General features: G+C 64.9%; 56 protein-coding genes and 2 pseudogenes (1 of these 58 running past the window's edge). 33 read left to right on the top strand and 25 right to left on the bottom strand.

The annotated features are described in order from the left end of the window. Positions 1-628, top strand: the 3' portion of a protein-coding gene (locus tag CN97_RS18020) for a hypothetical protein (RefSeq protein WP_035714437.1). It extends 35 nt beyond the left edge of the window; only the last 628 of its 663 coding nucleotides appear in the window; its start codon lies beyond the left edge, outside the window; its stop codon occupies positions 626-628. A gap of 26 nt (positions 629-654) precedes the next feature. Here CN97_RS18020 and scpB read toward each other — a convergent pair whose 3' ends face one another. Continuing rightward, positions 655-1,290, bottom strand: coding sequence for an SMC-Scp complex subunit ScpB (gene scpB, locus CN97_RS18015; protein WP_211253711.1), 636 nt, complete (start codon positions 1,288-1,290; stop codon positions 655-657). A 2-nt stretch (positions 1,291-1,292) separates the two neighbouring features. Continuing rightward, positions 1,293-2,111, bottom strand: a complete 819-nt coding sequence (locus tag CN97_RS18010) for a DUF1403 family protein (protein WP_051911420.1) — start codon at positions 2,109-2,111, stop codon at positions 1,293-1,295. A 225-nt stretch (positions 2,112-2,336) separates the two neighbouring features. Here CN97_RS18010 and CN97_RS18005 point away from each other — a divergent pair, with 225 nt between their 5' ends. After that, positions 2,337-3,434: a tyrosine-type recombinase/integrase gene (locus tag CN97_RS18005; RefSeq protein WP_407059741.1), complete on the top strand. Its 1,098-nt coding sequence runs from the start codon at positions 2,337-2,339 to the stop codon at positions 3,432-3,434. Between the two features lie 62 nt (positions 3,435-3,496). Here CN97_RS18005 and CN97_RS18000 read toward each other — a convergent pair whose 3' ends face one another. Further along, positions 3,497-3,925, bottom strand: coding sequence for a PIN domain-containing protein (locus tag CN97_RS18000; RefSeq protein ID WP_035714426.1), 429 nt, complete (start codon positions 3,923-3,925; stop codon positions 3,497-3,499). Next, positions 3,915-4,142 carry an AbrB/MazE/SpoVT family DNA-binding domain-containing protein gene (locus CN97_RS17995; RefSeq protein WP_035714424.1) on the bottom strand — a complete coding sequence of 76 codons (228 nt, stop codon included), beginning with the start codon at positions 4,140-4,142 and terminating at the stop codon, positions 3,915-3,917. Before CN97_RS17995 ends, CN97_RS18000 begins: the two co-directional genes overlap by 11 nt. A 209-nt stretch (positions 4,143-4,351) precedes the next feature. Here CN97_RS17995 and repA point away from each other — a divergent pair, with 209 nt between their 5' ends. The 9 genes from repA to CN97_RS17955 all read left to right on the top strand — a co-directional run bounded on the left by repA (position 4,352) and on the right by CN97_RS17955 (position 14,168). Further along, positions 4,352-5,545, top strand: coding sequence for a plasmid partitioning protein RepA (gene repA, locus CN97_RS17990; protein WP_035714420.1), 1,194 nt, complete (start codon positions 4,352-4,354; stop codon positions 5,543-5,545). Beyond that, positions 5,529-6,461: a plasmid partitioning protein RepB gene (gene repB / locus CN97_RS17985; RefSeq protein WP_035714418.1), complete on the top strand. Its 933-nt coding sequence runs from the start codon at positions 5,529-5,531 to the stop codon at positions 6,459-6,461. The genes repA and repB overlap by 17 nt, the downstream gene beginning before the upstream one ends. Positions 6,462-6,673: 212 nt before the next feature. Beyond that, positions 6,674-7,894, top strand: coding sequence for a plasmid replication protein RepC (gene repC, locus CN97_RS17980; RefSeq protein ID WP_035714467.1), 1,221 nt, complete (start codon positions 6,674-6,676; stop codon positions 7,892-7,894). Between the two features lie 169 nt (positions 7,895-8,063). Then, the gene (locus CN97_RS17975) at positions 8,064-10,235 is read left to right on the top strand and encodes a ParB/RepB/Spo0J family partition protein (protein WP_035714416.1); all 2,172 of its coding nucleotides are present in this window, start codon (positions 8,064-8,066) and stop codon (positions 10,233-10,235) included. Positions 10,236-10,334: 99 nt separating this feature from the next. After that, entirely contained in the window at positions 10,335-10,808 is a 474-nt protein-coding gene (locus tag CN97_RS17970) for a hypothetical protein (protein ID WP_035714414.1), read from the top strand. A 389-nt stretch (positions 10,809-11,197) separates the two neighbouring features. Beyond that, complete coding sequence (locus CN97_RS20995) at positions 11,198-11,362, top strand: hypothetical protein (RefSeq protein WP_007803240.1); 165 nt, start codon at positions 11,198-11,200, stop codon at positions 11,360-11,362. A 164-nt stretch (positions 11,363-11,526) separates the two neighbouring features. Continuing rightward, the gene (locus CN97_RS17965; protein ID WP_035714411.1) at positions 11,527-11,844 is read left to right on the top strand and encodes an ArsR/SmtB family transcription factor; all 318 of its coding nucleotides are present in this window, start codon (positions 11,527-11,529) and stop codon (positions 11,842-11,844) included. A gap of 55 nt (positions 11,845-11,899) precedes the next feature. Then, positions 11,900-12,952, top strand: a complete 1,053-nt coding sequence (locus CN97_RS17960; RefSeq protein WP_176414895.1) for a permease — start codon at positions 11,900-11,902, stop codon at positions 12,950-12,952. Positions 12,953-13,007: 55 nt separating this feature from the next. After that, the gene (locus CN97_RS17955) at positions 13,008-14,168 is read left to right on the top strand and encodes an MFS transporter (protein WP_084684251.1); all 1,161 of its coding nucleotides are present in this window, start codon (positions 13,008-13,010) and stop codon (positions 14,166-14,168) included. Here CN97_RS17955 and arsJ read toward each other — a convergent pair. The 3 genes from arsJ to CN97_RS17940 form a co-directional block, all read right to left on the bottom strand. Continuing rightward, positions 14,155-15,342, bottom strand: coding sequence for an organoarsenical effux MFS transporter ArsJ (arsJ, locus tag CN97_RS17950; RefSeq protein WP_248700124.1), 1,188 nt, complete (start codon positions 15,340-15,342; stop codon positions 14,155-14,157). The two genes, CN97_RS17955 and arsJ, sit on opposite strands and share 14 nt — an antisense overlap. A gap of 80 nt (positions 15,343-15,422) precedes the next feature. Then, the gene (locus CN97_RS17945; protein WP_035714407.1) at positions 15,423-16,430 is read right to left on the bottom strand and encodes an ArsJ-associated glyceraldehyde-3-phosphate dehydrogenase; all 1,008 of its coding nucleotides are present in this window, start codon (positions 16,428-16,430) and stop codon (positions 15,423-15,425) included. Positions 16,431-16,435: 5 nt separating this feature from the next. Continuing rightward, entirely contained in the window at positions 16,436-17,290 is an 855-nt protein-coding gene (locus CN97_RS17940; protein ID WP_035714404.1) for a metalloregulator ArsR/SmtB family transcription factor, read from the bottom strand. A 142-nt stretch (positions 17,291-17,432) separates the two neighbouring features. Between CN97_RS17940 and CN97_RS17935 the strand changes: the two genes are divergently transcribed. The 4 genes from CN97_RS17935 to CN97_RS17920 are packed head-to-tail and all read left to right on the top strand — an operon-like array spanning position 17,433 to position 19,370. Continuing rightward, entirely contained in the window at positions 17,433-17,723 is a 291-nt protein-coding gene (locus tag CN97_RS17935; RefSeq protein WP_035714403.1) for an ArsR/SmtB family transcription factor, read from the top strand. Beyond that, positions 17,720-18,718, top strand: a complete 999-nt coding sequence (locus CN97_RS17930; protein ID WP_035714400.1) for a permease — start codon at positions 17,720-17,722, stop codon at positions 18,716-18,718. The genes CN97_RS17935 and CN97_RS17930 overlap by 4 nt, the downstream gene beginning before the upstream one ends. 14 nt (positions 18,719-18,732) lie before the next feature. Continuing rightward, complete coding sequence (locus tag CN97_RS17925) at positions 18,733-18,960, top strand: thioredoxin family protein (protein WP_035714398.1); 228 nt, start codon at positions 18,733-18,735, stop codon at positions 18,958-18,960. Next, positions 18,960-19,370, top strand: coding sequence for an OsmC family protein (locus CN97_RS17920; RefSeq protein WP_035714395.1), 411 nt, complete (start codon positions 18,960-18,962; stop codon positions 19,368-19,370). Before CN97_RS17925 ends, CN97_RS17920 begins: the two co-directional genes overlap by 1 nt. On the opposite strand, the gene arsH is transcribed toward CN97_RS17920, so the two are convergent. The 3 genes from arsH to CN97_RS17905 are packed head-to-tail and all read right to left on the bottom strand — an operon-like array spanning position 19,356 to position 21,408. Next, positions 19,356-20,072 carry an arsenical resistance protein ArsH gene (gene arsH / locus CN97_RS17915; protein WP_035714394.1) on the bottom strand — a complete coding sequence of 239 codons (717 nt, stop codon included), beginning with the start codon at positions 20,070-20,072 and terminating at the stop codon, positions 19,356-19,358. The genes CN97_RS17920 and arsH overlap by 15 nt on opposite strands. Then, entirely contained in the window at positions 20,069-21,088 is a 1,020-nt protein-coding gene (gene arsB / locus CN97_RS17910) for an ACR3 family arsenite efflux transporter (RefSeq protein ID WP_035714391.1), read from the bottom strand. Before arsB ends, arsH begins: the two co-directional genes overlap by 4 nt. Next, a complete protein-coding gene (locus tag CN97_RS17905; RefSeq protein ID WP_035714390.1) occupies positions 21,085-21,408 on the bottom strand; it encodes an ArsR/SmtB family transcription factor in 324 nt (107 codons plus the stop codon). The genes arsB and CN97_RS17905 overlap by 4 nt, the downstream gene beginning before the upstream one ends. 130 nt (positions 21,409-21,538) lie before the next feature. Between CN97_RS17905 and CN97_RS17900 the strand changes: the two genes are divergently transcribed. Further along, complete coding sequence (locus CN97_RS17900; protein WP_035714387.1) at positions 21,539-22,399, top strand: PhnD/SsuA/transferrin family substrate-binding protein; 861 nt, start codon at positions 21,539-21,541, stop codon at positions 22,397-22,399. Positions 22,400-22,684: 285 nt separating this feature from the next. Here the strand turns inward: CN97_RS17900 and CN97_RS17895 are convergent, their stop codons facing one another. The 8 genes from CN97_RS17895 to CN97_RS17860 form a co-directional block, all read right to left on the bottom strand. After that, the gene (locus tag CN97_RS17895) at positions 22,685-23,386 is read right to left on the bottom strand and encodes a VIT1/CCC1 transporter family protein (RefSeq protein ID WP_035714385.1); all 702 of its coding nucleotides are present in this window, start codon (positions 23,384-23,386) and stop codon (positions 22,685-22,687) included. Beyond that, positions 23,383-25,263: a heavy metal translocating P-type ATPase gene (locus CN97_RS17890; RefSeq protein WP_035714384.1), complete on the bottom strand. Its 1,881-nt coding sequence runs from the start codon at positions 25,261-25,263 to the stop codon at positions 23,383-23,385. Before CN97_RS17890 ends, CN97_RS17895 begins: the two co-directional genes overlap by 4 nt. A 5-nt stretch (positions 25,264-25,268) precedes the next feature. Continuing rightward, the gene (locus CN97_RS17885; RefSeq protein ID WP_035714381.1) at positions 25,269-26,249 is read right to left on the bottom strand and encodes an FAD:protein FMN transferase; all 981 of its coding nucleotides are present in this window, start codon (positions 26,247-26,249) and stop codon (positions 25,269-25,271) included. After that, entirely contained in the window at positions 26,230-28,431 is a 2,202-nt protein-coding gene (locus tag CN97_RS17880; RefSeq protein ID WP_035714378.1) for a PepSY domain-containing protein, read from the bottom strand. The genes CN97_RS17885 and CN97_RS17880 overlap by 20 nt, the downstream gene beginning before the upstream one ends. A 12-nt stretch (positions 28,432-28,443) precedes the next feature. After that, the gene (locus CN97_RS17875; RefSeq protein WP_035714375.1) at positions 28,444-28,911 is read right to left on the bottom strand and encodes a DUF2271 domain-containing protein; all 468 of its coding nucleotides are present in this window, start codon (positions 28,909-28,911) and stop codon (positions 28,444-28,446) included. Positions 28,912-28,970: 59 nt separating this feature from the next. Then, a complete protein-coding gene (locus tag CN97_RS17870; protein WP_035714373.1) occupies positions 28,971-29,348 on the bottom strand; it encodes a hypothetical protein in 378 nt (125 codons plus the stop codon). Between the two features lie 166 nt (positions 29,349-29,514). After that, positions 29,515-30,165: a cytochrome b/b6 domain-containing protein gene (locus tag CN97_RS17865; protein ID WP_051911419.1), complete on the bottom strand. Its 651-nt coding sequence runs from the start codon at positions 30,163-30,165 to the stop codon at positions 29,515-29,517. Continuing rightward, entirely contained in the window at positions 30,158-30,466 is a 309-nt protein-coding gene (locus tag CN97_RS17860) for a PepSY domain-containing protein (protein ID WP_035714370.1), read from the bottom strand. The genes CN97_RS17865 and CN97_RS17860 overlap by 8 nt, the downstream gene beginning before the upstream one ends. Positions 30,467-30,618: 152 nt before the next feature. Here CN97_RS17860 and CN97_RS17855 point away from each other — a divergent pair. Further along, positions 30,619-30,789, top strand: a pseudogene (locus CN97_RS17855) (DNA-binding response regulator); the annotation flags it as partial. Positions 30,790-30,819: 30 nt separating this feature from the next. On the opposite strand, the gene CN97_RS17850 reads toward CN97_RS17855, so the two are convergent. Continuing rightward, positions 30,820-31,967 (bottom strand): IS3 family transposase gene (locus CN97_RS17850; RefSeq protein ID WP_088217562.1). Its coding sequence is split into 2 segments (ribosomal slippage): positions 30,820-31,691 and positions 31,691-31,967, totalling 1,149 coding nucleotides; the frame shifts between segments, so codons are not numbered across the junction. A 63-nt stretch (positions 31,968-32,030) separates the two neighbouring features. On the opposite strand from CN97_RS17850, the pseudogene CN97_RS17840 reads away from it, so the two are divergent. Together CN97_RS17840 and CN97_RS17835 are read left to right on the top strand one after the other, a co-directional pair. Continuing rightward, positions 32,031-32,522 (top strand): annotated as a pseudogene (locus tag CN97_RS17840) (response regulator transcription factor); the annotation flags it as partial. Next, complete coding sequence (locus CN97_RS17835; protein WP_035714359.1) at positions 32,519-33,862, top strand: ATP-binding protein; 1,344 nt, start codon at positions 32,519-32,521, stop codon at positions 33,860-33,862. The pseudogene CN97_RS17840 and the gene CN97_RS17835, both read left to right, overlap by 4 nt. Before the next feature lie 102 nt (positions 33,863-33,964). On the opposite strand, the gene CN97_RS17830 is transcribed toward CN97_RS17835, so the two are convergent. Continuing rightward, the gene (locus CN97_RS17830; RefSeq protein WP_035714358.1) at positions 33,965-34,285 is read right to left on the bottom strand and encodes an H-NS histone family protein; all 321 of its coding nucleotides are present in this window, start codon (positions 34,283-34,285) and stop codon (positions 33,965-33,967) included. Positions 34,286-34,710: 425 nt separating this feature from the next. Between CN97_RS17830 and CN97_RS17825 the strand changes: the two genes are divergently transcribed. After that, the gene (locus CN97_RS17825; RefSeq protein ID WP_035714356.1) at positions 34,711-35,115 is read left to right on the top strand and encodes a single-stranded DNA-binding protein; all 405 of its coding nucleotides are present in this window, start codon (positions 34,711-34,713) and stop codon (positions 35,113-35,115) included. Positions 35,116-35,222: 107 nt separating this feature from the next. Beyond that, positions 35,223-35,687: a hypothetical protein gene (locus CN97_RS17820; RefSeq protein ID WP_248700119.1), complete on the top strand. Its 465-nt coding sequence runs from the start codon at positions 35,223-35,225 to the stop codon at positions 35,685-35,687. A gap of 48 nt (positions 35,688-35,735) precedes the next feature. Here the strand turns inward: CN97_RS17820 and CN97_RS17815 are convergent, their stop codons facing one another. The 4 genes from CN97_RS17815 to CN97_RS17800 are packed head-to-tail and all read right to left on the bottom strand — an operon-like array spanning position 35,736 to position 41,778. Beyond that, positions 35,736-39,083 carry an error-prone DNA polymerase gene (locus CN97_RS17815; RefSeq protein ID WP_035714354.1) on the bottom strand — a complete coding sequence of 1,116 codons (3,348 nt, stop codon included), beginning with the start codon at positions 39,081-39,083 and terminating at the stop codon, positions 35,736-35,738. Further along, the gene (locus tag CN97_RS17810; RefSeq protein WP_035714353.1) at positions 39,080-40,579 is read right to left on the bottom strand and encodes a Y-family DNA polymerase; all 1,500 of its coding nucleotides are present in this window, start codon (positions 40,577-40,579) and stop codon (positions 39,080-39,082) included. Before CN97_RS17810 ends, CN97_RS17815 begins: the two co-directional genes overlap by 4 nt. After that, positions 40,506-41,108 carry an ImuA family protein gene (locus CN97_RS17805; protein ID WP_051911417.1) on the bottom strand — a complete coding sequence of 201 codons (603 nt, stop codon included), beginning with the start codon at positions 41,106-41,108 and terminating at the stop codon, positions 40,506-40,508. Before CN97_RS17805 ends, CN97_RS17810 begins: the two co-directional genes overlap by 74 nt. Beyond that, on the bottom strand, positions 41,098-41,778 hold the full coding sequence (locus CN97_RS17800; protein WP_035714351.1) for an SOS response-associated peptidase: 681 nt from the start codon (positions 41,776-41,778) through the stop codon (positions 41,098-41,100). The genes CN97_RS17805 and CN97_RS17800 overlap by 11 nt, the downstream gene beginning before the upstream one ends. Positions 41,779-41,983: 205 nt before the next feature. Here CN97_RS17800 and CN97_RS17795 point away from each other — a divergent pair, with 205 nt between their 5' ends. The 10 genes from CN97_RS17795 to CN97_RS17750 all read left to right on the top strand — a co-directional run bounded on the left by CN97_RS17795 (position 41,984) and on the right by CN97_RS17750 (position 47,846). Then, on the top strand, positions 41,984-43,183 hold the full coding sequence (locus tag CN97_RS17795) for a hypothetical protein (RefSeq protein WP_035714350.1): 1,200 nt from the start codon (positions 41,984-41,986) through the stop codon (positions 43,181-43,183). Between the two features lie 125 nt (positions 43,184-43,308). After that, positions 43,309-43,749: a JAB domain-containing protein gene (locus CN97_RS17790; RefSeq protein ID WP_035714349.1), complete on the top strand. Its 441-nt coding sequence runs from the start codon at positions 43,309-43,311 to the stop codon at positions 43,747-43,749. A gap of 108 nt (positions 43,750-43,857) precedes the next feature. Beyond that, positions 43,858-44,376, top strand: coding sequence for a hypothetical protein (locus CN97_RS17785; protein WP_035714348.1), 519 nt, complete (start codon positions 43,858-43,860; stop codon positions 44,374-44,376). Positions 44,377-44,477: 101 nt separating this feature from the next. Next, positions 44,478-44,969 carry a DUF6878 family protein gene (locus CN97_RS17780; protein ID WP_035714347.1) on the top strand — a complete coding sequence of 164 codons (492 nt, stop codon included), beginning with the start codon at positions 44,478-44,480 and terminating at the stop codon, positions 44,967-44,969. Positions 44,970-44,979: 10 nt separating this feature from the next. Further along, the gene (locus CN97_RS17775; RefSeq protein WP_035714345.1) at positions 44,980-45,357 is read left to right on the top strand and encodes a DUF6915 family protein; all 378 of its coding nucleotides are present in this window, start codon (positions 44,980-44,982) and stop codon (positions 45,355-45,357) included. Between the two features lies 1 nt (position 45,358). Next, positions 45,359-45,556 (top strand): hypothetical protein, encoded by a 198-nt coding sequence (locus tag CN97_RS17770; RefSeq protein WP_035714343.1) that lies wholly within the window; start codon positions 45,359-45,361, stop codon positions 45,554-45,556. Between the two features lie 75 nt (positions 45,557-45,631). Next, positions 45,632-46,051, top strand: coding sequence for a hypothetical protein (locus CN97_RS17765; RefSeq protein ID WP_028030772.1), 420 nt, complete (start codon positions 45,632-45,634; stop codon positions 46,049-46,051). Continuing rightward, a complete protein-coding gene (locus tag CN97_RS17760) occupies positions 46,044-46,688 on the top strand; it encodes a hypothetical protein (protein WP_035714340.1) in 645 nt (214 codons plus the stop codon). The genes CN97_RS17765 and CN97_RS17760 overlap by 8 nt, the downstream gene beginning before the upstream one ends. A gap of 58 nt (positions 46,689-46,746) precedes the next feature. Further along, positions 46,747-47,148: an MbcA/ParS/Xre antitoxin family protein gene (locus tag CN97_RS17755; protein WP_035714338.1), complete on the top strand. Its 402-nt coding sequence runs from the start codon at positions 46,747-46,749 to the stop codon at positions 47,146-47,148. Continuing rightward, entirely contained in the window at positions 47,145-47,846 is a 702-nt protein-coding gene (locus tag CN97_RS17750; protein WP_035714335.1) for an RES family NAD+ phosphorylase, read from the top strand. Before CN97_RS17755 ends, CN97_RS17750 begins: the two co-directional genes overlap by 4 nt. A gap of 612 nt (positions 47,847-48,458) precedes the next feature. Here CN97_RS17750 and CN97_RS17745 read toward each other — a convergent pair. Beyond that, on the bottom strand, positions 48,459-48,755 hold the full coding sequence (locus CN97_RS17745) for a hypothetical protein (protein ID WP_035714334.1): 297 nt from the start codon (positions 48,753-48,755) through the stop codon (positions 48,459-48,461). Between the two features lie 177 nt (positions 48,756-48,932). Here CN97_RS17745 and CN97_RS17740 point away from each other — a divergent pair, with 177 nt between their 5' ends. Beyond that, the gene (locus CN97_RS17740; RefSeq protein ID WP_035714331.1) at positions 48,933-53,294 is read left to right on the top strand and encodes a strawberry notch family protein; all 4,362 of its coding nucleotides are present in this window, start codon (positions 48,933-48,935) and stop codon (positions 53,292-53,294) included. Between the two features lie 3 nt (positions 53,295-53,297). Continuing rightward, positions 53,298-54,329: a DUF7146 domain-containing protein gene (locus CN97_RS17735; RefSeq protein WP_035714329.1), complete on the top strand. Its 1,032-nt coding sequence runs from the start codon at positions 53,298-53,300 to the stop codon at positions 54,327-54,329. Positions 54,330-54,569: the final 240 nt, after the last annotated feature.

Below are 54,569 nucleotides of genomic sequence, written 5' to 3'. Positions count from 1 at the left end.
GCTTGAGGCCGTGCTGTCACCTCCCCGGTTCAGCACCTATCTGCGTGAAACCGCGGGCGATCGTCAGAGGGCGATGGATCTCTACTGCTGGAACACCGATGTGTCTGCCGCTTTTTACGTCATGCTACAGTACTGCGAGCTGTCGATCCGAAACGGAGCAGTCGAGGCGATTGAGGCGGTTTTTGGAGGCAACTGGCATCTTAACCGCGGTTTCGTCTACACGCTCCCAGCACCAACGAGGGGCTACAGGCCCAGAGAAGATCTGACAGACTGCGCAGCGAAGCTTCCCACAGCGGGAAAGGTCGTCGCCGAGCTGAAGTTCGCCTTTTGGCGCTTCCTGTTCTTGAAAGGCCAGCAGCCTCGGATCTGGGATCCCCACCTCGCGGCGACATTTCCGGGATATGACAAAGCACTGACGCTGTCAGAAGCCCGCGCCAGATTGTTCGATGACATCGACGAGGTCCGGAAGCTGAGAAACCGGATCGCGCATCACGAGCCCATCTTCGCTCGAAATCTGCATGAAGATCACCAGCGCATTCGCAGGATCATAGAATGGCGCCGTCCAGACGTGGCCGCCTGGCTGGACAGCACGCAGCAGGTCACGGCTCTCCTCTCCCGTCGGCCTTGAACAGATAGAGCACTGAGCAGGTGAAATCATTCCTGCTCAGCGGCAATCGGCAGATCCATATCGACATCGGCCACCGGCTTCAGCAGCCCGGCATCCTGCAGCGCCTCGATATCGGGCAGATCGCGCAGGGTCTCCAACCCGAACTGCACCAGGAAACCCGGCGTGGTGACGTAAGTATAGGGCGCGCCCGGTTCCGGGCTGCGCGGACCACGGGCGATCAAGTTTTGACGGTGCAGACGTGCAATCAGATCGCGGCTCACCTCTCGACCCATCAACCGCGCGATCGCACCACGGGTCACCGGCTGCATATAGGCAATGATGGTCAAGACGAGGGCCTCGTTCGGGGTTAAATCGCGACCCCCTTCCCCCTCCTTGCGGGCAGCGCGGATCGCCGCCGCGTGTTGCGGTTTGGTGCGAAACTGCCAACCTCCCGCAATACGCGCGATCTCGTAAGGCCTACCCGCCAGTTCAGCAGAAATATCCTCGATCAGGAGATCAAGCGCACAGTCCCGGCCCACCACACGCGTCAGCACCTCCCGGCCCATGGGCTCCGAGGCGGCGAACAGCACGGCCTCGACCCGCGCCATCCACTCCCGCCAGCGCAAGGCCTGTGGCAGATCGGCAAGTTCGGTGTCCAGCGGCTCAGATGATTTCGGGGCCATGGTCATAACCCATACAGCCGGAACGTCGGGCGGCCGGTCAGCTCGCGCACCAGCCCGAGCGATGTCAGCCTGCCGAGCAAGCGCCGCGCCGCACGATCACTGGCATCCTTCCCCGCCTGTGCCGCCAGCGCATCCTCGGACTGAAGGGCGGTGATGATAGCGGCCGTGTCCTTTCCTGGCCGCCGCAGGTTTGCCGCGCGCAAGGCATCGGCACGGCGGGCCAGATCGACGTGGAGATCAATAGCCGCAACCGCTCCCCTGCCCCAGGCGCTCGCGCAGGCAGCAAGCCACGCCTCGCCCTCTAGACGAAAAGCCGAACGCGGCAGATGGGGCGCGAGCAACGGCACAGGACGATCCTGTCCAAGCGCCCGGGCCAAAGCCGCATCCGCCAGCCAGAGGGCGAGACCGCGATAGGCCGGGCCCAGGGCAAGAACCTCCCTGGCCGCCTGAGCCGCAAAGCGCAGCGGATGGGCGCGACCAACAAACCGCGCTCCAAGGTCCTGCAAGAGCACTGATACCGGCTCGGGCGACAGATCAAAGAAGCCGGGCAGCCGCGCCGGCCATTCTGCCGAGCGCAGGGCCCGCGCCTCGCCCAAAGCACGCCAGCCGATCAGCATCCGCCCGGCCGGACCTGGGTCATCGCCAGATTTACAAAAAGCCAGGGCATCGCGTAATTCGGCTTCCCCTTCCCGGCGACCCTCAAACCCTGAGATCGCCGCAGCAGCGGTAAGCGCCAACCGCTTGCGCCAGAGCATCCCAACGACATCATCAGAACGCACGAAGGGATCCAAAGTGGCGAGCGCTGCTCCGGAAAAAAACATTGCAATTTCAGGATTATCGCGGCCCACGGCGTGCCGTATCCATCGCGGCACGGCCGGAGGGATTGGGGCAGGCGGGGGAGATTTCACGGCACGGGACATGCGGAGAGGCTAGCAAGTAGCGGCGCTTTATACCAGTATAATTCGATTTATCCGCCGCGCTTGTCACGCGTGTATAATGTCCAATAAGTTTGCATTATCGGACGTGCCGGGAGTATGCTCGACGGTATGACCGAAACGCCCGAGAAATCGCCTTCAGAACCCCCGGAACGTCCCGATCGCCATGAGCGGGACGACAGCGCTGATACGGAGCGCGACACGATCGCCCTGCCCTCCCATGTCGCTGGCTCGGGCACGCTCGACCGCCTGGTCGAAACGGCGCGTGACTATGCGCGTCAGGCGGCGTCGGAGAACACGCTGAAGGCCTACACCAAGGATTGGGCCCACTTCGCGCGCTGGTGCCGGATGCGTGGCGCGGACCCTCTCCCCTCGTCGTCCCAGCTGATCGGCCTCTACATCGCCGATCTGGCAGCGCCGAGCGGCAAAGCACCTGCCCTCTCGGCCTCCTCTATAGAACGGCGGCTGTCTGGCCTGACCTGGGGCTATGCGCAGCGCGGAGAGCGGCTCGACCGCAAAGATCGGCACATTGCCAGCGTCCTGGCTGGCATCCGCCGCAAGCACGCAGGGCCACCAGCACAGAAAGAGGCCATTCTGCCGGAAGACCTGCGCGACATGCTGGCAACCCTCCCCCACGATTTGCGCGGCCTGCGCGACCGGGCGATCCTGCTGATCGGCTTTGCTGGTGGCCTGCGTCGGTCCGAAATTGTCAGCCTCGACCACGGCAAGGATGACACGCCTGACTCCGGCGGCTGGGTCGAGATCTTGGAGGACGGCGTGCTCCTCACCCTGCGCGGCAAGACCGGTTGGCGCGAGGTCGAAATCGCCCGCGGCTCATCAGATCAGACCTGCCCGGTCCATGCCCTGACGCAGTGGCTGCATTACGCAAGGATCGACTTCGGCCCGATCTTCGTCGCCACGTCACGCAACGGCCTGAAAGCTACGAGCGAGCGGTTGTCGGACAAGCACGTCGCCCGGCTGATCAAGTCCTGCGCCCGCGAGGCCGGGCTACGCCCTGATCTGCCTGAAGCCGAGCGCGTGCGGCTGTTCTCGGGCCATTCCCTGCGCGCAGGCCTTGCCAGCAGCGCGGAAGTTGATGAGCGCTACGTTCAAAAGCAGCTTGGTCATGCCAGCGCAGAGATGACCCGCCGATACCAGCGACGCGGCGACAGGTTCCGGGTGAACCTGACCAAGGCCGCAGGCCTGTGAGCCCCCTGCCCTTCCGTCGAGCCTTTGCTGAAATGCCAAGCTCCAACCAGACCGCTCAGGTTTCAGCTAACCGCTTCAATTGAAATCGGGAACCAAACGCGACAGGGGTTGATGATGCGAAGCTGGCCTTCCACCAGCAGGCCATCTTGCATGTCCTCGCTCCACAGCGTGGTGCAGCCCGCTACCAAAGCGCTGGCCACGATCATGGCGTCGTAGATCGAGAAGCCGTAGCGTTCCGCCAAGGCGCGGCCGACGTCGTGGGTCTGAATGGTCAGGTCTTCGACGGGGCACAAGGCACGAATGCCCTCAAGAAACGCCCCTGCTTCCTCCCAGCTCAGGCCAGCCTTGCGGCGACAGTTCACCAGCGTCTCGTTCAGGACCTGAACGCTGATCCGGCGACCCTGCCCCAGGATAACCTCGGCGCGATCGGCTTTCGGGCCATCGTCGAGCAGGTAAAGAACGACATTCGTATCCGCGAACTCAGCGCTCATGCGCGTCGTCGCGGCTCAGGCGTGCCGCAGCGGGCAGCTTGCCCCGGAAGCGGCGCAGCCCCGTCAGCACCTCATCCGCGCGCGCCAGACGACGGACTCTGACCTGGCCGTCGTCCTTGACCAGATCGATCTGATCGCCTTCCTTGAGGCCAAGTTCCCGGACAAGCTCAGCGGGCAAGCGGATGGCAAGCGAGTTGCCCCATTTTGCGACCTGCATCGTAGCCTCTTGCGTGGATATACGATCAGTAATGTATATCATGCGGGTTGCATGAGCAAGCCTGTCCACGAGCCCGGGCTACTCTTGTGCGTCACGCAGTGGCTGACACCAGATTTAGAAAGTGCTTGCACGAATCTGGTCGGTCAGGCAATAGTCTCGAAAAATAACGCGCGGTTACATAAAAATCGCGCCCACGGATCGAGCGGGGCATGACCGAGATAGACAAAGACCTGGACGTCGCCATTGGCCACTACGCCGAACTCTTGGCTTCGAACCTGCATGCACAACGTGCAGCGCACTTCCCGCCCGACGCGAAGAAGGTGATGCGCAGCTTGACGAGCGGTGAGGCGGCCGAGTTGCTCGGTGTCGATCATACCTATCTTCGCAAACTTCATCGGGAAGGCAAGATCACCGACGTTGAGACGACGGCCGGTAGCCATCGCCGCTACACCCTCGACGATGTCTGGGAGATCAGACAAAGCCTTGAGGCCAACGCCAAGAAGCCGGGAACGTACGTGCCGGGCCGTCGTAGGGGCGACGATCTGCAAGTCATTTCCGTTGTGAATTTCAAGGGTGGAAGCGGCAAGACCACCACATCAGCGCACCTTGCGCAGAGACTCGCGTTCAAGGGTTATCGTGTGCTGGCCATTGATCTGGATCCGCAGGCGTCGTTGTCCGCCTTGCATGGGATCCAGCCTGAACTGGACCTCATGGAAGGCGGGACGCTGTACGACGCAGTCCGGTATGACGACCCTGTTCCGGTTTCCGAGGTCATCAGGAAGACCTACATCCGTGGCCTGGATCTCATTCCGGGCAATCTCGAGCTCATGGAGTTCGAGCACGAGACCCCGGCCGCGATCCAGCGTGGCGGCGCCCGCGCTTTCTTCGCGAGAGTCCGAGACGCCCTCGACAGCGTCGAAAGTGACTACGATGTCGTCGTGATCGACTGCCCTCCGCAACTGGGCTTCCTGACCATGTCTGCCCTTTCCGCGTCCTCGGGCGTCCTGGTGACGGTCCACCCGCAGATGCTTGACCTCATGTCCATGTCGCAGTTCCTGCGGATGACGGCCGACCTGCTGGGCGTGATCCGCGATGCAGGCGCCAACCTGCGGTTCGATTGGCTCCGGTTCCTGCCGACCCGCTACAAGGTGGGCGACGCCCCGCAAACCGAGGTGATCGCCTTCATCCGCGGGCTCTTCGGGCGTTCGGTGCTGACCAACCACATGGTCGAGTCGACGGCGATATCGGATGCAGGGCTGACCAAGCAGACCTTGTATGAGGCGGACAAGAAGGACTTCACGCGCCAGACCTTCGACCGCGCCATCGAGTCCATGAATGCCGTCAACGACGAGATCGCTGCGATCATCCAAAGCACGTGGGGACGCAATGGCAAGAAAGCCTAAACTGGGACTGCCCTTGCAGACCTTGCGCAATGCCCCCGATGCTCTTGAGGGGCGCAGGCTGCGGGGCGGCGTGTTCGAGATCGAGCCTGACCATGTCGAGACCGTGGGCAGGCTGGATGACCGTCTTCAAATCGAGATTGCGGGGCTGAAGGCATCGATCTCCAGAAGTGGCCAACGGGTGCCGATCCTCGTGCGACCTCTCGAAGGGGATCGCTACAGCCTGATCTACGGGCGGCGTCGGCTTGAAGCCTGCCGGGATCTCGGGATCAAGGTCCGTGCGATCGTCACCGAAATGGACGGGGATCAGGCGCTTCGGGATCAGCTGCTCGAGAACCAAGAACGCCGCGACCTGAGCTTCATCGAACGTGCCTTGGTGGCGGCAGCCTTGCTCAATGGCGATCACCTGGGAGAGGCGGAACGCACCAACAAGGGCGTGGCAGAGGTTCTAGGTCTTACCGAAGCTGGTGTGTCGCAGCTGTTAAGCGTCGTCCGCGCGGTTGGCGAGAGCCTCGTCCTAGCGATAGGTGCTGCGCCAGGTATCGGCCGGCCTCGTTGGGAGGAACTCAAGAAGTCACTGGGCGATGCATCTGTGGACCGCGAGAACCTCGCTGCAGTAGCGGCAGAGACCAGGTCCTCTCACTCCGGTGGACCTGACGAAAAGTCGGACGCCGCGTTCCTGGCCGTCCTCGCCGCAGTGGTGCAGGCAGAGCGGCCGACCCGCCCATCAAGCCCCCGAGAGGCACCTAGTGTGGCCATTCCGGGTGTCGGGGCTGCAACCATCGCGACAGGGCGCCGCGGCCGACAGTTCAAGCTCGAGCTGAAGGCCGAGGACAGAGATTTTGTCAGCTGGCTTGAGGGCAAGGCCCCGCAGCTGATCGCCGAGCTTCACGAGCGCTGGAAGCGCAAGGAAGACTGAGGAAGAGCAACAACCAAAAAGGAGGCACGAGACAGGCAGAAAAGAAAAAGGCCCCGAGAAGCAAGCTTCACGAGACCTTTCTTAGGTTTCGCACGGGACCAGCCCGCTACAAAACTCAGTTTTCGCACCTCTGAATGTAGCGATCTGGCCCCTTTCCCGCAAGCGCAAAGCGATTCGCGGGCCAGGGAAATTTTGCCTTCGTGAATGACATCATGGAGTACACACCGGTTTCGCCGTTTATGCGGCCGATTTCGCACGCCCATCTGCGCGTGGTCGAGCGGCCTGAGGTATCTGTTCCGGGTAAGCCCATCAACAAGTGGGAACTCCTTCGCGAGCTGTCCAAGGCGCAGGCCGCCTTTGGGGTTTCCGAGCGCGATCTGACCGTTCTGCAGGGGCTTCTCAGCTTCTTTCCGGATGATGCGCTCGGCGGGAACGCAGAAATGGTCGTCTTCCCGTCCAACAAGGCGATCTGCGAGCGGCTGAACGGCATGCCCTGCTCTACGATGCGGAGGCACATTGTCCGTCTGGTGGACGCTGGCTTGCTCATGCGACGCGATAGTCCCAACGGGAAGAGGTATGTCCGCAAACATGGCGAAGAGCGCGTGGCCTTCGGCTTCGATCTCTCGCCACTCTACTGCCGGTCCGAAGAGGTGGCACGGGCCGCAGAGGCCGTGCGTGAGGCCGAGGATCGTGTGCGTCGGCTGCGGGAGGTCGTGAGCCTCATGCGGCGCGATCTCGCTGCCCTCGCAGAGTTTGGAGAGGAGCTCCAGCCAGGCCTTGGTCTCTGGGACCAGCTACGCGACAAGGCCGTCCTCACGGCGCGCGCCCTGCGTCGCAAGCTAGCGCTCGAGGAGCTATCGGCATACCGAGCAGACCTCGAAGCCCTTCTTGAGCACGCTCGGAACGTCATTGATGGTCCTGAAACGGAAGAAATGAACACCAATGATGTCCGTTTTGAGCGCCACCATCATAATTCAAATAAAGAATCTATAGATTTTGAACCTGCCTTAGAAAAAGGCGGGGCGACGGCCGGCGCGCCGTATGCTGAAACGGATGCGCCTGCGGCTGACGCGGAAGAAGCGGAAGAAGCGGACACAAGACGTGTGCCAAAGATCCCTCTCCATCTGGTCATCGCTGGCTGTCGGTCGCTGAAAACCTTCTACCAGGGCGACATCAGGCACTGGCATCAGCTTTTCGACGCGGCTTGTCATGTGCGGCCGGCCATGGGGATCAGTGCTTCCGCTTGGGAAGAAGCGCAACGGTTCATGGGCCCCGAGCAGGCATCGATCGTTGTTGTCGCCATGCTGGAACGCTTTGCCGACATCAGATCGCCCGGTGGCTACCTCCGTGCGCTGACATCGAAGGCTGCGGCCGGTGAGTTCTCTTGCGGACCGATGATCATGGCGCTGATGTCCCGGCGGAATGCTGCATAACAGCTGTTAAGTCTTTTGGAGCGATCATCAAGTTCGGCGCGACTTTACAGCTGTTAAGTCACGCGGCGATGGGTCGGTAGCCGACGAGAGGGAAAGGTTGGGGGTTTGAGGGGTGACGGGAAGTGAGATCGGGAGAGTGGCTTCCGGCGCCCGTCGTGGAGAAGATCTGATGGCGAAAGTGGCCCAGAACATCGTCCTGTCCCCGTCGCGGGACATTCCCTTCAACAAGCTCGTGCTGAGCCAGTCCAACGTGCGGCGCATCAAGGCCGGCGTCTCGGTCGAGGAACTGGCCGAGGACATCGCGCGTCGCGGCCTGCTGCAGGGGTTGAACGTGCGGCCCATTCTTGATGCCGAAGGTGTCGAGACCGGCATGTTCGAGATCCCCGCCGGTGGTCGGCGCTTCCAGGCGCTGTCTTTGCTGGTGAAGCAGAAGCGGCTGGCAAAGACCGCGCCGATCCCCTGCATCGTGCGGGATGCGGCGTCGGAGATCTTGGCGGAGGATGACTCGCTTGCGGAGAACATGCAGCGCGTTGCCCTGCACCCGCTCGACCAGTTCCGCGCCTTCCAGGCCCTGCGCGAGAAGAGTCAGGGCGAGGAAGCGATCGCGGCGGCCTTCTTCGTCACGCCCCAGATCGTGAAGCAGCGCCTAAAATTGGCCTCTGTGGCCCCTGCCCTGCTCGAGGTCTATGCCGAGGATGGCATGATGCTGGAACAGCTGATGGCGTTCACGGTGAACCCGGATCATGCGCGCCAGGAACAGGTCTGGGATGCGGTGAAGAACTCCTGGAACAAGGAACCCTACGCCATCCGCCGCATGCTCACCGAGACCTCGGTCCGGGCGTCCGATCGTCGCGCAGTCTTCGTCGGTGTCGATGCCTATGAGGCGGCGGGCGGTATAGTGCTGCGCGATCTCTTCCAAGGCGATGACGGCGGTTGGCTGGAGGACCCCGCCCTGCTTGATCGGCTGGTCGCTGAGAAGCTCCAGGCCGAAGCCGAGGCGCTGGCCATCGAGGGCTGGAAGTGGATCGAGGTCGCGACCGACCTGCCCTACGGCTACAGCAACGGTCTGCGGCGTCTGGTTGGTGATCCGGCACCGATGACCGACGAGGAAAGCGCGGCCCACGCTTCTCTCCTCGCTGAGTATCGTGCGTTGGAAGAGGAATACTCCGGCCAGGAGGAATACCCCGAGGAGATCGACGCTCGGCTCGGTCAGCTGGAAATGGCGATGAAAGCGCTCGAGCAGCGGCCGCTGATCTACGATCTGGCCGAGGTCGCGAGCGCGGGCGTCTTCGTGACGCTGGATCGGGATGGCAGTCTCGCGATCTATCGCGGGTACGTTCGGCCAGAGGACGAGCCGCACGAGGAGACCGCGGTCCAGGATGGCGATGGTGTGGATGGCATGGGGCAGGGGGGTGATGTCGGCGGTTCCAGCTGGAAACCGTCGGCGATCTCCGCTGGCGGCACCGTCATCACCTCGGGCGGTCAGCCGATTGGTGCGGATGCGTCCGAGGAGGAGGACGACGGAGCGCTGAAGCCGCTGCCCGAACGGCTGGTCATGGAACTGACGGCCCATCGGACCCTTGCGCTGCGCGAAGCCATCGGGCGGTCGCCGGACGTTGCGCTGACGCTCCTGCTCCTGAAACTGGTGACGGACACCTTCCGCACCTCCTCGGCTTCGGGCAGCTGTCTCGAGGCCTCCGTACGCCATGTCTACATGTCGGCGCAGGCGCCTGACCTGAAGGACAGCGTGGTGGCCAAGCTGGTCGACGAGCGCCACGCGGCCTGGGAGGTCGATCTGCCCCTCGGAGACGATGCCGCACTCTGGGACTATCTGACGGTCCTCGACCAGAGCAGCCGTCTGGCTCTCTTGGCGCATTGCCTCAGCTTTGGGATCAACGCGCTCCATGAGAAGGTGAACCCCTATGGGGCGGGCATCTCGGCCAGCGGTTTGACCCGCCGCATGGCCCACGCCGATCTGGTGGCCCGTGCTGTCGATCTCGACATGGTCGAAGCGGGCTGGGAGCCGACGGTCGATGGCTACCTCCACCGTGTGCCCAAGGCCCGGATCCTCGAGGCCGTGCGCGAAGCGAAGGGGGCGGGGACTGCGCAGCTTCTCGATCACCTGAAGAAGGGCGAGATGGCCACCGAGGCCGAGCGGCTTCTCAAAGGCAGCGGCTGGTTGCCAGAGGTCCTGCGTCGGCCTGATCTGGCGGCGCGCGACGGCGAGGAACTCGCGGAAGGGCAGGGGGAAGATGCGGGCGAGCCCGAAGACATCGATCTCCCGGCTTTCCTGACGGCCGATTTGCCGGAGAGTTCCGCGTCGATGATGGCCGCAGAGTGATCTGAGCCATCCGGGGGTGGGGAAACCCGCCCTCATTCCAACAAAATACAGCAATATCAATATGATGAATGCGAACACTCGCATTCGGGATGAGGAATCATGTCTGCAACAACCATCATCGACACAGCCCCCCTCGGGGCACTGATCTGCTACACCGACGGCAGTCCCAAGCCACCGGCACGCTTCACCAAGAAGCTGGCAGCCTGGGAGCGTTCGAACGGCGTCGGCCGTCTCGTGAAGAAAGAGCCGCCCCGGGTCTATCCGACCTGGACCGCTCCAGCTTCCTTTACGCTGCATGAAGGGAACTTTTCTTCGGACGGGGTGATCCTCGTAACCATCATGCGCAGCCATTCGGTGGACAGCCGTCTGATCTTCGAGGTGGCCGAGGTACCGAAGGCCGGGCAGGTGCGTGTGCTCCTCGACTTCGGGGGCAACACTGAATTGCTGCATCTGGCGGAGTCCGTCACCGCGGCCGAGCTATGGATTGCGCGGGAGGGCTATCGCAACGCGCGGCTCGAGATCGTCGGTGCCGAGGACGGCGATAGGGCAGGGGAGGCGGACATGGCTGCCTGAGCCCTGCTAAGGCGTGAGGGGCCTGCCGAAGGATCGGGCCTCTCACCAAACACACCCTCGTCCCGCGATGGCGCGGGGCGCCAAAGGATCCATCCCCCAATACGGAGGTCTTCAACCACGAGCCTGCCCGGGAGGCTGGCGGCGTTCCAAGCATCAGCGGGACAACCGGCTCCTGACGTTGGGGCACCATCCCCCGCTCGCCATTCCCTTCCTTGCCCCGAATCCTGTCTTCGAGATCAACCCGCGAGGGGTCGGACTACGGGCGAGCCCGTGCCGCCGGGTGGATTCGGGCAAGCCGAACGCACCCGGTGATGTCAGCCAGTCTTCGGGCCTGCGGGGTCCTGTCGCGCGGGGGATGGTCCCCCGCCTCCAAGACAGGAGCCAAACAGATGTCCCGCAAAGATGCACACGCCTTCGCCGCCTCCCTCGCCGCCACACTCATGGTCTCGATCGTCGTCTTCCAGGCCGGAGATGGAACCTTCGGCGCCGTCCCCGCCGATGAAATCGACGGCGACGAGGTCGTGATCGTTTCGGAATACGATCCCTTTGGGTGAGGCTTCGGCCTCACTTCCCGAGGGCTCGCGCGCGGCGCTGGAAAGCGCTCGCCGCTATCTGCGCAGGGCCGCGCAGATGGATCGGTGTTGGTGGCAACGGAAATCAACAGTCACCTCCCTTCCCGAAACATTGACAAAACTAGAATAGTAGTTATTATTGCGCAATGACCACTATCAGCCCCAACGCACGCGCCCTTGCCGCTCTCGGCCATGATGCCCGCCTCGCGATCTTTCGCCTGCTGGTGAAGGCTGGGGATGACGGGCTGCGCGTGAGCGATATTGGTGAGCACCTGGGGCTTGCCCCGTCGACCCTGGCGCATCACCTCTCGACGCTGGTCGATGCGGGGTTGGTGCTGCAGGACAAGCAGGGCCGTGAGGTGTTTAACCGAGTTGATTTCCCCGCGATGCATCGCCTTGTCGGCTTCCTGACGTCCGAATGCTGCGCTGGCGTTGCAGTCCGCTCATCGGAGGATGCGGCGTGAGCCTTGCGAATCTTTTTTCTTGCCTAAAAACAACTGCAAATCCGGAGATTTGGTGATGACTGACACAATCTTCCCGAGACCTGGCTTCCAGTCCACGCTGCGCCATCTATGGCAGGAGCAGCGGGTCTGGCTCGCCTCGGCTTTGATCCTTGGCGTGCTGGCGGTCTTCGACACGCCCCTGGCCACGGACAGCGCTCTGTTCGCGGGGACGGCACTCCTGAACACGGCGCCGTTTCTGATCCTGTCGATCACTATTGCCGCGTGGGCCAATGCGACGGGGGCTGACAACCTGATCGCCAAGGCCTTCACCGGCGCGCCGATCCTGATGATCGGGCTGGGTGCACTGGCAGGGGGCATCTCGCCTTTCTGCTCCTGCGGAGTGATCCCGTTGATCGCCGCACTTCTGGCGATGGGCGTGCCGCTGTCAGCAGTCATGGCCTTTTGGCTGGCCTCGCCAATCATGGACCCGTCGATGTTCGTGCTGACAGCGGGCGTGCTGGGCCTTGAGTTCGCGGTGGCCAAGACGCTCGCTGCCCTCGGGCTGGGCGTGTTCGGCGGCACCGTGGTGCACCTGATTATGAAGAGCGGCGCCTTTGCCGATCCGCTGCGCGATGGCATCGGCAACGGCGGCTGCGGTGGCGCGAAGATCCGCGCGCCGAAGCCAGTGGTCTGGCGGTTCTGGGCCGACACCGACCGGCGGGCGAAATTCGGCAAAACGGCGCTGACCACGACACTGTTCCTCGCCAAATGGCTTACGCTGGCCTTCATCCTGGAGAGCCTCATGCTGGCATGGATTCCGGCGGAGACCGTAACCGCGGCGCTCGGGGGCGAGGGCCTCATGCCCATTGTGACCGCAACGCTTGTCGGTGTCCCCGCATACCTCAACGGCTACGCCGCGCTGCCGCTGGTCGGTGGGCTGATCGAGCAGGGCATGGCGCCCGGGGCAGGCATGGCATTCCTCGTCGCGGGTGGCGTCACCTCGATCCCGGCGGCCATGGCGGTCTGGGCGCTGGCGCGGCCACAGGTCTTTGCAGTCTATATCGGCTTATCTCTTACTGGTGCCTTCGCATCGGGGCTGCTGTTCCAGCTCTGGACGCAGGTGGCATGAACACCAGCAGCGAGGCGCGTTGTCTCGCCGCTCCCTTCCAGCTCGAAGCTCCATCATGATCCCAAGACTGTCGCCGGCGCGGCGAGGACTGATTGTCGCTGCTCTCGGCTCGTCCCTCACCGTCAGCTGGGCTTCCAGCTACTACATCCCCGCCGTTCTGGCTGTGCCCATGGCTGAGGACCTTGGCCTCTCGCCGGTCTGGGTGTTTGGTGCGTTTTCCATGGCGATGGTGGTTTCCGCCATGGTCGGGCCCTGGGCCGGGGCGCGGATCGACGGCTTTGGCGGGCGCGGAGTCCTGATGCTGTCGAACCTCGTCTTCGCGGCTGGCCTCGGCCTTCTTGCTGTGGCGCCCTCACCGCTGGTGCTGTTCGCGGGCTGGGCGGTCATCGGTCTTGGCATGGGGATCGGGCTTTACGAGGCGGGGTTTGCCACGCTGGCCGGTATCTACGGCAAGGAGGCCCGCGGCCCGATCACCGGGATCACCCTCATCGCCGGGTTCGCGAGCACGGTGGGTTGGCCATTGTCGGGGCTGATGCTGGCAACGTGGGGCTGGCGCGAGGCCTGTATCGGCTGGGCGCTGATCCATCTGGCCGTGGCCTTGCCGCTGAATGCGTGGCTGCCGAAGGGCACCGAAACGGTAACCGCAAATTCAACACCGATCGAGGACGGCCCGCCACTGTCGCGCCTTGCACTCTGGTTGCTGGCCTTCGTCTTCGCCGCGACCTGGTTCAATTCGACGGCGATGGCCGCGCATCTCCCGGGGCTTTTGCAGTCGGCAGGGGCCAGCACGGCCGTGGCCATCGCGGCAGGTGCGCTGATCGGCCCGGCACAGGTCGCGGCCCGGGTGCTGGAATTCGGGCTGTTGCGCCGGTTCCATCCCCTTGCATCCGCCCGGCTGGCCGCGGCGGCGCATCCGGTGGCGGCGGTGGCACTTGTGGGCTTTGGCGCGCCTGCGGCCTATGCCTTCACGCTTCTGCACGGGGCCGGGAACGGGATCCTGACCATTGCCAAGGGCACCTTGCCGCTCGCTCTGTTTGGACCCTCCGGATATGGCGCGCGGCTGGGGTGGCTGAATGCTCCGGCTCGTATCTTTCAGGCGGCAGCGCCGCTGGTTTTCGGCGCGGCCCTTGCCGCTTGGGGGCTGAATGCGATCTGGCTGACCGCCGGTGTTGGTGTGCTGACGACGATTGCGCTGTTCGTACTCAGACGGACCTGAGCCGACGGGCGGCCAGCCAACTGGCGAATGCCATGAGGCCTGCCGTGGCGAGACAAAGTGGCAGCCCGCCGAATTGATAGCTTAGGCCGGACAAAAGCGTGCCGATCAGCCGACCTGCCGCATTCGCCATGTAGTAGAAGCCCACATCCCGCGTGATCCGCTCTGCCGATCCAAAGGCCAAGATGAGGTAAGAATGCACCGACGAATTGACGGCGAAAACAAAGCCGAAGACCAGAAGGCCAGCGATGAGCGTTGCCGTCAACCATTCCGCCGGCTCGCCCGCGGCCCATGCGGCTCCGGCCAGCAGGAACGGGATCGGCACCAGAACCCTCGCCCAGAGAATGGCCTTGCGGGTGGTCTCTGCCTCGGGCTGGCCCTTGGCGCCGAGCAGCCGGGGCGCAAAGGCCTGCACCGCGCCATAGGCGATGATCCAGAGCGCGAGGAAACTGCCGATCAGGAAGAACGCCTCACGCCGCCCCTCGGCTGTCCCGTCCGACAAGACTGCTTGGAAATAGACCGGGATGCCGACCACGAACCACACGTCGCGCGCGCCGAACAGGAACATCCGCGCCAGCGAAAGCCGGTTCACACGCGGATCCTTTGACCGCCAGCCACCCCAGGCCTCTTCGGATTTCATGCGCCCCGGCAGGCCCGCGGGCAGGAATAGGACGACAGCGATCAGGATCGCTGTCAGCACGGCCGCCATGCCCCAGACGGCCGCCTGAAACCCCGCCAGCGCGAGCAGCGCCGCGCCGAGGAAGAAGCCCAGCCCCTTTACCGCGTTCTTCGACCCTGTAAGGAGCGCCACCCAGCGGAACAATCCGCCGTCCTCCTTGGGGGCCAGAAGCTTGACAGCGGATTTCGAGGACATCTTGGCCAGGTCCTTGGCCACGCCCGAGACCCCCTGCACCGCCATCACGAAGGCGACCGAGGCGGCGACTCCCCAGGACGGATCAAGCTGCGCCAGTGCCACCAGCGCGCCGATCTGTAGCGCGAGACCGCCATAGAGCGTCGTGGCCAACCCGAAACGGGCGGCCAGCCATCCGGCGGCGAGATTGGTGACGATGCCGGCAACCTCATACAGCAGGAACAGCCACGCAAGCTGGATGGGCGTGAAGCCGAGGCTGTTGAAGTGCAACAGCACCAGCATCCGCAGCGCACCGTCCGACAGCATGAAGGCCCAATAGGCCGCCGTCACGGCGGCATAGGCCCGGAGCGGGTTTGGCGGCGGGGCAGCAGGACTTGCGGTATCAGTCACAGCGAACCCGCAACCATCCGCGCAATATCTGCCAGCCGGCAGGCATAGCCCCATTCATTGTCATACCAGGCGTAGATCTTCACTTGTGTGCCGTTGATGACCATGGTCGACGGCCCATCAACGATGGACGAGCGCGGATCGTTGGTGAAGTCGCAGGAGACGAGGGGCCGGGTCTCGAAGCCAAGGATTCCTTTAAGCGGTCCCTCTGCAGCGGCGGCGAACAGCGCGTTCACCTCCTCGGCCGTGGTCGCACGCTCCACCTCGAACACGCAGTCGGTGAGAGAGGCATTGAGGAGCGGCACTCGCACCGCGTGGCCGTTCAGGCGTCCCTTGAGTTCGGGATAGATCAGGGTGATCGCCGTGGCGGATCCCGTCGTTGTCGGGATCAGGTTCATCAAGGCAGACCGAGCGCGGCGCATGTCCTTTGCCGGACGGTCCACGATGGTCTGCGTGTTGGTCACATCATGGATCGTGGTGATCGACCCGTGCCGGATGCCGAGCGCCTCGTGGATCACCTTCACCACCGGGGCGAGGCAATTGGTGGTGCAGGAGGCCGCCGTCACCAGCGCCTGTGAGCCATCGTAGAGGTGATGGTTGACGCCATAGACCAGGTTCAGCGCACCGCCATCCTTGACCGGGGCCGAAACTACAACCTTCTTCACCCCCGCGGCGTAGTAGGGTGCAACCTTTGTGGCGGTCTTGAAGACACCCGTGCAGTCGATCACCAGATCGACGCCCAGTTCAGCCAGAGGCAGCGCTTCGATCGTCCTTTCATGCGTCAGTCGGACGGTCTGGCCATTCAGGACCAGCGCGCCATCGCCCGCAGCGACCGGCGTGCGCCAACGTCCGTGAACGGAGTCGAACTCCATCAACAGCGCGTGCTGTTCGGCATCGCCGACGGGATCGTTCAAGAGGACGATCTCGCCCACGGCACCGGTGTCGATCAGATCGCGGAGGACAAGTTTTCCGATGCGGCCAAGGCCGTTCAGGGCAATACGTGTCATGGGGATCAAGTCTTTGCTTGCGGGTCAGAGCCGATCGCATCGACCCGGGATTGCAGGGACATCCGGCTGAGCGATTCGAACGGCAACTCGACGAAAGCCGTGATCCGCCGGCGCAGCGCGGCATAGGTCTGGGCGAAGACCAGCGCCTTCTCGGCATCGGTTCCGATGGCCTTCACCGGGTCGGGTAGTCCCCAGTGACCGGTGATTGGTTGGCCGGGCCAGGGCGGGCATTCTTCAGCCGCCGCCGTGTCGCAGACGGTGAACACGAAATCCATGACGATGGACCCGGGCTGCTGGAACTCCGAGAGGTGCTTGGACCGCAAGCCAGAGATGTCGTGGCCGTTGCGCTTCAGGATTTCCAGCGCTAAGGGGTTCAACTCGGTGTTGGGACGCGTGCCTGCGGAGAATGCCTGGAACTTGCCCTTGCCCAGATCGCGCAGGAGTGCTTCGGCAAAGATCGAGCGGGCAGAATTGCCTGAGCAGATGAAGAGCACGTCGAAGTCGGTATCGGGAAGTGTCCGGTCCATTTGAACGGTGTCCTTTGGGGCGGAGAGCAGGGGGGCAAGGAGGTCGGGCCGGGCGCGGCCCACGTCGAGGGCGAGGTAGCCGATCAACCCCTCGGTCGTGTCGAGATCGACGGCGTAGTAAAGCGACCGGCCGACCCGTGTGACCTGAACAAGACCAGACGCCGTCAGGTCGGCGAGATGATGCGACAGCGTGTTCTGTTTCATCCCGAGCGCTTCGGCGATCTCGGTCGGGCGAACGCCCTGCGGTGCAAAGCGCATCAGAAGGCGGAATACGGCCATCCGGCCGGGATGTCCGAGCGTGGCGAAGGCATGAATGGCGCGGCTTTGTTCCATATTTCCCGATTATAGGAAATAAATGGAGCCGTCCAATGAAGGTTTCATGACACCGGACGTGCATGCACCTGAGTTGCTTGATCCAGATCACGGCACATCACGCCCGCGTATGCGCAGATGCGCATGAAGTGGAGCACCGCAAATGATACTAGCCGTTCTGTCCGCCCTTGCCGAACCGACCCGTCTTGAAGCCATGCGCCTTCTGGCGGACGGGTCGGAGCATTGCGTCTGCGAGCTGATGCGGAAGCTGGGTGCAACCCAAAGCCGGATGTCGCGGCACATGCTGGTGCTGAAGCAGGCTGGGTTGGTGCTGGACCGGCGCGACGCGCAATGGGTGCGCTACCGGATCAACCCGGACCTGCCGCTGGCACTCGCCCGCCTTGTTGACGCTGCCCTCGAGCGGCCGATCATGGTTACGGAGCGGGCGGCATGAGCGTGTTCGGCTGGCTGAACGACCAGCTGCTGCGGATGACCTGGCTCAACGATCTGGTGGGCGCGGGCGTGGCGGCCATCGGGCTCGACCCTGCCTCGCGGATCGGCGGGTCAGTGCAGTTCTTCGTCTATGACGTGATCAAGATCTTCATCCTGCTCTCGGTGCTGATCTTCGCCATCTCCTATGTCCAAAGCCATTTCCCACCGGAACGCACCCGCGCCATGCTGGGCGGACGATCCGGCCTAGGCGCCAATACGCTCGCGGCCCTTCTGGGCACGCTGACGCCATTCTGTTCCTGCTCGTCGATCCCGCTCTTCATCGGGTTCACTGCCGCTGGCCTGCCGCTGGCGGTGACGTTCTCCTTCCTTATCTCCTCGCCGCTGGTGGATCTGGCCTCGGTGATCCTGCTGGCCTCGATCTTCAGCTGGCCCATTGCGCTGGCCTATGTCGTTGTCGGGCTGGTGGTGGCCATCGTCGGTGGCACGGTGATCGGGCGGCTGGGGATGGAGGATCAGGTGGCGGCCTTCGTCCGCACTGTGCCCGTGACCGGCGAGGCCGCGACGATGACGCGGGCCGAACGGCTGGCCTATGCCAAGGATCAGGTTGTCGAGATCGTCCACCGGGTCTGGCCCTATGTGCTGATCGGCGTGGGTATCGGGGCGGCGATCCACAACTGGGTGCCGGCCGAGGTGATCTCGGCCCTCTTGGGGCAGGACAAGTGGTGGTCGGTCCCGGTGGCGGTGCTGGTGGGCATTCCGATGTATGCCGACATCTTCGGCACCCTGCCGATTGCCGAGGCGCTGGTGGGCAAGGGAGTGGGCCTTGGCACGGTGCTGGCCTTCATGATGGCGGTGACGGCGCTGTCTCTGCCCTCGCTCATCATGCTCAAGCGTGTGGTGAAGATGCCGCTCCTGGTCACCTTCACCGGTGTCGTGTCCCTTGGCATCCTGTCCATCGGGCTGATCTTCAACGCGATTTCCAACTGGTTCATCTGAGAAAGGACCGCATCATGATCATCAAGATCCTCGGCTCGGGCTGCAAGAAATGCGTGGCCTTGGGCGAAAACGCCAAGGCCGCGGCAGCGGCGGCAGGCAAGGAGGCCGAGATCGTCAAGGTCACCGACTTCGCCGAAATCGCCGCCTATGGGGTGATGTCGACGCCGGGACTGGTGGTGGACGAGAAAGTCGTCTCGACCGGCAAGGTGCTGAGCGCCGAAGAAATCGGGCGGCTCCTCTGATGGAGTATCGCGTCCACGCCCGCCGCATCGACGCGCATGGCAGCCTGGCCACCGCCAAGCAGGCCGAGGTCACGCTCGACACCGATCTGGCGGGGCGGCGCGATGCGATGAACCCGGTGGAACTGTTGCTGTCGGCCCTAGCGGCCTGCATGCTGAAAGGGATCGAGCGGGTGACGCCGATGCTGCACTTCCAGATCGACGGGGCCGAGGTGCGGCTGGAAGCCGTGCGCCAGGATGCGCCACCGAAGCTGACCCTGATCCGCTACCAGATCGTCGTGGACAGTGCCGAGACCGAGCAGCGCTTGGACCTCTTGCACCGCAACGTCCTGAAATACGGCACTATCTCGAACACTCTATCGCGGGCCGTGCCGCTGGAAGGCACGCTGCGCCGTGCCTCAGGTCGCGGCTGACAGGTTCACGCGCTTCATCAGGGCCTCGGCGCTTTCCTTGCGTTCGGAATAGCGGTCCACGAGATAATCTGCCCGGTCGCGCGTCAGCAGGGTGAACTTCATCAGCTCCTCCATCACATCCACGATCCGGTCGTAGAGCGGCGAAGGCCGCATGCGCCCGGCCTCGTCGAACTCCTGAAACGCTTTCGGGATCGAGGACTGGTTGGGGATCGTCAGCATCCGCATCCAGCGGCCGAGGACGCGCATTTGGTTGACCGCGTTGAAGCTTTGCGATCCGCCCGACACCTGCATGACCGCCAGCGTCTTGCCTTGGGTTGGCCGAACCGCCCCTTCGGAAAGCGGGATCCAGTCGATCTGAGTTTTCATCAAGCCGGTCATCGCCCCGTGGCGTTCGGGGCTGGACCAGACCATCCCCTCGCACCAGGCGGTGAGGTCTCGCAACTCGCGCACCTTGGGATGTGTCGCATCCACGCCGTCATCGACCTGCGGCAGACCAGAGGGGTTGAAAAGCCGGACCTCGGCCCCGAGCCGGGTCAGGATACGGGCGGCCTCTTCGGCTGCCAGCCGAGAAAAGCTGCGGGCCCGGAGTGAGCCATAAAGGATCAGGATACGCGATGGATGGGTGGACTGCGGAGGCGCAAACAGACGGTCGCCGTCGATACCTGGAAACAGGGCTTCGTCTATGTTGGGCGTATCACTCATGCCGGAAAACTGTCGCGCGTACGGTTGGCAAAGGCGACCAGCGTCAGCATCACCGGCACCTCGACCAGCACGCCCACGACCGTGGCGAGCGCGGCACCGGAGTTGAGGCCAAAGAGGCCGATGGCCACAGCCACAGCCAGTTCGAAGAAGTTCGATGTACCGATCAGGGCGCAGGGGGCAGCGACCTTGTGGGGCAGTTTCCACGCAAAGGCCCAGGCATAGCCGAGCGCGAAGATGCCGTAGGACTGGATGATGATCGGCACGGCAATCAGCGCTATCAGCAGCGGCTGGGCGATGATCACCTGCCCCTGGAAGCCGAAGAGCAGCACCACTGTCATGAGCAGGCCGAGGACGGACCCGGGTTTGATACGCGCGGTGAACTCCGAAACCGCCGCTTCGCTCCCCCGCGCCATCAGGGCCCGCCGCGTCAGCGCACCGGCGATCAGCGGGATCACGATGTAGAGGACGACCGACAGGATCAGCGTTTCCCACGGCACGGTGATGTCGGTCACGCCCAGCAGGAACGCCACGATCGGCGCAAAGGCTACGACCATGATCAGGTCGTTCACGGATACCTGCACCAGCGTGTAGTTCGGATCGCCCTTCGTCAGCTGCGACCAGACGAAGACCATCGCCGTGCAGGGCGCGGCGCCCAGCAGGATCAGCCCCGCAATGTATTCCGGCGCCTTGGCTGGATCGATCAGCCCGGCAAAGACGTGGTTGAAGAATAGAACCGCAAGCGCCGCCATCGTGAACGGCTTGATCAGCCAGTTGATGACCAGCGTGATGACCAGCCCCCTCGGCCGCCGCCCGACATCCTTGAGCGAGCCGAAGTCGATGGCGATCATCATCGGATAGACCATCGCCCAGATCAGCACGGCTACGACCAGGTTGACCGAGGCATATTCCAGCCCTGCCAGAGCGGCGAACAGTCCGGGCAATAGGTTCCCAAGCACGAGCCCCGCGAGGATGCAAAGGGCGACCCAGATAGTCAGCCAGCGTTCGAACAGGCTCATGCAGGTTCTTTCCTTACGGGAATGCAGCATGCCCCTTCGGCCGGAGGGGTGAGACCCATTATCAAGTCGGCGAGCGGGGCCAATGACGCCGGGTTCAGCGCATAGCAAACCCGGGGTCCGTCGATCTCGCCTGTGATAACGCCAGCGGACTTGAGGATACGTAGGTGTTCCGACACCGTTGACTGAGCAAGGCCGACTGCGCCCACGATATCGCCGCCAATGCAGCCCGGAGTTGCCTGAAGCAATCGAAGGATCCGGATCCGCGCCGGATGTGCGAGGGCCTTTGCCAAGGCGGCCGTCGTTGTTTCGTCCGTTGCCATCTGCGCGCTTTCCAAGCCGATCCCTTTCCGTATATCGTCGATTTACGATTTCATCCGCCATCGGACAAGCAAGTTTGTGGCACTTGAGATCGTAGGCGGCGCGAGGGAGACGCGCTCCGGGAGGAAACGGATGAAAAGCAGGCGTCGCGCTTTGCTGATGGGGCTGGCTGCCGCGGCCGCGCCCTTTGTTGTGAGTCGAGGCTGGGCTCAAGCCCCGGCACCCTTCAGATTTGCTCTGACGCCAGTCTTTCTCGACAACGACGCGGCAGTCATTTCTGCCCTTCGCGCTGCTTTGGCCGAAGGCATGGGCCAAGACATCGAGCTTGTCCAGCGACGGACTTATCAGGAGATCTCGGGCGCGCTTCTCGACGGTTCCGTGGATGCCGCTTGGACATGCGGCTATCCCTATCTTCAGCACAAGGCCGAATTTTCGCTGCTCGGCGTACCCGTCTGGCGAGGGCAGCCGCTTTACCAGTCCTATCTCATCGTTGCCCAGGACGATCCCGCGACCGCGCTCTCGGACCTGCGTGGCGGTGCTCACGCCTTTTCGGATCCTGATAGCAACTCCGGTTTCCTCGTCACTGCGTCGGACCTCGCGCGGGACGGCCAAACCCCGGACCAGTTCTTTTCACGCGTCATCTTCACCTACGGCCACCGCAACGTGGTCCGGTCGGTGGCAGGCGGCCTGACCCGATCCGGCAGCGTCGATGGCTACGTCTGGGAAGCGCTCAGTTCCGCTGAACCGGATCTGACAGCACGGACAAAGGTCATTGTGCGCTCGGAGTGGTTGGGCTTTCCCCCGATGGTGGCCAAGGCAGATCGCATGGATGAGCCATCTGTGATGGCCTGCAGGGCCGCGCTACTGGGTCTTTCAGCCACAGCGCAGGGGAGGGAGGCCCTCAAACTCTTGAGCCTGGATGCGATCGAGCCGGGGGAGGACGCGCTCTTCGACGGGATCGCCGCCCGCATGGCTGTCTTGTCGGGGGGATGAGACCCTTGCCGCGCTTTCGCGACCTGCCCGTGACCCTGCGTGTGCCGCTGGTGATGGCTGGCCTTATGATCCTGCTCGGATTTCTGGCGAGCCAAAGCGTCCTGTCTGCGCTTGGCCGGGTGCAGGACGCCCGCCTTTCCGAGACCGCAAGATTGCATGTCGAGGGCCTGTCCGTGGCCCTCGGCCCATCCTATCGCCGTCCGAGTGACCCGCGAGGCCGTTCCGAAGAGCGCATGGCTGTAACTTGCCACTGCCTGTGGTTGGCATCTCTCCTGGCGGTTGTGCCTATCCAACGGTGACGCCGAAAATCGATCCGACCAGCGCAGTCGCGGCCATGGCAAGGGCACCCCAGAACGTCACCCGCACTGCGCCTCGCAGGATGCCGGCGCCGCCAGCAGTCGCGCCAAGACCGCCCAGGATGGCGAGCGACAGGAGTGTCGCGATGGCTACGAAAGGCACAATTTGCGCTGGCGGAGCAAGCATGGCCACCAGAAGCGGGACCACAGCACCCACGGCAAAGGTCATGGCTGATACGAGGGCTGCCTGGATCGGATGGGCGGTGACGGTATCGGATATTCCAAGCTCGTCACGCGCGTGGCTACCAAGCGCATCGCGTTCGGTCAGCTGAACGGCAACCTGTTCGGCCAAATCGCGGGTCAGCCCGCGCGCCTCGTAGATTCGGGTCAGTTCCTCGAGTTCGGCATCAGGCGTCTCAGCAAGCTCCTTCTTCTCGCGGGCAAGGTCGGCCTGCTCGGCATCGGTCTGCGAACTGACCGAGACGTATTCGCCTGCCGCCATCGACATGGCTCCAGCCACCAGCCCGGCGAGGCCCGCGATCAGTACTTCCGTCCGCCCTGTGCCGGCTGCGGCGACGCCCACGACGAGGCTGGAGGTTGATACAAGGCCATCATTCGCGCCGAGCACCGCCGCGCGCAACCATCCGATGCGGTGCACCATATGTATTTCGGAATGGGACAGGCGGCTCATGCGGGAACTCCTTCAATACGGGTTTGCGGTGCTGTGAGGCCCGCGGGTGAAATGCGCAGGGCGCGCAATGCGTTCAGGATAACGGCCACATCGATCGCCTCCTGCAGCAGCGCCCCTTGCACCGGGGTCAGGTAGCCAAAGGCCGCAGCGATCATGCCCAGAACCGACAGGCTGATGCCTGCGACCACGCTTTCGAGCGCGATCCGGCGCGACCGGCGGGCGATCTCGATCCCCGGCGCGATGCGGTCCACCCGGTCCACCAGTAAAACCACATCGGCCGCCTCGGCACTTGCCGCCGCCCCGCGTGCGCCCATGGCGACGCCCACATCGGCGGCAGCCAGTGCAGGGGCGTCGTTGACGCCGTCGCCCACCATCATCACCGGGCCGTTCTTGTGTTCGGTCAGGACCAGCAGCACCTTCTCGTCCGGGGTCAGGCCCGCCCGGATGCCGTCAAGGCCCAGTCCTTCCGTCACCCGCGCCGCAACCTCGGCCCGATCTCCGGTGGCCAAGAGGATGCGCGCAACCCCTTGCTGCCGCAGGCTGGCAAGCATCTCGGCTGCCCCTTCGCGGAGGGGGTCGGACATGACCAGATGCGCCGCCAAACGGCCTTCGACGGCCACGGCCACCATGACCGACCCTGCCGCCAGTTCCGGGTGATCACCCGACAAACGGCCCACGCGCCCCGCGACGAAACCATCGCCCCCGACGATGACTTGCCGTCCGTCGATGAAACCGATGACGCCTTCGCCTGGGATTTCAGCCACATCTTCGGGGATGGGTAGGGTGAGACCCCGGTCCCTTGCTGCAGCCACGATGGCCTGCGCGACGGGGTGTTTTGATGCCTGATCCAGCGCCGCAGCATAGCGCAGGATGTCGTCAGCCACCATCCCGTCATGGCTGTCGATACTGACGATCTGCGGGCGCCCGTCGGTCAGGGTGCCGGTCTTGTCGAGGATCAGGGTGCGGATGCGCGCCATCGCCTCGAGTGGCTTCGCGCCTTTGACCAGCACCCCGAAATGCGCCGCCCGGCTTAGCCCTGCCACCAGCGCCACCGGTACGGCGAGGATAAGGGGGCAGGGCGTGGCAACGACCAGCACGGCGACCGCGCGGATCGGATCGCCCGTGAACCACCAGGCGGCGAAGGCGATGGCAATGGTGACGGCCAGAAACCCCAGCGACCAGCGGTCCGCGAGCCGCGCCATGGGAGCCTTGGAGGCCTGCGCTTCCTCGACCAGCCGGACAATCCCGGCATAGGTGCTGTCCTTCGCCTCGCGCGTGGCGGTCAGGTCGAAGGCATCGCCCGCGTTAGTCGAGCCGCTCATCGCCTCGGCCCCACGGTCGAGGCGCACCGGCAGGGACTCCCCCGTCAACGCCGAGGTATCAAGGAAGGCGGTGGCAGAGGTGATGCGCCCGTCCACCGGCACGACATCACCCTGCCGGATCAGCAGGCGGTCACCTGGCGCTATGGCCTCGAGCGCCACCTCCTCCAGTCCGCCATTGCGGTGGCGCGTGGCGGTGCGCGGGACGCGGGACAGAAGATCGCGCATCTCGCGCCGCGCTCGCCCCTCGGCAAAGCTTTCCAGAAACGTGCCGCCCGAATACATGACGGCGACGACCGCTGCCGCCAGCGTCTCGCCAAAGGTCAGCGCGGCCGACATCGACAGGGCGGCGACGATATCGAGGCCTACTTCTCCGCGCGCGAGGCTGCGGATGATCTCGATGACCAGCGCGGCCAACACCGGCACGACGCCCGCGAACCACACGGTCTGCGCCAGGTCGGAGCGCCCGCCGAAATGCAGCCCGAGCCCGGTCACCAGACCTGCCAAGGCGATGACCAGGAGCAGTGTCTTTAGCCTGTCTGTCTGAGCATGATCCAAAGCTGTCAATCTCCAGCGGCCGGGGCCGTCGCCGCGGACGTGTTCGAAAATACTTTGCCAACGCCAATGCCTTGAACGACACCCGTATCATCGCGCGTCAGGAACAGCGCGTCGAGCCCCGCCTGCTGCGCAAGGTTTGCGCCTGCATCGACACCCTTCACCATCAGTGCCGTCGCCCAGGCATCCGCCTCGGCGCAGGTGGGAGCGATCACAGTGACGGATGCAGGGGACGCGAGAAGCGGTGCACCGCGCGCGGGGTCCATCGTGTGGGACAGATCACGCCCGTGCACCGTGACCCGGTGGCGATAATCGCCCGAGGTCGCAACGGCGGCGTCCTGAAGCGTCAGGATGGAATGGGGCGCGCGGCAGTGAGGGTCGGGGGCCTCGACCGCGATGGTCCAGGGGCCACCATCTGGACGCAGGCCTGTGGCGCGCATCTCGCCGTCGATTCCGACGAGGGCGTCGCGGATACCGTGGTCGTGCAGGACCTGCGTCAGACGATCCACCCCGTAGCCCTTGGCGATGCCGTTCAGGTCCAGCGAGATGGGGGCACTCTTGCGCACCCGGTTGCCGTCCAGTTCCAGCGCCTCATGGGCCGGGCGGCGGGGGGCCTGCATTGCGTCGTGAATGGCCTGCGGATCGGCTGCTGCCGGGCCATAGCCCCAGGCGCGCACGGCATCGCCCATGCCGATGTCGAAGGCCCCGCCCGAGGCGCGGCCGATGGCAAGCCCGAGGGTCAGCACCCGCGCCAGATCGGCGGGAATGTCCTGCCATGCCCCCATTGGCGCGGCGTTCAGGCGCATCAGGTCGCTGTCGGGCTTCCAGGTCGACATCTGCGCATCGACGGCATCCACCGCAGCCTGAAGCGCGGCTTGTACCGAGGCGGGGTCGAACCCCGGTGGCGCAAAGAACAGCGCGCTCCACCGTGTGCCCATGGTCGGGCCGTTCAGGGCGTGGCGGACCCTGTCAGTAGACATCTTCGACATAGCGGCCTCCGGCCTTGAGCATCGCGGGCGTCAAGCCCAAGGGCGCGAGGATATCCTCCAGCGCACGGGCCACGCCGCGACCCATGTCACGCCCACCGCAGACCATGATCCTTGCACCCTGCCGGATTGCCTCGGCCACCTGCGCGGCCTCGGCCCGCAGGGCATCCTGCACATAATGCGGCTGCGCTCCGCGCGAGACGGCGGTGGAAAGCCGCGTCAGACGTCCTTCGTCAGCCCAGGCCGCCAGATCGTCACCGTAAAGGAAATCGCTGTCCGGGTGCCGCATCCCGAAGAAGAGATGCACCGGACGGCGACGGGCATTGGCGCGGATGATCCCGGCCAGCGGCCCGATCCCGGTTCCCGCCCCGATCAGAATCAGGGGTGCTCGGCCTCGGCCTGCATGAAAGCCCGGATTGCGCCGCAGGAAGGCCTGGGCGGCGTCACCCGGTTCCAGCGCCAGCAACTGGCCGGAACACAGGCCCCCCGGGTGCTTCTTCACCACGATCTCGACGAAGCCGTCGCGACTGCCCGATGCCAGCGAGTAGAAGCGCGGCACGGCCGAGCCTTCGGGCAGGATGCCCAGAAGGTCGCCCGCCTGAAACCCTGCAAAGCCCCGGCCCGTCAGCCGCTCCCAAAGGGTCGCCTTGGGCAAGGCAAAGCGCAGGATCGAAGTCGGGGCCTGCACCGCCTCGCCATAGTCGCGGCGCGAGATCAGGGTCAGGCCATGCGCCTCGGGGCGGGCGGGCTGGTGGTCGAGTTCCAGCGTGATTCCGATGGCCTGCCCCAAAGCCCGGCCCCAGCGGGCGAAGTCCTGCGGCGACTGGCGGTCCACTGTGTCCATGGGCAGGAGGGTGGCCCAGCCGTTGGCGCGTGCGGTGGCCTCAACCTCTGCCGCATAGGCACAGAAGGCCGGGAAACTGCGGTCACCGAAGCCCAGCACGGCGAGGGCCGCGGTCGGGGGCATGCGCGCCAGCCGGTCGAGGAAGCCTTGCGCGGACGCGGGCGCGTTGCCTTCGCCATAGGTGGCGGCCAGGATCAGGAACCGCTCCGCCCGTGGGTGGCGCGCGGGGTCAAAGGCCGACATCGGCGCGATGTGGACCGCCTGACCTGCATCCCGCAGGGCACGCGCCAGCGTCGCGGCGAAGCCCCAGGTGCTGCCGCCTTCGGAGCCGACAAGGATCACCGTCTGCGCCCGGCCCGCGGGCGCATTGTCGCGCAGCCGGGGCCGACCCCGCCGTCCAGCGGCCCAGATCAATGTGCCGGTTGCCCCCATCACCGGGACGCTGAGCGCGATCAGGCCGAGGACCAGCCCGAAGGTCGCCGCACCCTGACCGGTGTGCAGCATGTAGACGGTTTCCGAGACCTGCTGCCATGGCGTCAGGTCCGCCCAGGACAGAAGTTCGCCGGTCCCCTGATCGATCAGGCCGGTGCCTGCATCGGTGGAGAGGGTGAACATATCCTGCGCATCGCCTGCATAGGGAAAACTCAGCTTGCGCAAGGCGTCGACAGGCACATCCTGCAGCGCGGCCATCTGGTCCAGCGGGAAGGCCATCTGTCCGCTGACCACCGCAGGGTCGGCGGGGCGTGCCGCCCCATCGGGCAAGAGGTCAAAGGTTGATGCTGTCATCCAGAGCGCGGTGGCCGCCGACAGGGCAAGGCCCAGGACGGCGACGCGCGCCAGTTCCACATGCAGACGCCCGGCCAGAGGCCCGCGCAGCCGCGCGAACCAGCGCCGCCAACCGCCTGTGCGCCGCGCGACCAGCGCCGCCCCCGACAGGGTCAGCACCAGCATCGCGGCAGCGCCCGCCGCCATCACCAACCGCCCGGCATCGTCCAGAAACAGCGACCGGTGGAGGTTGGTCAGCCAGCGTTCCATCCCGTTAGGATCGGCCGAGCCGACATCTGCCCCGGTCGCGGGGTCGATCACCGCCGATCCGGGCGTGCCGCCGTCGAACCACCATGCGGTGATGGTGCCCGCGGGGGACCGGCGGATTTCTTCAAGCCCCGGGTGGGTGGCGGCCAGGCGGGCGGCCAGATCCGCCACGCTTTGCTCTGCGACGGCCTGCGGGGCGGCCAGCCGTTCGGCCATGGGAAAGACCGACAGCGCCGCACCGCTAAGTGCGAGAACGGTCACAAGAACAAGCGCCAGAAGCCCCGGCCAGCGATGCAGCGCGCGGATCATCGGTTCGTCCCCTTACTGATAGACGAAGCTGGCGATGTAGCGGCGGCCCTGCACGGCCACGCCCGCACCCGCTGTCGTCAGCGGCACCGCGATCTCGTTGGGGCTGTCGCGCATGTCCTCGACCGCCGCATCGATGTGGAGCGTGTAGCCCGCATCGAACAGCGCATCAGCGAGATCCAGCGTGATCTCGAGCGTCCGGCCCGCGCCCACGCTGGCCCCGGTGATCCCGTTGATCTGGGCAGGGTCGCCCCCGGTGGCGGCATACCAGTCGCTCAGGTGCTCGTAGTATTTCGACTTGCCGCCCGCCATCCACAGGCTGCCGACATAGGCGCCCGCGGCATCGGTGACATACAGCGCCAGATAGGCGCCATCGCCGCCATAGCTGTTCATCGTGGTGGTCAGTGTCACGGGCCGGGCCATTGCCAGCCCGGGCAGGGTCAGCGCGGTGGTCAGGGCAAGCGTCGCGAGAAGGGATTTCATCGGATGTCCTTTCGGTGATGATCTGCGCCCCGCATGGGCAGGGCGCGCGAGAACCGGGATCAGTTGGTCACGGCCACGGGCGGCGCGCCGTTGCCGAAGAGCCCATTTGCCGGGGGTGCGACGGTGCCTGCGGGCGCAGGGTTGCCGAGGGTGCCGGCGCAGTCATCATCATCATCATCATCATCATCGTCGCAGTCCTCGTCGTCATCATCGTCCTCGTGCCCGCGACGGAACCATCCGCCGTCATCATCGTCGTCATCGTCTCCGCTTACACGGATGAGGGGCACGGGCTGGCCGTCCGCGTTGAACACGGCTTCGCAAACGCCGCTGCACGCATTTTGGGCGCTGCCTTGGGTCTGCATCGCGGCGAGGGCCGGCAGGCCGAGAGCCGCTGCGAGCGCCGTCGATGCGAAAAGAAGGGAAAGTCGGGATGTCATGCATGGTCTCCTTGGATCTGATGCTGGCAATCTGGGCGCCGGACCTGAGCCGTTCCTGACGCCATCCCGCTTTCTGCTTCAGCTTGGCGTCAGGAAGAAAAAGGCCCCGCCGAGACAGGGCGGGGCCAGTCGGACCACGAGGGACAGGCGTGGTCAGGGAACAGGGTCAGGTGATGTCGCCGGGCTCAGGGGCGCGCTTGTCGCCCGTGATCATGGCGCGGGCGAGGTTCTCGCGGTGGCGGATCGAGGCGAAGACGACCCCCGCGGCATGCGCCGCGACCAACAGAAGCATCAGGTTGGCCAGCGTCTCGTGGACCTCCTTCAGCGGGCCCTCGGCCTCGCCCCCCTCGCCGTATTCATCGCCATCATCGTCGGCCCAGGCGGGCGACACGATCTGCGGCAAGGCGGGCAGCATCGCCACGCGGTCGGGTTCGGCCATCAGCCAGCCGGTGAAGGCCGTGCCCGACAGCGTCAGCAAAAGCGCCACGATCATCGCCGCCCCCGCCGGGTTGTGACCGAGGTAGCGGGGTTCCTGCCTGCGCAGCATGGACCCCAGATAGGCGAGCGTTGCCCCCGGGCCCTTCACGAACTGCGTGAAACGCGCATAGCGGCTGTCGGCAAATCCCCAGATCAGCCGCAAGGCCACCAAGCCTGCAACCGTGTAGCCCGCCACTTCATGGATGGGCTGCACCTCATCGGCCGTCAGCCAGGCCGTCGCAAAAGCGGCCACGAGGCCCCAGTGAAAGACGCGGACCAGAGGGTCCCAGACGCGTACGGTGGTGGCGTCCTTGGTCTGCACGGAAAGATGGTCAGTCATTTTCCTGCCCCTCGCGTTCATCATCGTCACTGTCATCCTCGAACTCGAATTCGACGATCTGAAGCGTGCCGGGATGGAGCTTGACCTCGATGGCGCGGCCCGTCGCGTCGCGACCGTCGATCTCGTAGCAGCCGTCGTCGATCTTGATGCGGCGCACCTCCCAGCCTTGCGCGAGGGCGAACTCGGCCACCGCCTCGCGCGGTTGCCAATCGGCCATCGGCACGAAGCAATCATCGTCAGCCAGTGCGGCACCGGCCGGCAGGACCGTCAGAAAAGCAAGAATTGTCAGCGTCTTTCGCATGGGCCACACTCCGGGTTACGGCCAATCTGGATGATGTGATGCGCGCCGAAGCTGACGGCAGCCTGAAGACGGCTGAGCCTGGGCTTCAGTCTGCTGTCAGGAGAGAGGGTCAGAAGCAAACCAACCCGGGGCAAATGGGACGGCATAAGACCATGCGCATAGTGCTGATCGAAGATGACATGGTTCTGGGCGCCGCCGTACGCGACCAGATCGCCGCTGATGGCCATTCGGTCGACTGGGTCCAGCGGCTGGACGCCGCCACCGACGCCTTGGCCGGGGCGAGCTTCGATCTGGTGCTCTTGGACCTGATGCTGCCCGATGGCTGAGCTGCTGCCGGTTTCGTGGACAGCAGGTTAAGCTAGCATAGCGCGGGCCTCGAATTCCATGGGGCTGAGGTAGCCGAGTTTCGAATGTCGTCTGCGCGGATTGTAGAAGCGCTCGATGTAGTCGAACACGTCGGCACGGGCTTCGTCGCGGGTGCGGTAGACTTTGCGGGCTGTGCGTTCGGTCTTCAACGACGAGAAGAAGCTCTCCATCGCGGAATTGTCCCAGACGTTTCCGGCCCGGCTCATCGAACAGGTGATGCCGTTATCCGCCAGAAGCCGTTGAAACTGCTCGCTTGTGTATTGAGAGCCCTGGTCCGAATGATGAAGCAGCGCGTCGGCCTTTCCACGTCGCCAGACGGCCATCATCAGCGCGTCCATGACCAGTGAGGCATCCCGGTCGGCCTTCATGGACCAACCGACGACACGCCGTGAATACAGATCAAGGACGGCCGCGACGTAGAGCCAGCCTTCTGCGGTCCAGATGTAGGTGAAGTCGGCCAGCCATTTCTGGTTCGGTCGTTCAGCCTGGAAGTCGCGGTTGAGAATGTTGTCGGCTATGACCGACCGCTCGCCGTCATCCTTCGGCTTGCCACGGCGTTTGGGCCTCGCCCGCAAGGCATTGCTCCGCATCAGCCGTTCGATCCGGTGAAGGCCGCAGGCCAGGCCTTCCTCCAGAACATCGCGCCAGACGCGGCGGGCGCCATAGGTCCGGTCACTAGCCTTGAAGCTCGTCTCGATTGCCGTGACGAGCTTGGCATCTTGGATCTCGCGGGCGCTGGACGGGCGATTGAGCCAAGCATGGAAGCCGGATCGCGACACATCCAGCACTTCGCACAGCCAGCTGACGGGCCAGATGTGGCGGTGTTTGGCGACGAAGGCGAACCTCATGTCGCCTCCCGCGCGAAAAAAGCGGCCGCTTTCTTGAGGATGTCACGCTCCGCACGGAGCCGGGCGACCTCTTTTTTCAGGGCTGCAATCTCGGCCAGATCGGCCCGCATCTGCCCGTTCCCGGGAAACGCCGTCGCCGGTGTCGCGGTCAGTTCCCGCATCCACCGCCGCAGAACGCTCTCGGCCACATCCAGGTCACGGGCGGCCTGCGCCACCGCAACGCCCCGGTCCGTCACCAGCCTTACGGCCTCGATCTTGAACTCACGGCTGAACTTCCGTCTCGTCATATCCACTCTCCGGTTCCTTGGTCACGATCTTATCTTCGTGTCCACGAAACCGGCAGCAGCTCAGGCCGCGGCATCCCGTTCCTGCGCCGCCTGCGGGCCAAGGGAGATGTGACGCCCGTCATCATCCTGACCGCGCTCGACCAGATCAGCGACCGGATCGAAGGGCTGAACGCAGGGGCCGACGACTATCTTGTGAAACCCTTCGACCTTGCGGAACTCTCCGCCCGCATCGGGTCGGTCGCGCGCCGCTATGCCGGCAACCCCAACCCCATCGTCACCCACGGGCCGCTGGAGATTGACCTGGCCGCTCGCAGCATCCATCGCGACGGCCGCCCGGTTACCCTGACCGCCCGCGAATGGGCGCTTTTCGAGGCGTTCCTGTCCCGTCCCGGCCAGCTTCTGTCCAAGGCCCAGCTCGAGGACAAGCTCTATGCCTTCGGCGCCGAGATCGAGAGCAACACGATCGAGGTCCATGTCAGCCGCCTGCGCAAGAAGCTGGGGGCGGAGGTGATCGAGACGGAACGCGGCCTCGGCTACCGTCTGGGCCGCGCATGAGGGCGCCGCGCAGCCTTCAGGGTCGCCTGGGGCTCTGGCTGGGCGTTGCTCTGACGGTGCTTTGGGTGCTCGCGGCCAGTGTGACGGCGCTGATCGCGCGGAGCGAGATCGAAGAGGTGTTCGATTCCGCCCTGCAGGAAACCGCACAGCGCATCCTGCCACTCGCTGTCGTTGATATCCTGAACCGCGAGGAGGCGGGCATCAGCCAGCGCCTTGCTGCCATTCGCGAGCATGACGAGTTCTTCACTTACATCGTGCGGGATGACCAAGGGCGCATCCTGCTGCAATCCCATGCCGCCGACCCGGGCGTATTTCCGGCTTGGGACGGGATCGGCTTCCACCAGACGGCGACGCATCGGCTCTACAGCGACGAGGCCGTGCAGGGCACGATCCGCATCACCGTCGCCGAACCGCTGGCCCACCGCGCCAGCGTAGCGCGCGAGATACAGATGGGTCTTGGCCTGCCGCTGCTGATCGTGCTGCCGGTGGCGCTTCTGGCCATCGTGCTGGCCGTCCGCGCCAGCCTTACGCCTCTGCGCCAGTTCCGCGACCGCCTGTCGGCGCGAGGCGCGCGCGACCTGAGCCCCGTTGCCGGCGAGGATCTGCCTACCGAAATCGCACCCCTCGCCGATACGATGAACGGCCTTCTGGGGCGGCTGGACGCGGCCTTCGCAGCGGAACGCAGCTTTGCGGCCAATGCCGCGCATGAACTTCGCACGCCTTTGGCCGGTGCCATCGCACAGGCGCAAAGGCTGCAGGCCGAAACGCGCGACGCCGATGCCAAGGCCCGTGCGGGCGAGATCGAGGCCACGCTCAAACGCCTGACCCGCCTCTCCGAACGCCTGCTGCAACTGGCCCGCGCCGAGGGCGGCCGCCTGCGCCGCGACATCGCGGCCGATCTGCGCCCCGTGGCCCGGCTGATCGTCGACGATCTCGCGCGAGGGGTCGAGCCTGGGCGCATCCTCCTCACGCTTCCGGCAAGCGCCGTCATGTCGGATCTGGACCCCGACGCCTTCGCGATCGTCTTGCGCAATCTGATCGAGAATGCCTTGCGCCATGGACAAGCCGAAGCTCCTGTGGAGGTCTCGCTTGCAAATGACGGAACGCTGATCGTCGCCAACGACGGCCCGGTCGTGCCCGCTGAGGACCTCGCTCGCCTGACGCACCGGTTCGAGCGCGCCCGGTCCGATAGCGAGGGCAGCGGTCTTGGGCTGGCCATTGTCGCAACGATTGCCGAAAGGTCTGGAAGTCCACTCGAACTCAGGTCGCCTCGCGAAGGCCGGGCTTCGGGGTTCGAGGCACGACTGTCACCGACCGGAACAGGCGTTTTGAATCCTTAGTCAGAGTCATTCAGGCGTCATGCGGTGAGCTGAAAGCCTGCTTTACGCACATCACTCGATTGATGGTGTATTGACCAAGTAGCCCGACGCAACTGGGCTAGGTCAATTCATTGCCAAATCGGTTGCCGTTTTCCCGGCAGACAGTGCCTCAACGAACCACTGCGGCTTACGCCCGCGGCCAGACCAAGTGAGCGCCGGATTCTCAGGATGCCGGTATTTCGCCGCGGCTGGCGCACGCGCGGACTTCGTCTCGGTGCCGACAAGCTCGGCCAGGGAGTAGCCCATCTCCCGGGCAAGGGCTTCCACCTTGGCGCGGGCTTCCGCCTTCTGCCGATCCTCGAATGTGGAAATCGCCTTGGCGACGTCCTTCTGCATTTTCTTCAGCTCGTTGAGCGACAGTGCCTCGAGATCATAATCAGCCATTGATGCGGTCCGTGTCCTAAATGTCCCGGCATCGATAGCCCGTCGCGGCAGGCTGCCGCAACTGCCGGAAGGCAAGGGCAGGGGTGGCAAAGGCTGGTGATCGCCGTTTCCGCTGCCAGGGAGGTGTTGAACTGGGGGTCAGGCTGTCCCGATGGGCGAGGTGACAGGGTCTGGCATGGGCTCCCCGCGCATCTCTGTCTTCTGGGCCATCCCTTCGACTGACAATCCCCTAATCCCGTTCGGGCTCCTGCGCGCAACCCCGCGTCAGTCCGGGCCGTGTTGCCCCTTTGGGGCTGCCCGCTCCACCCCGGTCCTCTGGGGGTTTCCTGTGTCCGTTCCGTCCACCGTGCACGCGTCACCCGACGGGCTTTTTCCGGGTCTTGTCGAAGGGACGGTCCCGAAGACAGGACACACAGGAGCTTACCATGCAGAACATCGTCATCCTCGCCGGCAACATCGGTCAGACCCCCGAAGCCCGCACCACCCAGGGCGGCACCAAGATCACCAACTTCAGCCTCGCCACCTCCCGCCCCCGCCTCTCGGAAGGTCGCGTCCTGCGCGACGAAAATGGCTACCGGGTCATGGACACCGAATGGCACCGCATCACCTGCTTCAACGGTCTCGGCAAGACGGTCGCGGAGCATTGCGAAAAGGGCATGAAGGTCCTCGTCCACGGCCGCATCCACTATACCAAGTGGATCGACAGCATGGGGAACGACCGCTACGGCTGCGAGATCATCGCCGAGAAGGTCGACTTCCTGAGCCGCCCGAAGTCGGCCGAGAACGAAAATCCCGAGCTGGTTGACCGCGACGAAGAGATCCCGTTCTGAGAACGGGGTCTACCCTCGGGCCCGGCGGGGAGACCCGTCGGGTTTCGGCTTTGCGGCGCTTAACATCGGAAAGCCGATGAAGCGCGTTTCCAAGAGCGGTGACTTAGATGCGGCATCTCAGCTTTCGCTGCTGCAGTCCTTTCAAACATCTGGTCGCATCGTCTTTGCTCCGCTACGTTTTGCATATGAAACCAGAAGACAAAGACCGGATTGCAGCGAGCTTGGCCAAGATCATGGCCATGATGTGCGTGCGCAATACCAGGCTCGAGATCGTCCATGCAGGTGTCGTTCCGGTCACGCTTGCAGGTGACTATTCGGATGTGTTCGTGGTTGACGCCGATGGCCGCAAAATCCCTTGGGCGGATGTATCACATATCGACGACGATGAGATGCGGGACCTGATGCGCCAGATCGTCAATCGGCTCTACACGTTTCACATGAACTGCGATGATCCAGAATTCATGACGCTCATTGATCGCTGGATGACGGTTGCTGGCAAATGGGATGATCCGGAGTTGGACGCGAAGTTTCTGGGCTCAATCAAATTTCAAAGCGACCTGAGCTCAACCTGAATTCACCTCTTCGGGCTGCGTCCGCCGGTAAATCTTTGGGCGTCACGCTCAGTGGAAATCCCGGCTGGGAAACAGTTTCTTCGCCTGTTCGCGCGGATGGCGGGCGGTGGACCTGACGCTGCCACCGACGGTGCGATCGGTGTCATCGGCGCGACCGTCATTGGCGTCGATCAGGACAGGGCGGCCCAGAGTGGCCAGCAGGGGTGAAACATCCTCGACTCTCTCGGCGATCAGATGGGTGACCGGGCCGTCGCGCTCGATCCGGCCGGTCACGCGCACGAGCCGCCCGGCGATCACCGCCTTGCGGAAGGTCTCGTAGACCTTCTTCCAGACGACCACATTCGCGGTGCCGGTCTCATCTTCCAGCGTCAGGAAGATCACGCCCGAAGCCGTGCCGGGCCGCTGTCGGGTGATGACAAGGCCGGTGACGGTGATGCGCCCCTTGGCCTGTGCCAGCCGGTCATGCGGCAGGCTTTCAGGGAGGCGCGGGCGCAGCAGTTCCATTGGATGCGCCCGCAAGGATAGGCGCAACGAGAGGTAATCCTCGATCACCTCCTGGCCCAAGGTCATCTGCGGCAGCGTGACGGTGGGCTCATTGCCACCTTCACCATCAGGCCCGAACAGCGGCAGAGGAGCGGGGGCTTCCAGTGCCTTGGCGGCCCAGAGCGCATCGCGGCGGGTCAGGCCAAGGGCGGCGAAAGCATCGGCCTCGGCGAGCCGTTCCAGCGCATCGGAGTGCAGGCCAGCCCGGCGCCGGAGGCTTTCGACATCGGGATAGCCATTGCCACGCGCGGCGGCGATCCAGGAGGCGTCCTCTTCCCTCATCCCCTTGATCCGCCGGAAGCCGAGCCGCAGGGCCAGCGCCCCATCGGGGCGCGGTTCCAACGTGCAGTCCCAGAACGAGTGGTTGACCGAAATGGGCCGCACCTCCACCCCATGATCGCGGGCGTCGCGAACCAGTTGCGCCGGTGCATAGAAGCCCATCGGCTGCGAATTCAGAAGCGCGCAGGTGAATACCGCTTGATGATGGCATTTCAGCCAGGCGGAAATATAGACCAGCCGCGCAAAGCTGGCGGCGTGGCTCTCGGGAAAGCCATAGCTGCCGAAGCCCTCGATCTGGGCAAAGCAGCGCGCCGCAAAATCGGCGTCATAACCGCGCGCCAGCATGCCGCTGACAAATCGCTCGCGAAACGAACCGATGGTGCCCATGCGTTTGAAGGTGGCAAGTGACCGGCGCAGACGGTCGGCCTCGGATGGTGTGAAGCCTGCGGCGACGACGGCGATCTGCATCGCCTGTTCCTGAAACAGCGGTACGCCGTATGTACGGCCCAGAACTTCCATCATCGCGGGACCGAGATCTTCGACCTTTTCGCGCCCCATCCGGCGGTTGATGAAGGGATGCACCATGCCGCCCTGAATCGGGCCGGGGCGGACGATGGCGACCTCGCAGACCAGGTCATAGAATTTGCGCGGCCGCATCCGGGGCAGAAAGTTCAATTGCGCCCGGCTTTCGACCTGGAACACCCCGATGGCATCAGCGCGGCAGAGCATATCGTAGATCGGCGGGTCTTCGGGCGGCACATTGGCCAGCGTCAGCTGCTGCCCGCGATGCTCCTCCAGAAGCGCAAAGGCCTTGCGGATGCAGGTCAGCATGCCAAGCGCAAGGATGTCGACCTTCAGGAGACCAAGCGCATCGATGTCGTCCTTGTCCCATTCGATGATGGTGCGGTCGTCCATCGCCGCATTTTCAATCGGGCAAAGTTCATCCAGACGGCCCTTGGTGATGACGAAGCCGCCCACGTGTTGCGAAAGGTGGCGGGGAAAGCCGACGATCTCGCCGATCAGTTGCACGGCCAGTTGCACGCGGCGGTCCGCGAGGGAAAGACCTGCGTCGCGCAAGCGATCCTCGCCGGGTGCGGCGGAAGACCAGCCCCAGATTTGCCCGGAAAGTCGGGCGATCACGTCCTGGCTCAGCCCCATCACCTTGCCGACCTCGCGGATGGCGGCGCGGCTACGGAAATGGATCACCGTCGCCGTCAGCCCGGCACGCTCGCGGCCGTAGCGCTCATAGATCCACTGGATCACCTCCTCGCGGCGTTCGTGTTCGAAATCGACGTCAATATCCGGCGGTTCGCCCCGCTCCTTGGAGATGAAACGCTCGAAGATCAGGGTGATGCTCTCGGGCGGTACCTCGGTAATGCCCAGAAGATAGCAGACCACCGAATTGGCGGCCGAACCCCGTCCCTGACACAGGATGCCCTTCGATCTGGCGAACTGCACGATGTCGTGGACGGTCAAGAAATAGGGGGCGTAATCCACCTCGCGGATCAGGGTCAGTTCCTTTTCCACGCGATGCACGATCTTTGGCGGCGGACCAGAGGGATAGCGCCAGTGAAGACCTTCGCGCGCCAGCCGTTCCAGCCGGTCCTGCGCGGGCTCGTTCTCGGCTTCATCGGGATATTGATAACGCAGGTCGCTGAGGCGAAAGGCGCAACGGTCTGCAATCTCCAGCGTGCGGCGCAGCGCGGCGGGGTGGCGGTGAAACATCTTCGCCATTTCGGCGCCGGATTTCAGGCGGCGCTCGCCATTTGCCAGCCGGTGTTCGCCGATGGCGTCGATTGTGCAGCCAAGGCGCATGCAGGTCAGCACATCGGCCAGGGGGCGACGGGCGGAACGGTGCATCAGCACATCGCCCACAGCGACCATCGGCTGGCTCACCTCCTGCGCCAGAATGCCGATCTGGTCGAAACGGATCTGATCCCGGCCGTCATAGTGTGGGGCGGCCCCCAGGAAGCACTGACCAGGGAAGGCGCGACCGATGGCGCGAAGATCGCCGCGGGTGCTTTTCGGGCCGGGATCGTCCAGCGGGTCGGGCGAAAGGGCGATCAGCACCATGCCCTTGCCCCATTCGACCAGATCGGCGCGTTGCAGGTGACATTCGCCCTTGGCCGCGCGCCGCTTGCCAATCGACAGAAGCCGGGTCAGGCGCGACCAGGCGGCAAGATCGGTGGGCAGGGCCAGCCATTCCACGGCGGAGTCAGTCAGCGCCAGACGCGCCCCGGCGATCAGTTTCGGCAGCGGGGCGTCCGACATGGCGGGGGCATCAGTCTGTCCGGTGAAATGCGGCACGGTCTGGCGGCTGGAATGGTCCGTCACGCGCTGCGAGCGGATGATTGGGCCCGCCTCTGCCGCCGCGGTCCGCGCCTCGTCGCGCAGACGCGCCAGTTCCTTCAGCGCGGAGAAGGCCCGCACCACGCCTGCCACCGAATTGCGGTCGGTGATGGCGATGGCACTCAGCCCCAGTTCTGCCGCCCGCGTGACCAGTTCCTCGGGATGCGAGGCGCCGGTCAGGAAGGTGAAGTTCGATGTGACGCAAAGTTCGGCGTAGGGAATCATGCGAACTCCCCCTGTACGTGCCAGTTCTGCGCCCCTCCGGGCGCGGGCCAGGCCGGGGTTTGCGGGGTGTGAAACAACCAGAGCCGCGGCCCTTCCCGTGTCTCGATCCGCCAGTAATCGCGCAGGCCCGACCGCCAGGCGGGATCGTCGAACCACCATTCCGGCGTGATGCGTTCTGGGCCCAGCGCGCGCAGCGTGGTGAAGCGCATGCGCCGCCAATGGAAACTCGCGGGCGGGTTGCCCGAGGCGGCGGTCACCGGCTCGGGCGGAAACAGGGAGATCGGCCGCGCCGCCCCCCCGCGATGCGGGATCGGTTCGGATGCGGAATAAGCAGCCGGGGCCAAGAGGAAACTGCGCTCAGGGATCAGGCTGGTTGCAGGCAACAGCCGCAGCACCCGGTCAAAGCCGATGCGGTTGCCGACAGAGGACAGAAGATCAGCCAACGCATCGTCGTGCCGGATCGCCTGGCCGCCACCAATCTGTTCCGGCGCAAGGGCCTCTGTCACCGGGGCAGTCAGGCGAAGGGCATCAATGCCGAAACCGGCATCCACCTCGTCCACGCCCTTGGCAAACAGCGCAGCGATGCGGGCCGCATCGCGCATCGGGCGGGCGAGACCGATCTCGACCTGTGCAGATTGGCGATCAACGCGGCGCAGCTCCAACCGGACCCGGCGCGCACCCATCTGATGTTGGGCGAGCTTGGCGCAGAGCCGGTCCAGCAGGCGTTCCAGCCCCGCCATGACATCGGATTGCAGTTCGATCGGTTCGGGGAGTGTCATCCGCACCCCGAAATGCGGGGCGTCCGGTTTCGCTGCCACGGGCTCGTCGCGCTGCCCAAGCGCCTGATCCAGCCGAAGAACCAGCCCTTGCCCGAAGCGGCGGGCCAGAGGCGCGCGCGGCAAATGCGCCAGATCGGCAATGCGTGAGAGACCCACCCGCGCCAGCGCATCGGCCGTTTCAGGATCCACTCTTAGAGCTGTCACCGGCAGGCGACCGATCCCCTCGATCAGTCGCCCATCAGGCACGATGCCGCCGCCGTGACGGGCCAGTGCATGGGCGGCGCCACGGGTTCCGGCGATGGCGCTTTCCGCATGCAGGCCCGCCCGCGTCAGCCGCGCGTGCAAGTCCTCGCGCAAACCGGCTTCGCCGCCGAACAGATGCGGCACGCCCGAGATATCGGCCATCAGCCCGTCCGCGCCATCCGTGGCAATCATGGGGGCATAGCGGCTGGCCCAGCGGCGCAAGGACGCCAGCGCCGCCGCCTCACGCGCCAGATCAGCGGGGCGTATGGCAAGATCGGGACAGATCGCGCGGGCATCGGCCAGTGCCATGCCGCGATGCAGGCCGCGGGCCATGGCGGCGGGGTTCAGGCAATGCAGATGATCGGTATTGCCCGAGCGCAGGCTCAGGGCAAGGGGCCCTTCAACCGGGCGGTTCCGCAGGCTGATGTCGCTGGCCAGCCTCGGAAACCAGATGGACAGCAGCCGTCGCGCCATTCCAGTTCACAATCCAACTTCCGAAAGTTCCCTTTTTGTTCTTATTAAGGGTCCAGCAATGCAGAGTCGAGTCCGCCGCCGGGCTTGCGACGGGGGCACAGGCCCAGCGCGTTTCGGTGGCATTGCTGCCCGCGCCTTCGCGGATCAGCATCAGGCCGGTGGTCCCCCCGGCTTCGGCCGCCAGTTGCAGGCGGCGCCCGGCGGTCAGCGACAGGGGCTTTTCCGGTTCGGCGATGACGAGGCCGACGGGAGCCGAGCGCAGTGCCTCCTCGATGCACCACAAGAGATCGGTTTCGCCCTCGGGCCGGAACAGATGCAGCCGTTCGCCGACACCTTTCGGCAATCCGCGCAGCATCGGCAGTTCCGGCACATGGGCGGGCAGGATCCAGACCAGCGGGCCGGGATGCCGCACCGCCTGAAACAGCGCAAAACTTCGGCGACCGCGGCCTTCGGCCTCATGCACACGTCGCCCGCGCAGATCGAAAGCATCGGTGGGGGGCAGTTCAGGGCGCAAGGTCTCAGGCTGCATCTTCCCGCACTCCCTCCGCCACGATCTGCAGCGTCCCGTCGGGCAGGGGGCGTTGCAGCGGCAAGGCCTCGGCCACCGGTGCAGTCAGCCATCGCCGCCACTCCTCGGGCCTGGTCAGGATCACCGGCATTGCCTTGGGATGGATCTTCGCAACCTCGGCATTGGGTGGGCAGGTCAGAAAGCCGAACAGCTCTGCCGTTACCTCGCCCTCCTTCAGCTTGCGCACCGAGGTCCATTCGGTGCGGATGCCCGCGAAGAAGGCCAGGGGGCGATGCTGGCCAAGCGCGAACCAAACCGGATGGTTGCGGGGTGCGCCCGGGCGGCTGTCGATCTCGGAAAAGGTGGTGAAGGGCACGAGGCAGCGATGCTCCACCCCGAGCCAGCGTCTCCAATGGGCCGAGGCCACATTGCGGATGTTGGTGACGCCAGGATCGGTGCGCTTGCCTGCCAGAAACACCTGCGGTGTCGGCATGCCCCAGCGTGCTTTGGTCAGTTGCCAGCCTCCGCCCGGTCCGTTCCGGATGATCGGCGCGGGATAGTCGGGGAAGATCCCCGCCATCGGCGGCAGGTTGCCAGCGTCGTCGATCAGCTCCTCGTCACCCGCGCGCATGTCGTCGAAGACATGCCGCATCGCATCCTGGCTCTTGGTCTGGGAATAGAGATTACACATGGACGGGTCCGTGGAATCGGGACGGAAGGGATGATCCGGAACATTGCCAGAACATTCTCTCTGTTGGAAGGCCGTGCTCGGATGGTACCGAGGTCCGCTCATTGATCTGAGGATTTGGCTCTTAGAGTTAGGGAAGGGCGGTTGCTTTCGCGACGGGTTGATGGCTGGGAGAGTGGCTCCCGGCGCCCGTCGCGGGAGATAGCCGATGGGCGTTGTGGAAGTTCTGGATCCGGTCGCGCCGGCGCGAGCGGGTGGCTGGAAAGTGGATGTGAGCCGGGGTGAGCGGAACGGGCGGGTGTCGTCCGAGTGGTTCAACCGGCCGGATGATGAGCGGTATCTGTCGCTCGACGATCTATGGGCCAATGTGAAGGGCCGGTCCGAGCGTAGCCGCAGCCGTGTGGTGCAGACGGCGGACATCCGGGTCGAGGCCGCGCGCGACAGCGCCGAGCGGTTGCACCTGATGCTACCGAAGGCACATGAACCGGTGGCACCCACGCACTGGGCCTTCGGCCAGCTTGCGAGCATCGTCGGCGCCCCGGCCTCCTACCTGCGGCAGTTGCCCGCGCCGCTGGCGGGGATCAACCTGCAATACGGGCTTGCCAACCACCGCGCAGAGCAGGTGAAGACCTTCGAGACGGAAGACGGCCGCACCGAACTGCGCGCCGTGACCGGTCCTGACTATGGCCGCATCCATGACCATGAGCTGGTCGAGGCGGTCCAGCGCATCGCGGGCAATGGCACGGGCGATACGCGTTGGAAGGTGCCGGGCGTCCTCGACTGGTCGACCGGAGTCTACAACCCCGACGTCGAGATCAGCCGGGACACGACCACGCTCTATGCCTCGGACCGCGACGTCTTCCTGTTCCTGGTCGACGATCACAACCCGATCGAGGCCGGCAGGCTGCCGGACGGCTCCCCCGATCTCTACTTCCGGGGCTTCTACTGCTGGAACTCCGAGGTGGGCGCGAAGACCCTCGGCATGGCAAGCTTCTACCTGCGGGCCGTGTGCCAGAACCGCAACCTCTGGGGCGTCGAGGAATTCCAGGAGATCACCATCCGCCACTCGAAATACGCCGCCTCGCGCTTTGCCCATGAGGCGGCCCCTGCGCTGACGCGCTTCGCCAATTCCTCGCCGCAGGGCTTTGTGAACGGCATCAAGGCCGCGCGGCAGCAGATCGTGGCGCGGACGGATGAGGATCGGCACGACTTCCTGAGGAAGCGCGGCTTCTCGAAGGCGGAGTCGGGCAAGATCATCGAAAAGGTTCTGATGGAAGAGGGCCGCCCGCCCGAGAGCATCTTCGATTTCGTGCAGGGCATCACGCGGCTTGCACGCTACAAGACCCAGCAGGACGCCCGCCTCGACATGGAAGGGCGCGCCAAGAAGCTCCTCGACCGAGTCGGCTGACGCCGGGCCCGACAACGCGACCGCCCTCGCACGTGGCGGTCGCGCTTTCCCCTTTCAAATGCATGCCACTGGCCCCGCCCCGAGAGGGCAGGGGGCTTCGGCCTGCGCAATTCAGCGAGACCCCCATGACCCCCCAGGAAGAAACCATCGTCCTCGAGGCCCGCGACATCCTCGGCCGCTACCTCAGTCAAAACCCGGTCATCGGCAGCTGGCAGGCGCTTCTGGACTATTGCGCGCTGACCGTCCGCGGCCCAATCGAGCGGTTCCACGTTCTCTACCTCGACCGCAAGAACCGCATCATCTCCGATGAGCTTCTCTCGACCGGCACGGTCGACCATGTCCCGGTCTATCCGCGCGAAGTGATCAAGCGGGCGCTGATGCTGAACGCCAGCGCCCTGGTCCTGATCCACAACCACCCCTCGGGCGATCCGACGCCCTCGGAGGCCGATCTCAGCATGACCAAGGAGATCCAGAAGGGCTGCAAGTACCTCGGTCTGACGCTGCATGACCACATCATCGTCGGCGCCGGGGCGGAGCTGAGCCTGCGGGCTCTCGGCAAGCTCTGAAGGCCCATCGGACTCATCACCGCCGCCCCTTCGAGGAAGAGGGCGGCGGTTTGGCCTTTGACGGATGAGGTGGGGAGAGAGGCTTCCCGCGCCGTCGGAGATCTTCCCATGCTCGACTTGCCCCAGCCTATTCACCAGACCGCAGTCCCTCGGGGCTTCGCGCCACCCTTTCCGTCGGGCGACACTGATCCCAACTTGCCTTTTGCCCTGACTCTGTCGCGCCGTGCACCGGCTGATCTCATGTCGGGCCGGGCCGCGCCGCTGGTCCTCTCCCGCTTTGCGACTCTGGCCGAGGCCATGCAGGGCGCGATCGACCATGCCGAGGGGATCGCCCCGAATGTCGCGCCCCAGCTTCTGGCGATCCTCGATCGCGACGAGCGCCTTGTGCTGGCCGGGGCCGCCAGTGATCACGCCGTCGCCTGGTGCCACCCGGTGTGGAGCGCGGCCGAAGCGCGGGGCGTCGTGACCGAGGCGAGCCAGTTGCGCGCGCAGGCCGGCCGCGCGACTGCCTGGGGCGAGCCGAATCTGGCGCAACGGCTGCGCCACCGCGCCGATCTTCTGGACGGGCGTCTCGTCGACCCGCTCTGGCGCGCTTTTGCCGCCAACGCGCTGCAGGTCGCGGCGTGACGCCCGAGAGGCAGAGAAGGGCAGGGGGGATTTGGAGCTTGTCCGGGGGAGAGAGATCGCCCGGCCCCGCTCCGATCCTTTCCTCTTACCGGAGACATCCGATGACCCTGAGTGAACCCACCCTCGCGCCGCCGATGGCCCCCCCGACCGTCGATATGGCGCAGATCTTCGCGGCGCATGCCGAACGCACCGCCCGTATCGAAGCGCTGCGCCCCGGCAACAAGGATCGCCTCTTCGACGGCCTCACGGCCGCCGGCATCACCCATGTCACCGTGACCTTCGACGGTGCTGGGGACAGCGGCCAGATCGAAAGCATCGGCGCATGGTCCGGTGAGATCGCCGTCGATTTCCCCGCCACCGAAATCGAATACGCCGCGCTGACCTGGGACGACCCCGAGGTCGAGATGCGCCAGCTCTCGCTCGAAGATGTCGTCGAGCAACTGGCCTACGACTTCCTTTCCGACACCCATGGCGGCTGGGAGAACAACGACGGCGCTTGGGGCGAATTCTGCTTCGACGCCGCGGCCCGCTGCATCCATCTCGAATTCAACGAGCGGTACACCTCGTCCGAACTCTACACCCATGATTTCTGAGGAGGCGGCGATGGCACATCCCTATCACCACGCCCTGTCCTCGGTGAAGAAATGGGGCGGCACGGTCGACGACTTCATCGCGGTGCATGCCTGGTTCGACCAGAGCAAGGAGATCACAGCGGACTTTCGGCACCGGGCCTTGCGCCACCATGCCGAGGGCATCTTCATGGCCGAGACGATCTTCGGTCGCACCCTCACACTCTCGACCGGGCGCATCATCCCGACCCGCTGGGTCGGTGAGCAGCATGTCAAGGAGGACCTCGGCTTCATCCCGAGCTTTGCCGACTGGGTGAAGGCCATCCGGCCCGAGCCCTGGATGGGCCGGTCGGCGCGGATCGAGGCGCTGGTCGATCCGCATCTCGCCTCGCCCGTGGTCGAGGTCACCTGAGATGACCGATCCAGCCTATCAGCGCCTCGGCGTGCCAGCGACGGCTTCGCCCTTCGCCGTCCTTCGGGCAGCGGTCCGGGCGCTGCACCCCGACACGCGCGCCGTTCGCGGCTTCCGGGCCGCGCGCAAGCGCTTCTATCGGCAGATGCTCTGCGCCCATGCCGCGCGACAGGCGGCGGGCGACAGTTCCACAGGCTAATCGCCCCCGACCACCCCTTCATCCCAATCGAGTGCCCGGCCTCTCGGCCGGGTCTTTCCCATTCAGGAGGTCCCCATGGCGGATTACTTCACCCATTTCTCGTGCCTGCTCGATGTCGGCACCCCCGACAAGGCTGCCCGCGCGCTCGCGCTGTTCCAGGAACTTCGCGCCGCAGATCAGGACGCAGACGACCCGGAGGTCGCAGGCTTTGATCTCGTGCTCCAGGACGCGCCCGAGGGCAGCGCCATCTGGATCCATGACGACGACCACGGCGATGTCGAAGCCGTCATCCGCTTCGTGTTGCGCCTTGCGGAAGAGATCGACCTCGCCGGCCTCTGGGGGTTCCAGTACGCCCTGACCTGCTCCCGGCCGCGCCTCGACGCCTTCGGCGGCGGCGCGCATGTCATCGATCTCGGTGCGCGGAAATCCTTCGGCTGGACCAGCAGTCACGAATGGCTGGCCGCGGCTCTCAACGGGGAGGACATCGATGCCTGAGCTCATCTGCACCACCGTCTACCAGTTCCCGGAACTTTCAGATGCCGCCAAGGAAAAGGCCCGCAGCTGGTATCGCGAGCTTGGCCCCCACGACGATTGGTGGGACGCGGTCTACGAGGATTTCGAGCGGGTCTGCGAAATCCTCGGCATCCGGCTGAAGACCACCCCCGTCCGCCTGATGGGCGGCGGGACGCGGGCCAAGCCCAGCATCTGGTTCTCCGGCTTCTGGAGCCAGGGCGACGGAGCCTGCTTCGAGGGCTATTGGTCCCACGCCAAGGGCGCGGCCGCGCACATCCGGGATTACGCGCCACAGGACGCAACCTTGCACAGCATCGCCGACCGGCTGCAGGCCCTCCAGCGGCGCAATTTTTACCAGCTGGCCGCCGAGGCCAGCCACCGTGGCCGCTACTACCACGAATACACCATGTCCGTGGACGTCACCCGCGACAGCCCGACCTGGCAGTCGCCGACCGGCGATGCGGAGGAGATCGTGACCGAGGCGCTGCGCGATCTGGCCCGCTGGCTCTACCGGCAGCTTGAAGCCGAATACGACCACCTCACCTCGGACGAGGCCATCGAGGAGGGGATCATCGTGAACGAGTACACCTTCACCGAAGCCGGGCGGCGGTTCGGGTGAGAGCGCGGGCAGTTCATTTGATCTTTACAAAGAGGTCATATGATCTATATTCAGGCCAATGGAGGACGCCATGTACGTTGCTGAGAAAATCCGGGAACCCGCACAGATCAACGCCGTTGCGTTGAAGGCCTATGCGCGCGTGGCCGATGCCTGGGGTCTCAGCCTCAAGGAAGCGGCTGGCCTTGCCGACATGTCGGAAAGCACGTGGAAGCGCGCCAAGAAGCCGGATTTCGCGGGGGAACTGACCAAGGATCAGCTTCTGCGGCTCAGTGCGGTGATCGGCATCTACAAGTCGCTCGAACTCTACTTCTCCGAGCCGCTCGCGCGAAGCTGGTTCACCCGACCGAACACGGGGCCGCTCTTTGGGGGAAGCCGTCCGGTTGACACCGCCATCGACGGGGGCTTGCCGCAAATTCTCGCGGTTCGGACCTATCTCGATGCGTTGCGTGGTGGGGCATGAAGCAGACCGAGATTTCCGATCGCGGTCTCGTTCGTCTCCTGCCCGCCACTTACCACAAGCCGCCATCCCTGCGTGGTCTCGTCGATACCGATGACGAGATGGAGATCCTCGCAGAGATCGAAGGTCTGACCAGCGGCCGTCTTCTGGCGGAACGTGGCCGCAACCCGCATCTGGACCCGCGCGAGCTTGCCTGGCAGCGGCGCAGCCGTGATCAGCGTATTTATGGCGACAGTCATGTCAACGCCGCCTTCACCTATACCCGCGCCGGCGGAAATCGCTTCAACACAGAGGAGCGCGGCGCATGGTATTGCGCATGGGATGTGATGGTGTCCGTCAGCGAAGTGGCCTGGCACCGCACGCGCGAACTCGGCTTTACCGGCAGCTTCCATGACAGCGCTCGCTATGTGGAATTGCTGGCTGACTTCATCGGCGTCTTTGACGACCTGACCGACGAGCCGGGCCATCCGGCTCTGCATCCGGATCCGGCTGTCGGATATCCCGAGGGCCAAAGCCTGGCCCAGCATCTGCGCCGGGCTGGATCGCGTGGCCTGATCTACCCCTCGGTCCGAGCTGCCGCGCCGGGCGGGAATTGCCTCGTCTGCTTCGAGCCCCACGCCATCCAGAATGTCCGGCCTGGCGCGTCTTGGGATCTTGTTTGGGATGGGACACCGCACTACTCGGTTACGGCTGTCGGCTGACGAGTATCGGCGCATGCGTTTTGGAGGGGCCGAAGAAATGGAATCGGCAAATGGCAACAGCGCTGACGTGACGATCTTGCAGCCATGTGACCATCCGGCGTTATTCGAGGCTTTGGACTGTCCGCCGTCACCTACGGACGCACTACGAGCAGCACATCGCCGGACGAAAGAGAGGTCATTCCGGCGAAACACATGGCTTCCAACGATGGACTGAGTCTGCCGGTCTTATGGGCTTCCCATGGACGCGCTGAAGACGACGACGTCTCTGCCCCAAGAGACCTCTATAAATTGCTTTGATGAATGCGATGTTCCAGCGTTATGGACGCTCCAATGCCAACATTTCCAAAGAACTGAGGGACTAGCCCAAGTGGAGGAAAGTCTGAAGACGCTGGGTTAAGCGACGGCCACGACTTGCGGTGGTTGCCGAAGATCGCAGCGGTGTATCTCCCGGCGTGCCGCCGGGAGCAGACCTTGGTCCTTCGGACAGGAGCTTGACCGAAGCTGATGTCCCAAAGGGATAATCTGCCAATCTATAGGTTGGCAACTACGCTCGGTTTGCCAAGCCACGGCATAGCAGAAGCTCCGGAAGGCCGGAGCTAGCCGGTGCCGTGCTCACTTGTTCCCGTCGATCCACTTCGACATCAACCCCTTGTCGCGGAAGCATTCGTCCGGAACGGCGCGGCGCTTGATGCGGGCGAGCTTCTCCGCGAAGGCCACCTGCTTCGAGGTCGGCAGCCGGTCCATGTCGGATACCGGCTTCAGCTGGGCCTGCGCCTCGATCCAGGCGCTGAGCGACCGGCGGTCCTGCTGAACTTCCCAGAGCAGGAGGGTCTGGTTTCGCAGGGCGAGCGAGCGCGCATAGGCGATCTGCTTGGGCGTCGCGGGCAAGGCGTATGTGGTGCTGTCCATCGGGAAACTCCCTTGCTGGCTTGGCCCTGAATATAGAACATAACAGGAACAAAATCAAGCCGAAGCTCTGGGGCGCGTCGGTTCGAGAGGGAGAGATGGGCGGGGGAAGATCAGGCCTGAGGGTGCCCGAGAGAGGGTGTCCGGGCCTGATCCTGTCCCTCATTCTGGAGCTTCCCGATGACCTATCTCGCACCCGTTGCGCCTCCCGTTCCCGTTCCATCGCGCGATCTCGCGCCAGCGATCCTCGCCGTCGCCGAAGTGTTGCAGCCCGATCTGACCCAAGGTTTCCAGATCGACGCGCTGCGTCTGCGGCTCGAGATGGAGCGCGCCTTTGGCGGCTCGGATGCCGATGGTTGCTGGGACTGGAAGCTTGCCTATGAGGCGGGCGAGGTGGCGCTGGTCCTCTTCCTGCGGAAGTTCGGCCGCGCGCTGCTGGCCCGGGCCGGCTCGCCTGCGGCGCTGCTGCCGATCCTCTCCAAGGTGGCCGGCCTCTTGCCGACGCACACCCGCCGCTCGGAGGAGATGGAGCGCTTCCAGCAATTCTCGACGCCCTTGCCCATGGGGCTCGCGGCGCTCACTGCTGCGCAGATCACCCGGCGTGACCTGGTCCTCGAGCCTTCGGCCGGGACCGGCCTTCTGGCGATCCTCGCGGAAATCGCCAGCGGCAGCCTCGCGCTGAACGAGTTGGCAGACACCCGCGCCGACCTTCTGCGCCTTCTCTTTCCGGGTCATCCCGTCACCACATTCGACGCAGCACAGATCGACGATCATCTCGACGCGGGCGTCCGCCCAAGCGTCATCTTGATGAACCCGCCGTTTTCGGTTGTGGCGAATGTCGATGGCCGGACGACAGAGGCGACAGCGCGCCACCTCCGCTCGGCGCTTGCCCGGCTCGCCCCCGGCGGGCGTCTGGTCGCAATCACCGGAGCCGGTTTCGCACCCGATGCGCCTGCGTGGGCAGAGACATTCGGCCGCCTGACCGAGAGTGCCCATCTGGTCTTCACCGGCGCTGTGTCGGGCGCTGCTTTCGCCAAGCACGGCACTAGCTTCGAGACGCGGATCTCGGTCTTCGACAAATGCCGGGGCGGCGAGCAGGGTGGCATCACCGCCGATCTGGCACGGTCCATCTCGCCCGATGTGGCCCACCTCCTTGCCCGGATCACCGCCGAGGTCCCGCCACGCGTCGAGTTGGATGCGGGTGTGGGCGCATGTTCCCGGCCCATTTCCTCTTTCCGGGGAATTCCTTCCCGTGCCTCCGGCCCTGCCGCTCGACCCCAGCGGTCAACGGCGTCGGCCAAGACGGATGCGCATGTCACCACGCCCGATGCCGAGGACCTCGCCTACACGCTGCGCGAGACGGAGGACGGCCTCGGCTCCGCGCGCCTTTCTGACGAGATCTACGAGATCTTTCGGCTGCAGGCGATCGACATTCCCGGTGCCGCTCCACACCCGACCAAGCTTGTGCAATCCGCGGCCATGGCGTCCGTTGCGCCCCCGAAACCCTCCTACCGCCCGAAACTCCCCGCCGCCGTCCTGCGCGACGGCCTGCTGTCCGACGCGCAGCTTGAGACCGTGATCTATGCCGGTGAGGCGCATGACGCCTATCTCGCGGGGTCTTGGACCGTCGATGAGACCGGCGACACGGTGTCTGCCGCGCCCGACGATGCCGCAGACGCTGTCCGCTTCCGCCGCGGCTTCTTCCTTGGCGACGGCACGGGGGCGGGCAAGGGCCGCCAATCAGCCGGGATTGTGCTCGAGAACTGGGCGCAAGGCCGTCGCAAGGCGCTCTGGATATCGAAGAGCGACAAGCTTCTCGAGGACGCGCAGCGCGACTGGTCAGCGCTCGGCCAGGAGCGCCTGCTCGTCACGCCGCTCTCGCGCTTCGCCCAAGGCCGCGACATCCCCCTAAACGAAGGCATCCTCTTCACCACTTATGCCACGCTGCGCTCTGAAGAGCGCGGTGCCAAGAAATCCCGCGTCGACCAAATCGTTGACTGGCTAGGTACCGACTTCGACGGGGTGATCCTGTTTGACGAAAGCCATGCCATGGCCAATGCCGCCGGATCGAAGGGCGAACGTGGCGATATGGAAGCCTCGCAGCAGGGCAGGGCGGGCCTGCGCCTGCAACACAAGCTGCCCAACGCCCGCGTGGTCTATGTCTCGGCGACAGGGGCCACGACGGTGCACAACCTCGCCTATGCGCAACGCCTCGGACTCTGGGGCGGCGAAGACTTCCCCTTCGCGACGCGGGCAGAATTCGTGCAAGCCATCGAGGCGGGCGGCGTCGCCGCGATGGAGGTTCTGGCCCGCGACCTGCGGTCCTTGGGCCTCTATACCGCCCGGTCGCTCTCCTACGATGGCGTCGAATACGAGATGCTGGAACATGCGCTGACGCTTGAGCAGCGCGGCATCTACGATGCCTATGCTGGGGCCTTCGCCATCATCCACAACAACCTCGCCGCCGCGATGGAGGCCGCCAATATCACGGGCGACAGCGGCACGCTGAACCGCCAAGCCAAGTCCGCCGCGCGCTCGGCCTTCGAGTCTGCCAAGCAGCGCTTCTTCGGCCATCTGCTCACCTCGATGAAAACCCCTACCCTGATCGCCGCCATCGAGGCCGATCTTGCGGCAGGCCATGCGTCCGTCATCCAGATCGTCTCGACCGGCGAGGCTCTGATGGAGCGCCGCCTGTCGGAGATCCCGACCGACGAGTGGAACGACATCCGCTGTGACATCACTCCCAGGGAATATGTCCTGGACTACCTCGCCCATTCCTTCCCGGTGCAGCTCTACGAGCCCTTCACCGACAGCGAGGGCAACCTGTCCTCGCGCCCCGTGGTGCGCGACGGCCAGCCGGTAGAATGCCGCGAGGCGGCCCGCAGGCGTGATGCGCTGATCGAGAAGCTGGCCTCGCTGCCGCCCGTGCCAGGTGCGCTCGACCAGATCGTCCAGCGATTCGGCACCGATCTCGTGGCCGAGGTCACGGGCCGCTCGCGCCGCATCGTGCGCAAGGGCGAGGGCGCTGCCGCGCGGCTTGTGGTGGAATCTCGGGCTGGCTCGGCCAACCTGTCCGAGACCGCCGCCTTCATGGATGACCAGAAGCACATCCTGATCTTCTCGGACGCCGGCGGCACGGGGCGCAGCTATCACGCCGATCTTGGGGCCAAGAACCAGCGCCTGCGGGTCCATTACCTGCTGGAACCCGGCTGGAAGGCCGATGCCGCGATCCAGGGTCTTGGCCGGACGAACCGCACAAACCAGGCACAGCCACCGCTGTTTCGGCCCGTCGCCACGGATGTGAAAGCGGAGAAGCGGTTCCTCTCCACCATCGCCCGCCGCCTTGACACGCTCGGGGCCATCACCCGCGGTCAGCGTCAGACCGGCGGGCAGGGGCTGTTCCGGCCCGAGGACAACCTCGAGAGCCCCTATGCTCGTGACGCCCTGCGCCAGCTCTACCGACGCCTCTATCGCGGCGATGTGGCAGGCTGCTCACTCGGGGCCTTCGAGGATGCCACCGGCCTCAGCCTGACCGATGACAATGGGCTGAAAGACGATCTGCCGCCGATCACGACCTTCCTCAATCGCCTGCTGGCGCTCACGATCGACATGCAGGCCGTACTCTTCTCGGCCTTCGAGGAATTGCTTGACCAACGGATCGAGGGGGCCATCGCGGCCGGGGTCTATGACCTCGGGCTCGAGACGCTACGTGCCGAGAGCTTCTGCGTCACCGATGCGCGGGTGATCTACACCCATCCCGGCTCCGGTGCGGAAACCCAGCTCCTGACCATCGCGGAAAAACGGCGCAACACGCCGACCTCGCTGGTGGATGCGCTTGACTGGCTCGATGACCCAAAAGCGCGCCTTCTCGTCAACAGCCGCTCCGGCCGGGCGGCGGTGCAGGTGTCTGCTACCAGCTTGATGCTGGATGATGGCACCATCGAGCCCCGCCTCCGTCTGATCCGCCCGACAGAGGCCAGCACGGTCCCAGCTCGGATGATGGAGGACACCCATTGGCTCGAGGCTGACTGCGCGGCCTTCACCGCCGCCTGGACGGCGGAGCTGGCCGATGTGCCGGAGTTCTCGGAATCCACGCTGCACATCGTGGCGGGGCTGCTTCTGCCGATCTGGAAACAGCTCCCCCAGGACGAAACCCGCGTCTACCGGCTGCAGACCGATGACGGGCGGCGGATCATCGGCCGCCGCGTCTCACCCGCCTGGGTCGCGACCACGTTGGCCGCCGATGCGCCGCAACTCACGGCGGCGCAGGTCCATGCTCTCGTGCTGGAGGGAAAGACCGTGGTGCGGCTGGCCGAAGGGATGGAGTTGCACCGGTCCCGCGTCATGGGGGTGAACCGGATCGAGCTTTCCGGCTTCACGGAAGCGGCCAAGGACCGCCTCAAGGCCGATGGCTTCTTCTCGGAGATCATCAGCTGGAAGCTGCGCCTCTTCTGTCCGATCGATCCTGCCGGCATCGCCGTGCTGGATCGTCTGCTTGCACGTTGTCCTGTGACGGGACTACATGCACGCGGAGGTTGTTGAGCCATGTATTCCGAGACTGAAGATGTGATCCGCGCTCTTGCGGAGAACGCAGAGAGCGTGTGTCGCGCTTACCTTCCCGCCGGACGGCGGGAAGGATCCTACTGGATCGTGGGCGATTTGCAGAACAATCCCGGCCGGTCGCTCTTCGTGCGGCTGACCGGGCCTGCGACAGGGCCCGGTGCGGCCGGCAAGTTTACCGACGGAGCCACGGGCGAGCATGGCGATCTTCTCGACATCATCCGCGAGAGGACCGGGATCTCTCGCTTTCCCGATCTTCTCACTGAGGCCCGGGCGCATCTGGGCCGTCCGCAGCCGGTCCTCCCGGATGCGCCGGTGCCAAAGAAGGCGAAGGCACCCGGTAGCACACCAGCAGCGGCGGCGCGGCTCTTCGCAGCCTCGGTGCCGGTCGCAGGCACGCTTGCCGACACCTACCTCCGCTCCCGGGGCCTGACCCAGGGCGGAGTGATGAGTGCCCTGCGCTTCCACCCGAAATGCTGGCATCGGGATGAGGGCCAGACCCGGAGCCTCCCCAGACCGGCGCTGATCGCTGCGGTCACCGATGGGGCAGGGGCCTTGCAGGGTGTGCATCGTACCTGGCTGGCACCTGACGGACAGGGGAAAGCGGGCGTCGAGACGCAGCGGCGGGCCATGGGTCACCTTCTCGGCAATGCCGTCAGGCTGATCCCGCATGACGACATCCTCGTCATCGGCGAAGGCATCGAGACCATGCTGTCCCTTGTCGAGGCAGTGCCCGGCCTTCCCGTTTGGGCGGCACTGTCGTCGGGTCACCTCGGGGCGGTCCTGCTGCCGAAGGGGGTGCAGCGCCTCTACATCGCCATCGATCGCGATCCGGCCGGGCAACGCGCGGCAGAGAGGTTGAGCGCCAGAGCCACCGAGGTCGGGATTTCCGTGCGGGTGCTGGAACCGCTTCTCGGGGATTTCAACGATGATCTCCGGGCGAACGGCAAGGAGGCACTGCGCCAGCATCTGGCATGTCAGATCGGGCCAGAGGATCGGCATCGCCTGTCAGGCTGATCCGCATCGCGCAAGGGGAGCTCTGGGCGTGCGGGGCAGGGGTCACGGGTCACTGTCGTGGCTGTGGATCGTCGCTTTGCCTCTTTCCGGGCAATCTCATCCACCCGTCACCCACACGGCCTTCAAGAGATGGGCAGGCGGCCGTCAAAGGGGCCGCCCCTTCAAGGACGGGGGGCGACTGATTTCCGCCGGCGGCAGGGCCGCCTTTGCATCGCGAAGCATATGTGGACACCCCCTTCG

Origin of the sequence: Haematobacter massiliensis (assembly GCF_000740795.1) — a bacterium.
GTDB classification, from domain to species: domain Bacteria; phylum Pseudomonadota; class Alphaproteobacteria; order Rhodobacterales; family Rhodobacteraceae; genus Haematobacter; species Haematobacter massiliensis.
Note: the sequence above shows the minus strand (reverse complement) of the source record. Positions and strands in the feature narration are given on the sequence as shown.

Bases quoted from the DNA above. Each gene is read 5' to 3' on its own strand.
- scpB (WP_211253711.1), bottom strand. From the start codon at position 1,290: ATGGCCCCGAAATCATCTGAGCCGCTGGACACCGAACTTGCCGATCTG.
- CN97_RS18010 (WP_051911420.1), bottom strand. From the start codon at position 2,111: ATGTTTTTTTCCGGAGCAGCGCTCGCCACTTTGGATCCCTTCGTGCGT.
- CN97_RS18005 (WP_407059741.1), top strand. From the start codon at position 2,337: ATGACCGAAACGCCCGAGAAATCGCCTTCAGAACCCCCGGAACGTCCC.
- CN97_RS18000 (WP_035714426.1), bottom strand. From the start codon at position 3,925: ATGAGCGCTGAGTTCGCGGATACGAATGTCGTTCTTTACCTGCTCGAC.
- CN97_RS17995 (WP_035714424.1), bottom strand. From the start codon at position 4,142: ATGCAGGTCGCAAAATGGGGCAACTCGCTTGCCATCCGCTTGCCCGCT.
- repA (WP_035714420.1), top strand. From the start codon at position 4,352: ATGACCGAGATAGACAAAGACCTGGACGTCGCCATTGGCCACTACGCC.
- repB (WP_035714418.1), top strand. From the start codon at position 5,529: ATGGCAAGAAAGCCTAAACTGGGACTGCCCTTGCAGACCTTGCGCAAT.
- repC (WP_035714467.1), top strand. From the start codon at position 6,674: ATGGAGTACACACCGGTTTCGCCGTTTATGCGGCCGATTTCGCACGCC.
- CN97_RS17975 (WP_035714416.1), top strand. From the start codon at position 8,064: ATGGCGAAAGTGGCCCAGAACATCGTCCTGTCCCCGTCGCGGGACATT.
- CN97_RS17970 (WP_035714414.1), top strand. From the start codon at position 10,335: ATGTCTGCAACAACCATCATCGACACAGCCCCCCTCGGGGCACTGATC.
- CN97_RS20995 (WP_007803240.1), top strand. From the start codon at position 11,198: ATGTCCCGCAAAGATGCACACGCCTTCGCCGCCTCCCTCGCCGCCACA.
- CN97_RS17965 (WP_035714411.1), top strand. From the start codon at position 11,527: ATGACCACTATCAGCCCCAACGCACGCGCCCTTGCCGCTCTCGGCCAT.
- CN97_RS17960 (WP_176414895.1), top strand. From the start codon at position 11,900: ATGACTGACACAATCTTCCCGAGACCTGGCTTCCAGTCCACGCTGCGC.
- CN97_RS17955 (WP_084684251.1), top strand. From the start codon at position 13,008: ATGATCCCAAGACTGTCGCCGGCGCGGCGAGGACTGATTGTCGCTGCT.
- arsJ (WP_248700124.1), bottom strand. From the start codon at position 15,342: ATGCTGTCGGACGGTGCGCTGCGGATGCTGGTGCTGTTGCACTTCAAC.
- CN97_RS17945 (WP_035714407.1), bottom strand. From the start codon at position 16,430: ATGACACGTATTGCCCTGAACGGCCTTGGCCGCATCGGAAAACTTGTC.
- CN97_RS17940 (WP_035714404.1), bottom strand. From the start codon at position 17,290: ATGGAACAAAGCCGCGCCATTCATGCCTTCGCCACGCTCGGACATCCC.
- CN97_RS17935 (WP_035714403.1), top strand. From the start codon at position 17,433: ATGATACTAGCCGTTCTGTCCGCCCTTGCCGAACCGACCCGTCTTGAA.
- CN97_RS17930 (WP_035714400.1), top strand. From the start codon at position 17,720: ATGAGCGTGTTCGGCTGGCTGAACGACCAGCTGCTGCGGATGACCTGG.
- CN97_RS17925 (WP_035714398.1), top strand. From the start codon at position 18,733: ATGATCATCAAGATCCTCGGCTCGGGCTGCAAGAAATGCGTGGCCTTG.
- CN97_RS17920 (WP_035714395.1), top strand. From the start codon at position 18,960: ATGGAGTATCGCGTCCACGCCCGCCGCATCGACGCGCATGGCAGCCTG.
- arsH (WP_035714394.1), bottom strand. From the start codon at position 20,072: ATGAGTGATACGCCCAACATAGACGAAGCCCTGTTTCCAGGTATCGAC.
- arsB (WP_035714391.1), bottom strand. From the start codon at position 21,088: ATGAGCCTGTTCGAACGCTGGCTGACTATCTGGGTCGCCCTTTGCATC.
- CN97_RS17905 (WP_035714390.1), bottom strand. From the start codon at position 21,408: ATGGCAACGGACGAAACAACGACGGCCGCCTTGGCAAAGGCCCTCGCA.
- CN97_RS17900 (WP_035714387.1), top strand. From the start codon at position 21,539: ATGAAAAGCAGGCGTCGCGCTTTGCTGATGGGGCTGGCTGCCGCGGCC.
- CN97_RS17895 (WP_035714385.1), bottom strand. From the start codon at position 23,386: ATGAGCCGCCTGTCCCATTCCGAAATACATATGGTGCACCGCATCGGA.
- CN97_RS17885 (WP_035714381.1), bottom strand. From the start codon at position 26,249: ATGTCGAAGATGTCTACTGACAGGGTCCGCCACGCCCTGAACGGCCCG.
- CN97_RS17880 (WP_035714378.1), bottom strand. From the start codon at position 28,431: ATGATCCGCGCGCTGCATCGCTGGCCGGGGCTTCTGGCGCTTGTTCTT.
- CN97_RS17875 (WP_035714375.1), bottom strand. From the start codon at position 28,911: ATGAAATCCCTTCTCGCGACGCTTGCCCTGACCACCGCGCTGACCCTG.
- CN97_RS17870 (WP_035714373.1), bottom strand. From the start codon at position 29,348: ATGACATCCCGACTTTCCCTTCTTTTCGCATCGACGGCGCTCGCAGCG.
- CN97_RS17865 (WP_051911419.1), bottom strand. From the start codon at position 30,165: ATGACTGACCATCTTTCCGTGCAGACCAAGGACGCCACCACCGTACGC.
- CN97_RS17860 (WP_035714370.1), bottom strand. From the start codon at position 30,466: ATGCGAAAGACGCTGACAATTCTTGCTTTTCTGACGGTCCTGCCGGCC.
- CN97_RS17835 (WP_035714359.1), top strand. From the start codon at position 32,519: ATGAGGGCGCCGCGCAGCCTTCAGGGTCGCCTGGGGCTCTGGCTGGGC.
- CN97_RS17830 (WP_035714358.1), bottom strand. From the start codon at position 34,285: ATGGCTGATTATGATCTCGAGGCACTGTCGCTCAACGAGCTGAAGAAA.
- CN97_RS17825 (WP_035714356.1), top strand. From the start codon at position 34,711: ATGCAGAACATCGTCATCCTCGCCGGCAACATCGGTCAGACCCCCGAA.
- CN97_RS17820 (WP_248700119.1), top strand. From the start codon at position 35,223: ATGCGGCATCTCAGCTTTCGCTGCTGCAGTCCTTTCAAACATCTGGTC.
- CN97_RS17815 (WP_035714354.1), bottom strand. From the start codon at position 39,083: ATGATTCCCTACGCCGAACTTTGCGTCACATCGAACTTCACCTTCCTG.
- CN97_RS17810 (WP_035714353.1), bottom strand. From the start codon at position 40,579: ATGGCGCGACGGCTGCTGTCCATCTGGTTTCCGAGGCTGGCCAGCGAC.
- CN97_RS17805 (WP_051911417.1), bottom strand. From the start codon at position 41,108: ATGCAGCCTGAGACCTTGCGCCCTGAACTGCCCCCCACCGATGCTTTC.
- CN97_RS17800 (WP_035714351.1), bottom strand. From the start codon at position 41,778: ATGTGTAATCTCTATTCCCAGACCAAGAGCCAGGATGCGATGCGGCAT.
- CN97_RS17795 (WP_035714350.1), top strand. From the start codon at position 41,984: ATGGGCGTTGTGGAAGTTCTGGATCCGGTCGCGCCGGCGCGAGCGGGT.
- CN97_RS17790 (WP_035714349.1), top strand. From the start codon at position 43,309: ATGACCCCCCAGGAAGAAACCATCGTCCTCGAGGCCCGCGACATCCTC.
- CN97_RS17785 (WP_035714348.1), top strand. From the start codon at position 43,858: ATGCTCGACTTGCCCCAGCCTATTCACCAGACCGCAGTCCCTCGGGGC.
- CN97_RS17780 (WP_035714347.1), top strand. From the start codon at position 44,478: ATGACCCTGAGTGAACCCACCCTCGCGCCGCCGATGGCCCCCCCGACC.
- CN97_RS17775 (WP_035714345.1), top strand. From the start codon at position 44,980: ATGGCACATCCCTATCACCACGCCCTGTCCTCGGTGAAGAAATGGGGC.
- CN97_RS17770 (WP_035714343.1), top strand. From the start codon at position 45,359: ATGACCGATCCAGCCTATCAGCGCCTCGGCGTGCCAGCGACGGCTTCG.
- CN97_RS17765 (WP_028030772.1), top strand. From the start codon at position 45,632: ATGGCGGATTACTTCACCCATTTCTCGTGCCTGCTCGATGTCGGCACC.
- CN97_RS17760 (WP_035714340.1), top strand. From the start codon at position 46,044: ATGCCTGAGCTCATCTGCACCACCGTCTACCAGTTCCCGGAACTTTCA.
- CN97_RS17755 (WP_035714338.1), top strand. From the start codon at position 46,747: ATGGAGGACGCCATGTACGTTGCTGAGAAAATCCGGGAACCCGCACAG.
- CN97_RS17750 (WP_035714335.1), top strand. From the start codon at position 47,145: ATGAAGCAGACCGAGATTTCCGATCGCGGTCTCGTTCGTCTCCTGCCC.
- CN97_RS17745 (WP_035714334.1), bottom strand. From the start codon at position 48,755: ATGGACAGCACCACATACGCCTTGCCCGCGACGCCCAAGCAGATCGCC.
- CN97_RS17740 (WP_035714331.1), top strand. From the start codon at position 48,933: ATGACCTATCTCGCACCCGTTGCGCCTCCCGTTCCCGTTCCATCGCGC.
- CN97_RS17735 (WP_035714329.1), top strand. From the start codon at position 53,298: ATGTATTCCGAGACTGAAGATGTGATCCGCGCTCTTGCGGAGAACGCA.